The following is a 57,333-nucleotide window of genomic DNA, read 5'->3' on the forward strand; positions in this document are numbered from 1 at the left end:
CTACGAACGCAAAGCCGAGCACTTCCTCGCCTTCACCAGCATCGCCTGCACCCTCATCTGCTACCGCCGACTCACCAAATGAGATGGTGTCTAAGCACCATCGCACCGGACGAGGTGCGCCGGGATGTGGCTGCCTACGCCAAACGGCTCCTGACCGCCGACGGCCCATACACCCGCAGCGCCCTGCGGGCCGTCCGGGACACGTTGGCAGAAACGATCGCCGAAACCCTTACCACGCACGCTCCGGCTGGCCCTGGCCCTGGCCACGGCACCGAAGCCCTCGAGTGGGGCGAGTTCCTCACCGCGGGACTTTACATCCACCATCTCCTGGCCATCCCACCCGCCGCCACACCCGAGGAGGCCGCGCGACTGGGCCGGGCCGTGCCCCGCAGCCTGCCAAAGCTTCTCGAACTGGACCTGCAGCGCCACGCCGACCGAAACCATCTGCGTCCGGTGCTCACGGCTCTCGCCTTCGCCCAAGGCCGAGGCATGCCCGAAAGCGTCCTGGTCCACGCCGCCCTAACCGTCGACGGCGACCCTCCTCTGTCCTTGCGGGACCTGTACACCCTCCTGGATGGGGAAGCACGTTTCTACCTGCGGCGCGACATTGACACCGACGGCACCACGCTCTACCGGCTCTTCCACGAAGGTCTCGCAGACTGGCTCCGCCGGCCCACAAGCCAACCGGCCAGCCAGGGCCCTTCGACACGGACGGTACCTGGCCTGGCAGAGAACCTGTTCGAAAGGCTCCTGGAGTGCGTTCCCCGGGATCCGTTCGGCGGCATGCAATGGCAGCACGCTGTCGGCTATTTGCTGCGGCACACCGCTCAGCACGCAGTCGATGCCGGGCGCATGGACGAACTCCTCAACGACGTCGGCTACCTCCAGCACGCCGACCTCCACACCCTCGCCAATGCCCTGCCCTACGCCAGTTCCGACCAGACCAGGCTCAATGCCGCCGTCTATGGCACCTCCTGGGACGTCCACCACACGCTGTCATCCGCGGCACGCCGTCAGGTCCTCGCGCTGGACGCTGCACGATTCCGCAACACACCACTCCAAAACGAACTGCCTGGCGACGCCGACTGGAACGTGCAATGGGCAACGGGCAACCAGGTCTCACACGGGCCTTGGACAGACCGTGATAGCGGCACCGCCGCAGGCCGAAAGCATTCGGCAGGACAGAGCAAGTAGGGAAGAGCAGGGATCTGAGGCGGACTGGCGTGAACGTGGAGTTCTACTTACTCGGCACCGTCGAGGCACGGATCGACGGGCTGCTCGTCGAAAACCTGGGCCACGCCCGTCAACGGTGTGTTCTGGCAGCCCTGCTGGCCGATGCGAACCACGTGGTCCCGACCGAGCAGCTGATCGACCGTGTGTGGGCCGATCACCCGCCGCAACGGGCCCTCGGCACTCTCTACAGCTGCATCTCACGTCTGCGCCGCGCTCTGGCGCCCGCTGCCGAGAAGGTACGCATCATCCGGCAGTCCGGCGGCTACCTCCTCACCGTCGACACGCCAGCGGTCGACCTGCACCGGTTCCGCCACCTGGTCGCCCAGGCCGGTGCCACGGACGGGGACGAGCACGCCGAGCCTCTGCTGGAGCAGGCTCTCGGACTGTGGCGCGGAGAGGCTTTCGCCACCGTGGACACCCCATGGTTCAACGAATTGAGCGCCAGACTGCAGCAGGAACGCCTGGCGGCCGAACTCGATCTGACCGACGTCCGCCTGCGCCGCGGCCATCACACCGGACTCCTGCCCGAGCTGTCTGCCCGGGCAGTTCGGCATCCGCTGGACGAGCGGGTGGCCGGGCAGCTCTTGCTCGCCCTGTACCGCAGCGGACGGGTCGCCGAGGCGCTGAGCCATTACGACGCAGTCCGGCGGCGACTGGCCGAGGACCTGGGCACCGACCCCGGCCCGGCGCTGCGGCAGCTCCACCAGCAGATCCTCACCGCCGACCCGGCCCTCACCGCCGCCGGCCCCCTGTCCGCGACGGCGTCCACTCCGGTGCCGCGCCAGTTACCCGCGCCGCCACCGTTGTTCACCGGCCGCACCCGCGAACTCGCCGCCCTCGACGAGCTGATGACATCGTCCGCCGACATGGACAAGGTGCTGGTCATCTCGGCGATCGGTGGTGTGGGAGGCGTGGGCAAGAGCTGCCTCGCCCTCCACTGGGCCCATGAGAACCTGAAGCGCTATCCCGACGGGCAACTGTACGTCGACCTGCGCGGCTTCGAACTCTCCACCACACCGGTCGCACCGCAGACGGCGTTGCGCGGCTTCCTGGAAGCTCTCGGCTCCGATCCAGCGGCCATCCCCGCGGATACGGATGCCCAGGCCGCGCTCTACCGCAGTCTGACCGCCGACAGGCGCCTGCTCGTCATCCTGGACAACGCCCGTGACACTGCCCAGGTCCTCGCCCTGCTACCCGGCAGCCCGACTTGCACCATCCTCATCACCAGCCGCAGCCAGCTCACCGGTCTGACCGCTGTCCACGGCGCTCGCCCCCTCAGCCTTGACGTGCTCACCGATGCCGAGGCCCGTCAGCTGCTCATCCGCGCCCTCGGCGCCGACCGTGTGACCGCCGAGCCCGTGGCGGCCGAAGCCATGCTGAACCACTGCTCGGGCCTGCCGCTGGCCATCAGCATCCTGTCCGCCCGCGCCATCATGAACCCCGACATCTCCCTCGCCGAACTGGCCGACGAACTCCGCGAGACACAGACGCGGCTGGACGCTCTGGACACGGGCGACATCTCCGCCGATCTCCGGGCGGTGTTCGCCTCCTCGTACCACGCGCTCGACCCGGACACCGCGCACGTCTTCCGGCTGCTCGGGCTGGTACCCGGCCCCGACATCAGCCTGTCCGCCGCCGCCGGCCTCACGGCCCTCTCACTGCCCCGCGTACGCGCACTGCTGCGCAGACTTCAGGCAGCCCACCTGGTGCAGCAACATACGCCCGGCCGCTACCGCATGCACGACCTCGTCCGTGCCTATGCGGCCGAACGGGCGCGGGAGGAACCGGTCAACAACAGTGACGAGGCGCTGCTGCGACTCGTGGACTTCTATGTGCACACGGCCCACACCGCCGCCGGGCAGCTGGACCCGCATCGGGACCAGATCCGGTTGGCCACCGCTCGACCAGGTACCTCTCCACTGGAGCTGGCAGACCACAGTGCTGCCCTGACCTGGTTCACCGCCGAACACGCCATGCTGCTCAGCACCGTCGACCTGGCGGTGGAAGTTGGCTGCGACGCTCGCGCCTGGCAGCTCGCCTGGGCCCTTGAGACATTCTTCGACTACCGCGGCCACTGGCACGACTGGGTGGCCAGCCAGCACACTGCGCTCGACGCGGCACGGCGGCTGCGCGACCGGTCCTGGCAGGCAGGGGCTCACCGCAGCCTTGGCGCCGTCTACACCCAGATGGGGCGGCTCGACGACGGCCACACCCACTTCCGGCACGCTCTGGATCTCTACAGTGACTTGGGCGACCGGGTGAGCCAGGCACACACCTACCGTGGCCTCGGCTGGGTGTGCGACCGGCAGGGGCACCGTCGCGATGCGCTCGACTACAACAAGCGGGCACTGGCCCTCTACCGACAGTCCGGCCACCGAACCGGGCACGCCAAGGCACTGAACAATGCCGGCTGGCTGCACATCATGCTCGGCGACCACCGGCAGGCACTCGACTACTGCGCCCAGGCAGTGGCCCTCAACCAGGAGACCGGCGACCGGCACGGCGAAGCCGGAGCGTGGGACAGCCTCGGCTACGCACACCACCACCTCGCCGAGTACACCGACGCCATCGACTGCTACGAGCGGGCCCTCGGTCTGGACCGGGAATCCGGCGACCGGCACGGAGAGACGGAGATCCTGGACCACCTCGGCGACACCCACCTCGCCGCCGGAGACCCCGACGCCGCCCGTCTTGCCTGGGCACACGCTCTGGAGACCGCCGAAGAGATCGACCACCCGTCCACCGAGGAACTTCGTAGCAAGATCGCACGCCTCGCCCGCAACGACTCCAGCGACGCCCCCGCGGGAAACCGACACACACCGGGCTGATCTCTGCACGGCGAACCCGTCTCCCTCGCGCTGAGAACCGCGCTCACCGCCACCGTCGGAACTCCGGTGCCGACCTGGGAATGCGCTCGACCAGTAGGAGGGCATTATCCGTCTCTTCGCACGGATGCACCGCAGCGATGAACGCCGGGATACGCACCCTGCGGCACGAGGTCGCTGCGCGGCCCCGACAGGTCGCAACTCCGAAGCCCGGACGGACCGGACGCTGCCGGCCGCGCTCCCCCGCCTACTCGCACCTACTCGCCCGGACGCAACGCGGGCATTGGATCGTCACCATGTGGCCTTGCGGAAGGTGGCCCACTCGCGGGTGCCGGGTGACGGCACGGCGTGGGGCCGAGTTCTGCGGTGCGTGGAATGCGTCGGATCGCGGCAGTGCAGTTCGCCGTGCGCGCGGCGTGCACCCCACCGCCGCCTTCGACGCGGTCTTCGCCAGCGTGGGCATCACCGTCGCACGACGCCCCGACTTGAACCGAGGAGGTCGTTTGTGAACCAACCCGCCCGGCCCACCGGGCGGAGCAGTGCCGCTCCGACCAGCGTATTCAAGGTTCATGCAAGGTTCCCCGAAGGCCGGACGGGCAGGATCGTCGCTGCCCGGACAGACACGAACGGACTTGAGGAGTGAGTGTGATGCGCGTGAAGAGAGCATCAGCAGTGTTGGCGGCCACAATGCTCGCGGGCGCGGGGCTTGCGGTCGTCCCGGCGACGACAGCTGCGGCACAGGACATCTATACCACCTGTGGCCCGAAGATCAACGTCTCGTCAGGCATGTCCAATGTGAGCACGGTGGACCACGACTATTTCGGCTACAGGGCCGACGACGCCAGCACGCTGAAGCTGAACAGAGGTAACAAAGCCGGCTACGGCCAGGCGGGCGTGTACTGGGCGAAGATTCAGACCGGCAGGTATGCGGACACGCTGCCGACGGGTGCCACGGCCGAGCTCTGGTGGAGCGACTACGACCCGAACGACAGCGCGAACCGGTGTGTCGCATCCGTGGGAAGCGGCAAGACATACGCCTATACGACGGGTATCAACTCCGTATATTCCTCGGCTAGTCCCTGGGGAAGCCGGGTGTTCTCGGCATGCGGGCACACGCACACCACCAACAGGGCGGTTCCCGATGTGTGCCTCGGCTGGTACGTCTCGTACTAGCCGGTTTCCAGCCGAATCGGCCTGGACGGTCGGGGCGCTAGAGCCGTCGGTGTCTCTCGTGCCCCGCCGTGGGCAGTGCCGTAAACCGGGGAGTACTGGTGCTTTCCTCTCGTTACATCAAGGCTGGACTGGTTGTCGCCACGCTCATGGCCGCCGTTGCCTGCAACACCGGCAGTCCGGTCTCTGCTCCAGCCAAAGAGCCGCGTCTGGTGACCGGTGTCACGCACCCCATGGCGCTGGGGGACTTCGTCACCGTCGCCGACACGTACATCGGGTCATGGCGCCATCGGCAGACGCTGACCCAGGCGGAAAACGTCCTGGTCCGGAATTGCATGCGTCGGAAGGGACTTGATTGGGAGGTCGACCCGGTCAGGCAGGTACGCGTCACGCTGCAGGCCTGGGATCTGGGGCATCTCGACCCCGTCCTCACCGACGAATTCGGCTATCACCCGCCGGAGCTGGAGAAGGATCTCGCTGCTTCGGTCGGTGAGCGGCCGGTTCCCCGGAAACTGACTCCGGCCCAGGCCGCGGCCTATACGGGTGGGTCCGAGGCCCCTTCGCGGTCCCCCGCACCCCGTGCCTCTGGCGGGTGCTCGGCCGAGGCTTCGCGGGCCCTGAGCAAAGGCGCCCCGCCGGCCGCGGATGCAGTCGCGGTGGATCTGGCCAACCAGGACGGAGAACAGGCCCTGAGAGACAGCCGGGTTGTCCAGGTCACCCGAGAGTGGAGTGCTTGCATGCGCGCGAAAGGGTTCCGATACACCAGCCCCTACGACGCCCGTGACGACGCGAGGTGGACTGGGCGGCATGTGACGACCGCCGAGCTGGCCACGGCCCGCGCAGACCTCGCGTGCCGTCAGAAAGTCAACTATGCGGGCGTGCGCCTGGCGGTGCTCAACGCTTATGAACAGGCGTCCGTCAGCGCACGCAGGTCGCTGCTCGACTCTCTTGAGGAGAGGCTGCGCGTGCGGCTCCGCAATGCCGCCGAAGTCCTGAACGGGACCGCCAGCACGCCGTAAGCGCCCGCAGCACACAAGTGATCGCCTGGTCGTCGACGGTCACGGAAGCACCGCTCTGTCCGCGCTCCGTCTCGCGCCGTTCGGTGGAGGGGTCAGTGATGTTCGCACGTAGAAGAGGCACCTTTCCCCGTCGGGGGCTGTTCCGGTTCATGGCAGCCGCCGTGTCGGCGGCCATGTTGATCACAGCGCTTCCGTCCGTCGCGGCGGGGGCTGTCGCGGGTGTCTCGTCCCGCGCCCCGATGCGAGAGGCGCCAGGTCCGGCGCGAGAAGGCCAGGCGCGCATACAGCCGAACGAGCGCGACGACATCCTGGGAGCGGGATGGCGGACATCCGAGGACCGGGCCTGGACGACCTCCGGGGACGCCAGGGGGCTGCATATCCTGGTCGCCTACGCCCGGAACGGTTACGGCTGGCGGACCGCGGCTACTCTGTCGGAACCCGGGTTCGAAACCGACCAGTGGATCGGCAATGCGTGCCTCACGGGGTCCGGCCGCCGCTTGGTCGTCGCGTATGCACCACGGTCCTTCACCAACCGCGCTGAGCTGTTCTCTCGCGGCGCGTTCACCGCGACAGTGGACCTGGAGACCGGAAGGGTCACCAAACTTCCCGTCCTGTCGACTCTCGCGTACTACAGTCCCGGCTGCGGAGCTGACGAGGCGGCCGTGGTGACACAGGAAGGCCACGAAGGTGAGTCCAGGACGCGGCTGATCCGCGTGGACGCCGAGTCCGCCAGGACCGCGGCCCCCGTTGCGGTGACCGGTCAGGTGACCTCCGCGGTGCCAGTGAGGAACGGCATCGTGGCGGCGGACGTCAACCGGCTCGTACGCATCGACGCCAAGGGCAAACGGTCCGCACTCGTACGGACCGCTTCCATCCCTTTCAAACTGGTGGCCGGTTCCGACGACGGCATCACCTACCTCGACCGCCAACGGAACACTGCGCTGGTGCGGCATCTGGCGGGCACCACGGAGGCAGGGCGAAGGGTCACAACGGTCGCGACCGGAAGGCTCGCCGACGTGGATCTGACTGCGGGCGCGCGGGGAACGGCGTATGTGACCGGAAGGACGAGAGCCACGGCGAAGGCACCGTCCGCCGTGCACGTGGTCGACGCGCCGAAAGGCCCCAGACCTTCCACTCTTGGCATGTCCCTGATCACGGCCACCACACGGGCCGGGCAGCAGGATCCCCGAGTCGCCGACCCGCACTCCGACACCTCCAAGGCCGTCACCGTGCGCATACATGTCATGGCGACCGGCAAGAACGCACGATTCACCGTGATGCCCGGTGCCGACGTCCTGGACGCGTCTGGGTCCGGGCGAGTCAGCCACCCGAAGCTCAAGCCGCTTCCGGGCATCTCCCAGCGGAGTGAAGCAGCACCCAAGAGCGCGGTGGGCACGACCGATCAGGTAGCCGGTTCCTCTTCGAATCCTGTGGAGGAGGAACGGACCTGCGCGGTGCCACGCAACGATCCGCGCAATCAGGTGTTGCAGCCCAAGCCTCGGCAAGTGGAGTGGGCCGTGGACCAAGCAGTACGCAAGGTGCTCACGGTGCAGCGCGAGGCCAACTGGAAGGGCCTGGGTATGCCCGCCTACACACCGCAGGGTCTTTTCCCGCCCGTTGAGCTGAACGGCGGCGGTTTCGTGCCGGCACAGATCATGCTGGGCATCGCCAGCCAGGAGTCGAACCTGTGGCAGGCGACGGGACGTGCCATGCCCGGAGTGACCGGCAACCCCCTGATCGGCAACTTCTACGGCCGAGACGTCTACAACTTCAGTGAGACCGACGACTGGGACATCCGTTGGGACGAGGCCGACTGCGGCTACGGCATCATGCAGGTCACGGACAGGATGCGCTTGGCCGGCAGGGAGCGGCCCGGGGAGGTCGCGCTGCCGTACCAGACACAGCGCGCGGTGGCCCTGGACTTCGCGGCGAACATCGCTGCGGGCTTGCAGATCCTGCAACGGAAGTGGAACGAGACCCGCCAAGCCGGTCTGGTGATCAACAACGGTCAGCCGCAGTACCTGGAGAACTGGTACTTCGCGATCTGGGCCTACAACTCGGGCTTCTACCCCGACAAGGGCGATGGGTCCCCGTGGGGGGTCGGCTGGCACAACAACCCGGCCAACCCGCACTACCCGGCCAACCGGTCCTCGTTCCTGGACAAGTCGATGGCCGACGCCGCCCATCCACAGGACTGGCCCTACCAGGAGAAGGTGCTCGGCTTCGCCGGACACCCCATGGAGCTGCCCGAGGCGCCGAACACGTACGTGGCGGCCTACCGGCCCGCCTGGTGGCCGGGTGACGCGGCCTCCAGCCCCATCAACCGCACCCTGGTCCAACCGCCGCCGACCACGTTCTGCGACGCGAGCAACGACTGTGTGCCCGGTGGCTCCTACACCCCCGACGCCGGGGATGTCGTCGGCGAGCCGGCCGGTCCCTGCGCGCACAAGGACGCGCAAGGGAAATACGACCTGCGGTGCTGGTACCACGGCCCGAAGACCTGGAAGAGCGACTGCTCCGCCCAGTGCGGGCGTGAACTCTTGCGATTCGATCCCGGTTACGCCTACCAGACCGATGGCGCGTCCTATCCGCCGTACTGCGGTACCTCCGGCGTCCCCTCCAACGCCATCCTGATCGACAACGTCGGCGACGACGTGCCCTCGATCAGACCAGACTGCCCCCGCACATGGTCGAACGGCGGGGCGTTCACGCTGGACTTCGGCGCCGACCCGGCAGGACTGCGACCGTCGAAGATCGACTTCCATCAGTTCGGCTCGGGGTTCGGCGGTCACTTCTGGTCCGCCCACACCCGCGGGCCCAACTACCTGCCCGAGGGCTACGAGAAACGGCTCAAGGTCTCCGGAACCTGGAAACCCGCCCAGCCGATCCAGGGATGGACACGGATCAAGGTCTTCATCCCGGAGACAGGGGCCTGGACGCGGCAAGCCACCTACATCATCCATATGGGCAACGGGCGCAGCCGCTACCGGGTCGTCAACCAGGCCAAGCAGGCCAACGGCTGGGTCGATCTCGGTGTGTTCCCGCTGTCCGGCCCGGCCAGCTTATCGCTGAGCACCGAAACCCCGGACGGCCGGGGCGACGACAGCATCGTCTTCGACGCGGCCCAGTTCATCCCCACCTCGAAACCCTCCGCCTTCTATGTGGCGATGGGCGATTCGTACTCCTCTGGAGAGGGGCTGGCGCCCTATCAGCCGGAGAGCGACTACGAACGCTCCAACGGCCAGGAGAACAGGTGTCATCGATCGCAGACCGCTGCCTACCCCACCCAGGTGAAGCTGCCCGGGCATACGAAGACGATCGCGCAGGAGGCCGCCGAAGGCACAGCCAGCTTCGCCTTCATAGCCTGCTCGGGCGCTCGGACGACGGACATCACCACGACGTCGTACAACGTGCCGCCCCTGCCGGAGGACTCGGCGGGTCACACCGACTGGGAGGACACCGGGCTCAGCTCGTCCACGGAGAACGGCGAGCTGCCCCAGGTCGACCAGGGCTACCTGGACGAGGACACCTCTTTGGTGACCGTGACGGCGGGCGGCAACGACGTGCGCTTCGCCGAGGTCATGCGCAGCTGCACCCTCTCACTCGACCACTGCTTCAGCGACACCCACAAACTGACCCGTGACAATGGAGCGGTCGACCCTGAGCCACTGCGGTCGTACGAGAAGTGGCTGATCCGTGAACATCTCCCTACCCACCTCAAGGCGACCTACCAAGCCATCCACGACAAGGCGCCCAACGCACAGATTATCGTCCTGGGTTACCCGCAGTTGTTTCCCGACCGCCCCGGCGATCCGACAGGAACATGCGTGGGGATCACCCCCGACGAGCAGCATTTCCTCAACGTCCTCGCCGAACTTCTCAACATCACCATTGCCAAGGCAGTGGATGAACTCCATGGGCAGGGAATCAACATCACCTTCGTCAACGCCACCCAGCGGTGGAGGGAAGGCGTCAGCAAGTGGCCCTGCACCAGCTGGACCCAGGACTACAGGTGGTCAAATCCCGGCATGCTCGACGGCACAACCGTAGACCCTGCCAGCTTCCACCCCACCGCTCTCGGACAGGAACAACTCGCTGACCTGGTCAACACACAGCTGCGAGGCCCGAGCACCCCGACCGCCGTCCAACAACGCATCCTCAACTACGTGGCCAGCCGCCCAACCGGTATCGAGAAGTGGACCGTAACCCCGGACCAGGCGCTCACGGCCGCCCGGCTCTGCCTTGACTACACTCGCAGGGGCGGCGTAGTCGGCGATCCGTGCATGACCAACCAGGTCCTGTTCGTCACGACGCACGACGCTGCCGGCGCGGCCATCAACGACGCGGAAGCAATGGACAAGAACCCCCTGTGGGTCCAACAGAACTACGTTAGTACAGCCAACAAGAGTAATGTCGTCAAGACGCGGAGCTGGATGGACAACCAGCCCTACCAGCCGAATCCATGTCCAGTACCCCGAGGCACGACCACCCAGCAATGCGACGAGTTCCCCTTCTACACAAGCGAACTCGGGGCGGTCTGGGACAAGATTGACGGATACGAAGTCGTGCGGGGAGGGGCACGCTATCCGTCGGAGAGTTCAACCCAGTTGAAAATGATCCCCAGTGGTGAGAATCGGCGAGAGGGCACCGTTCTCTCAAACATGCTCACCGTTTGCCGGACGATGACCTCCGGCACCTATGCGGAGATCGGTACTACGGGATACTGGAACACCACGTCGATCGGCTCTCCGTACCTGACAGTCCCCATCAACACGCACGGCCAGGAAGTCGAGCCACAGACCTTCTACGTCTGCTGAGCTGGTCGTCAAGCTCGCCATCATCGACATACGGAGTCGAGGAGTTCCTCGGCGTCGAGTGCGGCCCCCTTCCCGCGAGGAACCGCAGTCGAGCGCATCGTGGCCTACCCCGGCAAGACCGCGTCCACCTGTTGTGCCGACGCCACAAGCCCGAGCCGCTCAGCGACGAATACGTGCCCGTCACCAGCTAAGACCTGGCACCAGGGACTTTGCGTGAAGTGATCTTGTCCGGTTTCATCCGGTGAGGGTCTGTCAAACGGGCGGTGTAACTGGGGTAGTTGGGGTTAGTGACGGGCCGCCGACAGGCGGCCGTCGAAGGTGATGTCGAAGGGTTCAGCGCGGTCTTCCATCGCATGGTCCAGCGGGCCTGGCCCTTGCCGGTGGGGTCGAGTGACATGATGGCCATGTACGGCGATACCGCCGCAGCCACGCCTCCGCCGCCCTGTGGTCGGGCCGCACGGGTTCGTCAGGTGACCAGGACAGGAGAAATGGGCATGACCGTCCGGGTGGTCGTCGTGGACGACCAGGACATGGTGCGCTCGGGGTTCGCCGCGCTGCTGTCCGCGCAGAGCGACATCGACGTCGTGGGGGAGGCGCCCAACGGCCGGCTGGGCGTCGAGATCAGCCCGCAGTACACACCCCGACGTGGTGCTGATGGATGTACGGATGCCGGAGACGGACGGGCTGGAGGCGGCCCGGCGGCTGCTCGATCCGCCGCCCGGTGTGGTGCACCGCCCAAAGGTGCTGATGTTGACGACTTTCGACATCGACGACTACGTCTACGAGGCCCTGCACGCCGGGGCCAGCGGCTTCCTGCTCAAGGACGCCCTGGTCGCCGAACTCGTGCAGGCGGTGCGGGTGATCGCGGCAGGTGATGCGCTGCTCGCCCCGTCCATCACCCGTCGCCTCATCGAGGACGTGGCTCGGCGCCGCCCCGTCGCGCGCCCGGACACCCGCCTGCGGCTCAACGGCCTCACGCCATGAGTGACGGAGGTCCTGCTGCTGGTCGCGCAGGGCCTGTCGAACACGGAGATCGCCGCGACGCTGGTGGTGTCGGCACAGACCGTCAAGACCCACATGAGCCGGCTGCTCGCCAAGCTCGGTGCCCGCGACAGGGCTCAACTCGTCGTCACAGCCTACGAGTCAGGGCTGGTCGCTCCGGGGACGTTCGGCTTGACTGCCGCACCCGCGCCGGCAGGGGCACGTCCCGGTACTCACCGACCTTGCGGTGCTTGAGCTGCGGTTTTGGCGTTCTTCTCGCTCCTTGGGCAAGTGGCGAAGGCGTACGGGACGCCGAGTGCTTCCAGGACCGGGTACTGGGGGCGCGCTTGCCGGAGCCGTCGTCGTGCCCGTCGGGAACAGTGGGAGTCCGAGTGTCTCCGTCACGCCCGGCGGGTCGTTCGGCTGCTTCGGTCGGTAGAAGCAGTCGGCTCGGGCGCCTCGCCGCTGCGACCGGGTTCAGTCCCGTTCCGATGCGGGCGGTCTGGTCAGCTCGAACCAGACCGACTTGCCGCGCCCCCTGGGGGAGTTGCCCCAGGACGAGGCCAGGGCGTCGACGATGAGCAGTCCACGGCCGTGTTCCGACTCGCGGTCGGTCTCGCCAGAGGCGAGCACGGACCATCGCGTACCGGCGGTCGCCCCGAGCTCATGCACCGCCTGTTGCAGCGTCGCGGCGAGCACCCGGTCCTCGGCGCTGAGAACCGCGCCGTGCTTGCTGAGCTCGCCGGATTCCCCTCGCCTTCCATGGCCGCTCCACGAAGCCGATGTTCCTTTAGCGAGGCTATACCTCGTCGCCATGGCGATCGCGTCGGCCGGTTCGTCCACGGACGCCCGCCGCCAGCATCCCGTTGCGTGAAGACCGCGGCTGCCTGCTCCGGCGCACAGTGCCGGCCTACGCCGACGGCAAGGGTCCTGAACGTGGGTAACCACCGCACCGCTGACGGGGCCACGCCGTGAGAGTAGCGCCAGGAAACCGGCTCTGACCTCCGTGAATGGAACGTTTTCCGCGCACAAAGATGCGTCAGCTCGTCGTTGACCGCCACTCCACGGCGGGGTCAGGGTGAGGGAGCCGGACCGGATGCCTGACACAACTTTTCCGGTCCCCCCTTTTCCGGTCATCGAACTGAGCGCAGGAGGTCGTGATGCTCCACACGGACACCCGTGAAACCACCGAGTGCGGGGAGTACGAAGCGGCTGCCGCCACCACGACCGCGCCCGCCGTGCCGGCCGCACCGGCGGCCGGCCACGAACTGTTCTTCCAGCGGTGCCTCTGGTGCGGCACCCCCGCCTACCGCCGGTCGTTCTGCCGGGCCTGCGGATCCACGGCCTTCCGACGCGAGCGCAGCGCCGGCTCCGGAGCCGTCGTCCGCCGAACCGGCCACGCTCCGCACCACACGTGGTTCGTCGCGATGGACGAAGGCTTCAACCTGCTCTGCCAGGTCACGGGGACGGCGCCGGTTGTGGTCGGGATCGGCGCCAAGGTGAGGGTCGTACGGACTGCCGCCCCTGTCGGTCAGGGCCTGCCCGTCGTCGAGCTCACCCACCCGGCGATGTCTTCGGAGCGCTGGTGGTGAGGGCTGACAGCTCGGACGGAGCGGTGTTCGCAGGCCGGTACGACGAGAGAGGAGGGTGCGTGGGCACCCAGTACGACGCGCCGGACGAATGGGTCGGCGTCGGCCGCGAAGGTGCGGGGCGCGGTGCGCTGGAAGGGCTGCGCATCGCCGACTTCTCCCGGATTCTCGCAGGGCCCTACGCCACGATGCTCCTCGCCGATCTCGGCGCCGAGGTGGTGAAGGTGGAGAGGCCGGGTTCCGGGGACGAGACCAGGGCCTGGTGCCCGCCGGCGGATCACGACGGCACCTCTACGTACTTCCTGAGCGTGAACCGGAACAAGAAGTCCGTCGCCTTGGACCTCACGACCGAGGCCGGTCTGGAACAGGCCCGTGCCCTGGTCGCCGAGTCCGACGTGCTGGTGGAGAACTTCCGTCCCGGCACGATGGAGCGGCTGGGGCTCGGACCTCGCGAACTGCGCGCCCGGCACCCGGGGTTGGTCTACTGCTCGATCAGTGGCTTCGGCAGCGGTGCGGGTGCGGCGATCCCCGGATACGACCTGCTCGTGCAGGCTGTCGGCGGTCTGATGAGCGTGACCGGAGACGCGGCCGGGGAGCCGGTGAAGGCCGGCGTGGCACTCGTCGACGTGATCACCGGCCTGCACGCCTCGCTGGGCGTCCTGGCAGCCCTCCGGCACCGGGACGCCACCGGGGAGGGCCAGTTGGTCGAGGTGAACCTGCTCGGCTCGCTGCTGTCGGCCATGGTCAACCAGGCGTCGGCGTTCGCCGTCGCCGGCGTGGTGCCGGGCCGCCTGGGCAACGCGCACCCCAGCATCGCCCCGTATGAGACCTTCCCGGCCGCCGATCGTCCGATCGCGATCGCGGTGGGCAACGACCGGCAGTTCGCGGCGCTCGCCGAGGTCGTCGGGGATCCCGGTCTCGCGCTGGACGACCGCTTCCGCACCAACGCCGACCGCGTCGCCCACCGCGCCGAACTCAAGGACCTGCTGACCGAACGGCTGGGGGTCGCCGACGCCGACCACTGGTCGGCCGTCCTGCTGGCCGCGGGCGTGCCCGCCGGACCGGTCAACACCCTCGACGAGGCATTCGCCTTCGCGGCGAAGCTCGGCCTTCCCGGCATCGTCGACATCCCCGCCGCACCCGCCGACGAGGCGGAGGGCAGGCCCTTCCGTCAGGTCGCGAGCCCCATCGCGCTGAGCGGCACACCCGCGCAGTACCGCCTGCCGCCGCCACGCCTTGGTCAGCACACCGCGGACATCCTCGACCGTCTTTCCGACTCCGCCACCGAACCGGAGGGGTCGGTCACATGACCGATCCCCGCCTCGACACCAGCACCCTGACCTCACCCAACACCGTCACCGCCAGGAGCCCACGATGAGCCGCAAGCCGCTGAAGGACCCGCTCGATCTGCTCGACTTCTCCTCCACCCTCACGGACGAGGAACGGGAGATCCAGGCCACCGTCGCCAAGTTCCTCGCCGACCGGGTGCGCCCGCACCTCGGCGAGTGGTTCGAGAACGCGCACTTCGCCCGCGAACTCGCCCCTGAACTTGGAAAGGTGGGCGTACTCGGCATGCATCTGGAGGGATACGGCTGCGCCGGCACCAACGCCGTCTCCTACGGCCTGGCCTGCCTGGAGCTTGAGGCGGCGGACTCCGGTTTCCGCAGCTTCGTCTCCGTGCAGGGATCGCTGTCGATGTTCTCCATCTGGAAGTGGGGTTCGGAGGAGCAGAAGCAGGAGTGGTTGCCCCGGCTCGCCGCCGGTGAGGCGATCGGCTGCTTCGGCCTGACCGAGCCCGACTTCGGCAGCAACCCCGCCGGGATGCGCACGCGCGCCGTCCGCGACGGAGACGACTGGATCCTCAACGGTTCCAAGATGTGGATCACCAACGGCGGCATCGCCGACGTGGCCACCGTCTGGGCACAGACCGAGGACGGCGTCCGTGGCTTCCTCGTGCCGAGTGGCACCCCCGGCTTCACCACGCAGGACATCAAGCAGAAGATGTCGCTGCGCGCCTCGATCACGTCCGAGCTGTACTTCGACAACGTACGGCTGCCGGAATCGGCTCGGCTGCCGCTGGCGGAGGGCCTGCGCGGACCGCTGTCCTGCCTGAACGAGGCCCGCTTCGGCATCCTGTTCGGCGCGGTCGGCGCCGCCCGTGACTCGCTCCAGGCGGCCATCGAGTACGCCGACTCGCGCGTGCAGTTCGACAAGCCGATCAGCGCCTTCCAGCTCACCCAGAAGAAGCTCGCCGACATGAGCGTGTCCCTGGGCAACGCCGCACTGCTCGCCGTCCATCTGGGCCGGCTCAAGGACCAGCACCGCATCCGGCCCGAGCAGATCAGCGTCGGCAAGCTCAACAACGTGCGGGAAGCGATTGCCATCGCGCGCGAATGCCGCTCAGTGCTGGGTGCCAACGGCATCTCCCTGGAGTACTCGCCGCTGCGCCACGCCAACAACCTGGAGTCGGTGATGACCTACGAGGGCACCAACGAGATGCACACGCTGGTCGTCGGTCAGGCGATCACCGGATACCCGGCGTTCCGCTGACCGCCCCGGCTAAGGAAGACGACCGTGAACATCGTCGTACTCGTCAAGCAGGTCCCGGACACCGGAGCCGAACGCACCCTGTCCGCCGACGACCACACCCTTGACCGCGAGGGCGCCGACCTGGTGCTCGACGAAATCAATGAACGCGCCGCGGAAGAGGCCCTGCGGCTGAAGGAGTCCTCGGGCGCCGAGGTCACCGTCGTGTCCATGGGGCCCGACTCCGCACTCGACGCCATCCGCAAGGTTCTGGCGATGGGTGCCGACCGTGCGATCCACATCTGCGACGACCGGCTCCACGGCGCCGACGTGGTGACCACCGCCAAGGTGCTGGCGGCCGCCGTGCGAACGGTGGAGGACGTCGATCTGGTCCTGGCGGGCGACGCGACCACCGACGGACAGGCGAGCGCGGTCCCCGCCATCGTCGCCGACCTGCTCGGTCTGCCGCAATTGACGCATGCGCGCGAACTGGACGTGGACGGGGGAGGCGTGCGAGCCGAACGCGAGACCGACAGTGGCGAGGCGACGCTGGAGGCATCGCTGCCCGCGCTGGTCAGCGTCACCGAGAAGATCAACGAGCCGCGCTACCCCTCGTTCAAGGGGATCATGGCCGCCAAGAAGAAGCCGGTGGAGACGGTCGACCTCGACGACCTGTTCCCCGACGCGGATGACGCCGGGTTCCGAGTGACCCGCACCCGCGTGGTGGAGGCCGTCCCGCGTCCGGCCCGGGCCGCAGGGATCCGTGTCGCGGACGACGGTTCGGCCGGCCGGCAGCTCATTGAACACCTGATTGCCCAGAAGCTCCTCTGAATCGAATCGCTCCGCAACAAGAAGCAGGCACCCCCATGCCCGATGTCCTCGTCCTCGTCGACCACGACGGGGAACGCGTCCACAAGTCCACGTACGAACTCCTGGCCGCCGCACGGCGGTTGGGAGACCCGGCCGCGGTAGTCGTGGGAACCCCCGGCACAGCGGCCCGCCTCGCGGAGTCCCTGGCCCGGCACGGCGCCACAACCGTCCACGCGGCGGAATCCATCGACGCGTCCGAGTTCCTGGCCACGCCCGCTGTCGATGCCCTTCAGCTCGTGGTTGGGGAAGCCTCTCCCGCCGCTGTTCTGGTCTCCGCGACGACGGACGGCAACGAGGTGGCCGGGCGTCTCGCCGCGCGGCTGGACGCCGGGCTGCTGACCGACGCGGTCGACCTGGACTCCTCCGGGGTGGCCACCCAGATCGTCTTCGGCGGGTCGTACACCGTGCGCTCGCAGGTCACCCACGGCGTACCGGTGATCACCGTACGCCCGGGGGCCTTCGAACCGGAGGAGCGTCCAGGGCAGGCCGTGCAGCGGACGCTCGCCCTGCCGGCGGCCGACCCCGCCGCGTCGGCCCGTGTCACTGCCAGGCGCGCCGCACCCGCCGGCGACCGGCCGGGGCTCACCGAGGCGAGCGTCGTCGTCTCCGGCGGCCGTGGTGTCGGGGGAGCGGAGGGCTTCAAGGTGGTGGAGGAGCTGGCCGACGCCCTGGGCGGTGCGGTGGGCGCCTCGCGCGCCGCGGTCGACGCCGGGTACTACCCGCACCAGTTCCAGGTCGGTCAGACCGGAAAGTCCGTCTCCCCGCAGCTGTACGTCGCCCTGGGGATCTCCGGGGCCATTCAGCACCTCGCCGGGATGCAGACATCCAAGACGATCGTCGCCGTCAACAAGGACCCGGAGGCCCCGATTCTCGGCCTCGCCGACTACGCCGTGGTGGGAGACCTGTTCGCGGTGGCGCCCCAGCTCACGGAGGAAGTGGCAGCCCGCCGCTCAGCCGGCTGACGTGGTGCGCCGTCGGCTAGGGAGCGGGGGGTGCTCGGCTGGGCGGTGGCAGATCCTCCAAACCCCCCGCACAAAGGCCGGCCCGCCGAGCAACTGCCTGCGACAAAGCCCAACCCGCCCCGGGCCAGCCACCTCGACGAAGCGATGACGTACCCATGCCCACTGACCATGCCTGCCAGAGTGCGGCTGAATCGGCCGCACAGGCCCTCGACTCACTCCGTCCCTTCCTCCAACCCGACTCTCCACCAGGAGCGGGTGGGTTCGACGACTGGGCGACGGGAGCGGCGGCACTGCTCGTCGTTCTCGCCGGCCTTCAAGCCGATCGGCCCGGTGAGCTGACACTGTGGCACGCCCGCATCGGCGATCAGCTCCACGAAGCCCTCGGCATGCCCGTCGCCGGGGCCGAGGGGCTCCGGCCGCTACTCCGTTCACGGAGGTGGGACGCTCTGGCCGCTGTGCAGCACAAGGCACGAGAGCTGCTGACCGATCTGGCGGGCGTCGGCCGCCCGGAGCGGCCGGTCGAGCTGTCGAGACAGCTGGACCTGGTGGAGGACGCGTGCGCCGGGGCCCTGCGGCGGATGGCTGTCCCGCCGGAGGCGGCAGTGCGATGCGCCGCGGCGTTGGCGGAGGCCGCCGGTTCCCTGTTCGGTCTGCACCCCGCCCCGCCGCCCCGCTACACCCCGCCTCCACCCGCGGCCGCACAGGCCACCGCATCGCCCCTCCCGCCCGACTGGACGACGAGCATCCTGTTCTAGTGCCGTGGCAGGCAACGCTCGCCCCGTCGCGACGCCCGGCACGCCCTCTCGCCGTACCGGACGACAGCCCAAGTACGTCCAGTACGAGGACTTCCGGCCGGCACGCCGAGAGCACGCACCGGACGCCGCTCCTTGACGGACAAACGTTGCCTGCCACGGCACTAGCTGCCGCAGCGCCGCCAGTGCGGGAAGGCGGCGGGAGCTCCTCGTCCTGGGTTGCGTGCACGGAGCAGGCCGGGGAGCTTCCGCGGGCCCGTCAACCGGTCGTCATGCGGCCAGGCGCCGGAAGCGGCTGCCGTGGAAGACCAGCGGCGCACGGTCGGGTTCGGCCTTCAGGCCGTGGATCTCCAGCACGACGATGGTGTGGTCCCCTCCGGGGAACTCCGCGTGAAGCGAGCAGTCCAACCAGAGGTTGGCATGGCGGATGTACACGCTTCCGCCCTCGCCGGCCTCCCAGTCGACCTCCGCGAACCGGTCCCCGCCCTTTCCGGCCAGTGAGCGGCAGACCAGGTCCTGTCCCTCGGCCAGCACGCTCAGGCCCAGACGGCTCTGCCGGCGCAGCTTCGGCCAGGTCGACGAGGTGTCCTGGACACAGACCGACACCAGAGGGGGGTCGAGGGAGACCGGGGTGAACGTACTCGCGGCCATGCCCACCGGCGTACCGGAGTCGAGCGCGCACAGGGCTGTCACCCCGGACGGGAAACAGCCGAACGCCTGGCGCAGCACGGCGGGATCCATCGGTGTCGCGACGAGCGGGCTCATCCGGTGACCTCCTGACCCGACAGGACCGCGCCCAGGCGACGCATCGAGCCGTTGTTCCCGGCCACATGCTGGGAGACACAGCGGACATCGCGCCAGCGACGCTGCAGGGGGTTGGAGCTGTAGAGCCCGGAGCTGCCCGACAGCGTCATGATCTCGTTGAGTATCCGGATGCCCTCGTGATGGATGTGCTGATGGCTGCCGGTGTAGCCGAACCACTCGGCCGGGGCGGGCTCCTCTCCCGCCAGGGCCCGGTCCATGACCGTACGGCCGGTCCGCTCCAGCAGGGCGTTGAGCGCCGTCGTACGCAGGTACAGCTCCGCGAACCTCTCCTGGAACACCGGATCCTCCCCGATGACCACCCTCGGGTTGAACGCCGGCCGCTTGGTGGCGGCCAGTTCGGCCAAGTCGCCCAGCGCACCCTCCAGGCAGCCGACGATGACGGCGTCGTGCGAGGCGCCCGTGGCCGTGTACGGCAGGTTGTAGAAGGGAGCGGGGATGTTGTTGCCGCCCGACAGAGGGCCCGTGAAGCGCTCCGGCACGAAGACGTCGTCCATGGTGAAGTCGGTGCTCTGCGTGGCACGCAGGCCTACCGCGTCCCACGTGTCGAGGAAGGTCACGTGCTCGGGGCGGATCAGCGCGACGCGCATGTCGGGGCGCCCGTCGGGCAGCGGGGGCGCGCCCTCGACCACGAAGCCCGCGAGCATCCAGTCGGGTGTGAACGAGCCGCTGGCCAGCGGCCAGCGGCCACTGATCCGGTAGCCGCCCGCCACCGGCGTCGCCGTCCCCTTCGGGGCGATCGCCCCACGGAGCATCAGGTCGGCGCCGTCGCCGAAGACCTCTCTCTCAAGCGTCTCCCGAGGCAGCGACCGCACGAAGAACCAGGCCATCGAGGCGGCCTGAACGGTCCAGCCGGTCGACCCGTCGGCCCGTGAGATCTCGCGGATCACTCGTGCGCTCTCCACCAGGTCGAGCTGCGAGCCGCCCCATGCCGTGGGCAGGCTCATGCGGAACACGCCGACGCGACGCAGGGCCGTGATGATCTCCGCGGGGACCGACCGAGCCGCCTCGGCCTCGGCCGACCGCGCCGCGATCTCGGGCAGGTGCGCGCGGACACGGCCGAGCACGCTGTCGTCGGTTGCCCGGTCGGAGGGTGCGGGCGGCTGGAGGAATGTCGTCATGATGTGTCCTTGTGAGTGCCTGCGGTCGGAGACGACCGCCGGTGGCTGAAGGGGGAATCCCGGGTGTCGCTGGTTGCGAAACGTTGTGGCGAAGCACCTTCCGGGCCGCGTGGGGCGGTCGGGATGTCGGCACGGCCGCTCCTGCGGGAGGTGGAGGGCGGTCCAAGAGCCGCCGACGCGTCCCGTTCACTGCCCGAATGATGTGGGGCGGAGCACAGGCCCCGCTTGTATGCGGGGGCACAGGTTTTTGCTTGGCTGAGAACAGCTCCTGGGCGGCCACGGCGGAGGAACGTCCCGCAAACGTGGTCGGTCGCAGAGCGGGTCGGACATCGCCCGGAGTGTCCTACACTCCGGCCAGGAGGAGGGCCGGGCCGGTCCGCTTCCGCACCCCGGGGGCCGGATGGGCCGGGAGGAGAGCAGAATGCCCCGGATGACGACGCCGAGCGATGCCACGGCCGGCGAGAGACTGGAATCCTGGCGGGACGCCGTCAGCCGGAGTCTCGTGCCCATGGCGGTCCTGCCGCGTGAGTGCTCCGACTTCCGCGCTTCGCTGCACGCCGCGCAGGTGGGCCAGGTACAGATGTCGGTCATCACGGCCGAACCGCACGGCGTCGCGCGCACCCGACGGCACATCGCCTCCGACGCGCCCGACCTCCTCCAGCTCACGCTGCAGCTCAGCGGGCAGGGAGTGCTCACCCAGAAAGATCGTCAGGCCCAGGTGAGTCCGGGCGAACTGGTGGTCTACGACACCCGCTCGCCCTTCACGTACGACCTGCGGCAGTCCCACACCGGCCTCGTCCTGATGTTCCCCCGCGCCATGCTGCGCATCACGGAACGTGATCTGGCGCGGGTGACGGCGACACCGGTGCCATGCCACGACGGGCTCGGCCAAGTCGTACAGCCTCTCCTGTACGGGCTGGCGCGGCAGATGGCACACCTGGAGTCCTGTGGCACGCCCCGGCTCGCCGACCACGTGGTCGGCCTGATCGGAGCCCTGCTCGCGGAGCAGGCGGGCGCGGACTGGAGCACCGAGGAGGACGGCCCGGGCGTGCTCACCCAGCGCCTCCTCGCCTACATGGAGGAGCGGCTCGCCGATCCCGGGCTGAGCCCCGAAGGCATCGCGGCCGCCCACCGCATCTCCCGCCGCTACCTGTACAAGTTGCTGGCCGCACAGGGACACACCGTCTCGGGCTGGATCCGGGAACAGCGTCTGGAACGGTGCCGCCGCGACCTCGCCGATCCGGCCATGGACCACCTTCCGGTCGGCGCCATCGGCGGACGCTGGGGCTTTTCCGACCCGGCCCACTTCAGCCACGCCTTCAAGGCGGCCTACGGCATGAGCCCCCGGGCTGCGCGGGCGGCTGGACGACGGCGTCAACGGCCGTAGTGCGAGAACGCCGTCGTTTTGGGGCGGCCGGTGCCCTCAGGCCACCTCGTAGTTCCCTCAGGCCGCCTGGTAGTTGAAGAACCCCTGTCCCGACTTGCGGCCCAGCAGGCCCGACTCGACCATGCGGCGCAGCAACGGGGGCGGCGCGTACAGCGGTTCGCGGTACTCCTCGTACAGGGCCTCGCCTATCGCCGCCACCGTGTCCAGGCCGATGAGGTCGGCGAGGCGCAGCGGGCCCATGGGGTGGGCGCAGCCGGCGGTCATGGCCGTGTCGATGTCCTCGGCCGTCGCGGTGCCGGAACCGACCATGCGCACCGCTGCCAACAGGTAGGGAATCAGCAAGGAGTTGACCACGAATCCTGCGCGGTCCTGAGTGACGATCGTCTTCTTGCCCAGGGTCTCGGCGGCGAAGGCGCGTACGCGCTGTTCCGTGGCCTTGGAGGTGTGCATCGAGGGGATCACCTCGACCAGCGGCATGGCGGGGACCGGGTTGAAGAAGTGCAGGCCCACCACCGCCTGAGGACGTCCGGTCACGGCCGCGAGCCGGGCGATGGGGATCGAGGACGTGTTGCTGGCCAGCACGGCGGACGCGTTGGTGACCACCTTGTCCAACTGCTGGAACAGCTCTGTCTTGGCCCGCTCGTCCTCGACGGCGGCTTCGATCACCAGGTCAGCGCCGGACAGCAGGGAGAGGTCGGCGGTGACCGAGATTCCGGCGAGGGCGTGGGCGCGGTCTTCGGGGCCGATGGCGCCGTGCTTCTCCGCCTTGAGCAGTGAGTCGGCGACGCCCGTCAGCCCGGCGCGGGCCCTGTCCTCGGTGACGTCGCACAAGGTGACGTGCAGCCCGGCCCGGGCGCAGACCTCGGTGATGCCCCGGCCCATCTGCCCGGCGCCGACGACGCCCACGTGCTTGATCGATGTCATGTGCTCCTCCGCCTGTTCCCGCGTCCGGCGGCGGTTGGCCGACGCCGTGACGGTCTGTGCTGCGGTGTCGAGACTAGGCCGGGGATAACCCCTCTGACCTGCTCTGATGATGCGTTTTCCGCGCACAAACATGCGCCGGTCCGGTGTCGGTCCGGAGCGTCGAGAGGAGCCGCCCCGATCACGACCGGGACGGGCACTGCGGCCGGGGCGCGAGGACGGGGAGGAGGGCGCGGGCATCGAGGCGGACGCCCTCCGGGAGAGAGATGATGGAACTGCTGAGGCCCCCTGGACAGACCGCGGACCCGCCCTCCCGGTCGGCGCGGCGTTTCCGCCGGCCAGGGGCGGGCCCCAGAGGTGCCCAGGCGCCGGCCGGGCGTCGGCAGGTGGCCGGACGCCCGCCGGAAGCGGCGGTATCAGCCGGCGGTGACAGGGGTGGCAGCCGCCTCCCGCAGACGGCGGATCACACCGCGCACCGCGGGTGAGGTCTCGCCCCTGCGGAAGGCGCCGACCAGACTGGTCGTCAGCGCCACGTCGGCCAGCGGACGGTAGGCCACGCCCGGAATCTGGACGCGGCGCAGCGAATCGGGGACCAGGGCGACCGCGAGACCTCCGCCGACCATGGTCAGAGCGGCTATGAAGTCCCGTACCGGGGGAGCACACCGCGGGCTGAAGCCCCCTCGCTCCGCCACCTCGAGGATCTGGTCGCGGCAGCCGTACTCCTCGTCGAAGTGCGGGGCGACGAAGCACTCGTCGCGCAACTGTGCCGCCGGTACCGCCTCGTAGGCCGCCAGCGGGGCGCCGGCCGGCAGGGCCAGGACGACGTCCTCGGTGAGCAGGCGGGTGGCCGTGACCTCGGGCGGGTACTCCGGCCTGAAGCGCAGGAATCCGACGTCGACGTCCCCGCAGACCAGCGCCTCCAGTTGGGCGGGTGTCTCCAGCTCGCGGACCTGGACGGTCAGTTCGGTGCCGGGAGCGGCGCAGCGGGTGAGGACGTCGGTGAGCACGCCGGAGAACGCGGCCGAGGCGACGTAGGCGATCTGGGCGTGACCCAGTTCTCCGCGACCGGCGCGCCGGCCTATGGCCTCGGCCCGAGCGGCCTGGGCGAGGGTCAGCCGCGCCTCTTCGAGGAACAGCAGCCCGGCACTGGTGAGCGCGGGGCGGGTACGCCGTCCGCGGTCGATGAGCCGCACACCGAGGTGTGACTCCAGTGCCCTGACCTGGGCGCTGAGAGCCGAGGGGGCCAGGTGCAGACGGTCGGCCGCCCGGGCGAAGTGCAGTTCCTCCGCGACGATGACGAACGATTCCAGCCAGCGCAGTTCCATCGGCTCCTCCATCCCGCTGGGCCCGCTCCGAGGAGGGAACGGGCTGGGCGTACGGCCTGTGGTGAGCACACCCCGCGGCGCTCGTCAGGGCAGAACAGGATCGCCGCGGGGTGAGTATGGGGTGGGGGCCGTCGGCAGCATGGCCGGCGGTTCAGGGGATGACGACGTAGTTGCTGAATCCGCCGTCGCGGTCCTCGAGTCCCGAGATCGCCTCGTTGACCCTGGCCAGCGGGAAGGGCTTGGTCTGCAGGTACGACAGGTCCAGGGCGCCGGTGGCCACCATGTCGGCGAGTTCCTGCCCCTGCGCGGTGGAGAACCAGTTGGAGCCGATCAGCTGCACTTGTTCGTCCATGAGCCACTTCACGTCCACGGGCAGCCGGTCGGCGACGCCGCCGACGTTGACGACCCTGCCACCGCGGCGGACGCCCTGCATGGAGTCGAGCATCGTCTCCACCGGAGCCTTGGCGCCCAGCGCGCTGATCACGTAGTCCGCGCCCTCGCCGCCGGTGCGGGACTTGGCCCACTCACCGGTGGAGCCGTCGCCGAGCCGCATGACCTCGATCCGCTCCGGGTCCAATTCCCGGACCCGCTTGAGGAGTTCCTCGTTGCGGCCGGTCCCGAGGACCCGGGAGGCGCCGGAGGCGAGCGCGAGCAGGGTCGACGCGACACCGAGGGTGCCGGTGATCCCGTCGATGAGGGCGACCTGGCCGGGGCCGGCGGCGGCGTTCCTGAGGGCGCCGTAGGACGTGCCGATGTAGCCGAGCTTGCCGGCCTGCTCGAACGTCATGTTGTCGGGGAGGTTGACGATCGAGGACTGGGGTGCGGTCATGTACTGCGAGAAACCGCCGTACGGATACAGGTCGAAGATCCGCTGGCCGTCGCGGGAGGTGCTGAAGTAGCCGTTCAGCGTGAAGTAGCGGCAGCGGCTCAGTTCACCGCCCCGGCACACCTGGCAACTGCCGCATCCGCGCAGCGGGTTGACGTACACCCGGTCTCCTGGCTTGGTATGCAGCACCGCCTCGCCGACCGCCTCGACCACACCCGCGGCGTCCAGACCGAAGATCGCGGGGAACTTGGGCAGCGGCTGGTGCGGGAACCAGGTGGGCCAGTTGTTGATCACGTTGGCCATGTTCGGCACGATCCCGCACGCCTTGACCCGCACCAGCACGTCGGTCGCCCGCGGGGTGGGCACGTCGATGCTGTCGATCGACATCGGCTCACCGAGCGCGTGCAGTCGTGCAGCGAGCATTTTCGCCATCGAAATACTCCTTGGAAATACTCCGTCCCGACGGTCGGGGGGCGGAGGAAACTTTTCTGCGACCGAGGCGGCGGACCGGCGGCTCGGCAGTCACTTCTCACGTTTTGAGGGGCCTTTGCGGCGCCGAGTTCTACGCTTTCGGGAAGGGATTCGGGTAATTTTCCTCTAGGTCGATGTCCAGCAGCCCCATGATGCGGACGCCGGAGTTGTACCAGGCGATGGACAAGGACAGTTCGACCATCTGCCGGTCCGTGAGCAGGTCGGCGGCGGCACGCCAGGTCTGCTCGGAGACGTCGACCTGGAGCGTGGACTCCTTGGCGAGGCGCATCACCGCCTTCTCCGTGTCGTCGAACAGGCCCGAAGACTCGAAGTCGGGCACCGCCGCGAGCTGTTCCTCGGTGAGCCCGGCCTTGAGCCCGTGCGACTGGTGGTGCGCGACCTCGTACGCGGACCGGGTCGCGTATCCGACGGTCAGGATCGCCAGCTCTCGCAAGCGGGGGCTGAGATCGGCGGCTCGCAGCGAGTTGGCATAGGTCAGGAAGGCGTCCAGCTGGGCCGGCGCGTTGGCCAGGGCGAGGAAGATGTTCGCCGTCGGTACCTTGCGTTCGGCTTCCAGCCGGTCGTACAGGGGTTTCTGTGCATGGTCCGCGTCCTCGCGGTTCAGGTAGGGCACTCGTGCCATGGTGTCTCCTCGGGTGACATAGGGGTGAAAAGGCCGGGCCGGGTCAGGGGGCGGACTGCTCCAGCAGGAAACGTTCGAGTGACATCGGCTTCGGCAGCTCGGCCGGCGGGATCAGCGGCGCGCCGACGAAGGGCGACGCCTCGAAGTACCACTTCTCCAGGGCCGGCAGGCCCCAGCGGGCGTTGGTGCTGAGGGACGCCGCGTCCCAGCGGACGGGCTCGATCTCGGTGTCGATCGTCTGGTAGTGGCTGTTGAAGACCTCCACCCGGTGCCCGTCGGGGTCGCGGAGGTAGGCGAAGAGCATTCCGCCCGGCCCGTGCCGGCCGGGGCCGCGCTCCACCCCGTCGCCGTAGCCGAGGATGCCCGCCCAGTCGCAGGCGGTGAAGATGTCGCGGCTCTCGGAGACGGTGTAGGCGAAGTGGTGCAGGGCGGGCCCGGTGTTCTCGACGATCGCCAGGTCCAGGCAGGTGCCCTTGCGGTACATGAAGGCGCCCAGCAGTTTGTCGCCGTGCTCCAGGTACTCCGAGTTGCGGAAGCCGAGCTCGCTGTAGAACGCGCACAGCTCGTAGGTGTCGGGCGCGAAGATCTGGTAGTGGTCCAGCCGCTGCGCGTGGGCGCCCTTGTAGGACGCGAAGTCGATGTGCAGCCGAGGCCGGGTCTCCATGTGCGCGCACAGTTCGAGCGGGGTGCCGATGGGGTCGCTGACGTGCAGGGTGCGGCCCTGGTAGGGGGCGTCGACCCACTCGGCGGGCAACCCCCGCTCACGGAACCAGGCGTACGCGAGGTCCAGATCCTCGTCGAAGAAGACCCGGTAGCCGACCCGCCTGCACGATCCGGCCCCCTCCTCGTCCAGCTCCAGCACGAGGCTGTGGTGGCACGCCTCGGCCAGGCCGCGGAGGTAGCAGGTGCGTTCGTCCTCGTCGCTGACGACGAGGCCCAGCGCGTTCACGTAGAAGTTCCGGCTCTCGGCCAGATCGGCGACCGTGAGACGGACGTGACTGGAGCGGGTGATGTTGAAACTCGGGCGCAGATTGACGGGTGGCAGCATGCTGGTCTCCGTGCTCGGATCGGCTTTTGGAATGCGAATGACCTTAATGCTCCGAAGCCGATTCAGGGCCTGGACGCAAAGGACGTGGGGTCGGCGAACGGGAACGCGGACCAGCCGCTGAATTCTGCGGAATCACCGAGGGACTCCTCGATGCGCAGAACCTCGTTCCACTTCGCCATGCGCTCGGAGCGGGTGAAGGACCCCACCTTCAGCTGGCCGGCGTCCCAGCCGACGCTCAGATGGGCGATGGTGATGTCCTCGGTCTCCCCGGAACGGGCCGAGACGATCGTGCCGAAGCCGGCCTCCTTTCCGGCCCGAAGGGCCTGGAACGCCTCCGTGACCGTGCCGGCCTGGTTCGGCTTGATGAGGACGGCGTTCACCGCTCCGCCGGTGGCCGCGGCCTCCACCCGTTTGGCGTTCGTGACGAGGTAGTCGTCGCCGATCACCTGGCAGTGGCGGCCGTGGCGCCGGGTGAACTCCAGCATTCCGTCGTGGTCGTCCTCACCCACCGGGTCCTCGACGGACAGGATCGGGTACTGCCTGATCCAGCCGCCCAGCATGTCGATCAGCGCCTCGGTGTCCAGTGTGCGGTCGTCCAGCGCCAGGGTGTACTTGCCGGCACTGCCGAACTGCGCGGCCGCGACGTCCAGGGAGATGCCGACCTGGGTGGCGGGGGCGAACCCCGCGCTCTCGATGGCGAGGCTCAGCGTCTCCAACGCTTCCTCGTTGGAGTCGAAGGCGGGCCAGAAGCCGCCCTCGTCGGCGACGCCCTGGGCCTTGCCGGCGGCGCGCATCAGGCTCCCGGCCGCCCGGTAGATCTCCGCCGTCCAGTCCAGTGCCTCGGAGAAGCTCCTCGCCGCGGGGCAGACCACCATGAAGTCCTGGACGTCGACGCGGCGGTCAGCATGGGCGCCGCCGCCGAAGATCTGGATCTCCGGCAGCGGGATGCGGACCGGCCGCCCGCCCGCCAGGTGCTGCCACAGCGGTACGTCCGCCGAAGCGGCGCCGGCGTGCAGGACCGCCATGGACGTGGCCACGATCGCGTTGCCGCCGAGCCGGCCGCGGTCGGGGGTTCCGTCCAAGTCGACCAGAAGGCGGTCGACGGCCTCCTGGTCGGCCGCGTCGAGGTCCAGCAGAGCGGGCGCGATCTCGCGGTTGACCGACGCCACCGCGCGCCGGACGTCGAGTCCGCCGAAGCGGTCGCCGCCGTCGCGCAGGTCGAGCGCCTCGCCCTGCCCTGTCGAGGCCCCCGCGGGTGCGATGGCCCGCCCGATCGCGCCGTCCGCGAGGTGGACCTCGACCTCGACGGTCGGCCGGCCGCGTGAGTCCCACACCCTGCGACCGTGGAGCCTGGCGATCCGCGTGTCTGTCATGACAGTGCGACCTTTCGGAGTGAGGAGCGAGGAGTGAGGAGCGATGAGCGCGGGCCGGTGCCGGCGTCCGTGCCTGCCGTGGCGGGACGGATCGGGGGAGAGGGCGGACCCGACGGTGCGACACCCGGACCGGTACCGCGACGTCGGCATGGGAGAAGGGACGTACAGCTCTCTTCGTGGTCCCGGCGCGGCCGGCGATGGAATCCGGGCACAGGGCGATCACGGGGGTTGCCCGACCATCGCGACCGATGAATGCTAACGATAGCGCAATCCTGCGAAGAGCTGGCGGTCCTGTCAAGGGGCAGGCGGCCTCAGGCTCAGTGTGGTCGTTGATCGTTCTTGCGGCGTTGGTGCGCCTTGGAGGGAATGCTATCGTTCGCACAATCTGGTCGCCCCCCGGCAACAGATGCTCCGGCGGACCCGCACTCCTCCTGGACGGACGGACAGCACAGGCGGGCGCGGGTCCGCCGGCCCCGATCGTTGCCGACATCGAAAGAGAGCCCCCTATGGCATCCGAGCCCTCGGCAACGCCGATGACCCTCACCACAGTTGTCGCCAGCACACGTCCCGGACGTGTGGGCAGATCCGTCGCTGACTGGTTCACCGCCAGGGCCGCGGAATACGACGGGTTCGAGTCGCACCTCGTCGACCTGCGCGAACTGGCTCTGCCCTTCTACGACGAGCCGAACCCGCCCGCGCTGCGGCAGTACACCAAGAGCCACACGGTGGAGTGGAGCCGGATCGTGGACGCGTCGGACGCGTTCGTCTTCGTCACCCCGGAGTACAACGGCGGCTTCCCGGCCCCGCTGAAAAACGCTTGGGACTACCTCGTCGTGGAGTGGCAGCACAAGCCGGCCGCGTTCGTCAGCTATGGAGGGGTATCGGCGGGCACCCGGGCGGTGCAGATGGCCAAGCAGGTGGTGGCGAACCTCAGGATGCTGCCGATCGGCCCGACCGTGAGCATTCCGTTCGTCAACGAAGTCGTCGCGGACGGCGTCTTCCGGCCCGGCAAGATACACGAGACCGCCGCCGAGCAGGTGCTCGACGAACTCGCCCGTACCGCCGGCGTCATGCGCGGGTTGCGTGGCGGAACGTACTGATGACGTACTGACGTGAACCGGCTTGACCGAAGTGACCGGTGACGCGAAGGGCGCCCGGAGCGACGCGCTCCGGGCGCCCTTCGCGTCGTGCGTGCCCGCTTGCCGCGGACCGAGGGGCCGGGTGGGAGTCCGGTTCATGGACCGGGCGAGCCGGGTGGGGCCCCGCCCCCGAACCGAGGGCCCGGCAGCGCAGCCACTCCATGAATCGGGGGCCCGAGCGAGGCAGTGCCTCAGCCGCGCCCGGAGGTCGTCGTCGCCGCGCCAGGGGGTGCCGTGCTGCCGCGCAGGACGAGCGACCCGAAAGAGACCGACGTGTACGGCCCGTCGTTGTCCGGCTTGGTCTTGAGGCGGCGCATCAGCCACAGCGCGCAGCCGGTGGCCATCTCCTGGATCGGCAGACCGGTCGTGGTGAGCCCAGGCCCCCACCAGGAGAAACCCGGTTCGTCCCCGAACCCGACCACGGACAGCTCCCCGGGCACTTTCACGCCCTGTTCGGACAACTCCTCCAGCACACCCAGGGTGAGCTGAGTCGATCCCAGGACGAGTGCCGTGGGCGCGTCCGGGCCGTCCAGCAGCCGGCGCGTCGCCCGGCGGCCGTGATCCACGGACGAGGGGGGCCACAGCTCTGTGCGCCCCGCGTCGTCCGGCAGGCCGCCTTCGCGCAGGGCGCTGCGGAATCCGCGCAGCCGCTCGGCGCCGGTGGGCAGTTCCTCGGGGCCGCCCATATAGGCGATGCGAGTGTGGCCCAGCTCCACCAGGTGGGCGGTGGCCTGACGCAGGGCCTCGTGGTCGTCCACGCCGAACCACTGGGAGCCGAGGGCGGGGTGACGGCGGAGTAGTTGCAGGTGCGGCAGGGTGCGCAGAAGCTTGACGGAGTCGCCGTGCGGGCGTGCGGTGGGCACGATGATGACGCCCGCGACACGGTTGGCGGACAGTTCCCGCAGGTGGCGCAGCTCCACCATCCGGTCGTCGTCGGTCTCCGAGAGCATCAGCTGGAAGCCCTCGGCCTGCATGTTCTTCGACAGCTGATGCGCGATGGTCGAGTAGAAGCTGTTGCGGATGTCCGGGATCACCAACGCGACCACGTTGCTCGACGCTCCCCGCATCATCCGCGCCGCACGGTTCCCCACGTAACCCATCTCGGACGCGGCCTGGCGGACCCGGAACTTGGTCTCCTCGCTGATGCGGGGATCGTCGGAGAGCGCCCGGCCGACCGTCGAGACGGAAACCCCGAGGCGTTCGGCGATGTCCCTGGTCGTGATCACGTAAGCGACTCCCTCAGGCGACTGGTCCGCTGCCATTGCCTTCCGCGTGCCAACGATAGCAATCCCATCGCGCTCCAGCGGTCGGAAGACGGGGGGCATCGGAGTTGATCACTGCTTTATGCTAACGTTAGCACTACTGGAGGGGCCCTTGCAGCCGCCCGCGGCTGCCTAGTTGCGGAGGTTTCCGTGAGGATCGTCAGGTACGCCGTCGACGGTGTGCGTCACTACGGGGAATTCGAAGACGGGGACACCAGGATCGTGAGATGCGAAGGTGATCCCTTTACCGGGATGTCCCCCACGGGGGAGGTCGACGAAGTCGGTGACGTGGTCGTTCTCCCGCCACTCGAAAGGCCGCGGATCTTCGGGTTCGCCTACAACTACGCCGCACACGTCGACGAAACCGATCGGGACGTCCCGGAAGTTCCCGTGTGCTTCATGAAGCCGAGCACCGCTGTCGTCGGGCCCGGCGATGCCATCGTCTATCCGGCGGACGGTGAACTCATTCATTTCGAAGGTGAGTTGGTGGCCGTCATCGGAAAGGAAGCCCGCCATGTGAAGGCTTCCGAGGCCCATGAGTACATCCTCGGCTACACATGCGGCAATGACGTCAGCGACCGTATCGTCCAGCGCAGGGAAAGCGCGTTCGGGACGCTGCTCATCGGGAAGGGGCAGGACACGTTCGCTCCTCTCGGGCCGGTCATCGCCACCGGACTCGACCTCTCGGATCTGTCGCTGACGACCCGGGTGAACGGCGCCGTAGCGCAGTCGGCGAGCACGGCCGACCTGCTGCTTGCCGTGCCCGACCTCGTCGCCTATCTGAGCCGCTACCTGACGCTGCTGCCCGGAGACGCGATCATGACCGGAACGCCGTCCGGTGTCGGGCCGATCCGTCCCGGAGACGAGGTCGAGGTGGAGATCGAAGGCATCGGCGTCCTGCGCAACCCGGTCGTGGCCGAGAGCCGCTGAACCGCGGATGCCCACCAGGTGACCGCTCGCCAGGGCCTGTTCCACCGTTCGGTGGTGGAACAGGCCCTGTGGCGTGTCGGCGCAGGTACCTCGCCCTGCCACCGGAAAACCCGTGTCGCACCAGCCGATCGGCTGGTGCGACACGGGTTTTCCGGTGGCAGGGGGGCCGGCCCGTCAGCGGACCGCGTTGTTGAACAGTGAGGTGCGGACGAAGGCCAGGGCGGCGACGCCCACCAACGGCAGGGCCGTGACCTGCAGCAACCCGGCCCGGCTCCAGCCGAAGGAGTCCACCAGGGCGGCGAAGAACAGGCCTGAGAAAGCTGCTGTTCCGTAGTAGCTGGTGACGAAGAGGCCGGAGGCGCGTCCGATCTGCGCGGGACGGACGGCCCGCTGCATCGCGCTGTTGGTGTTCGGGTAGATGAAGCCGAGGCCGAAGGCGCCCATGAGGAAGGCGAACACGCACTGCAGGCCGACTCCGGCTTGCGTCGTGTAGATGCACACGCTGACGGCGGAGACGGCCAGCAGGCTCACGATCAGCAGGGTGCGCTGGTTGACGCGGTCACCGATCCAGCCGCCGAAGAGGGCCGTCATGCCCCCGAAGCCGAGGAGGCTCATGGCCAGTGCGGCCTGTTCGGGGGTGTAGTGCAGCGAGGTGATGAGGTACGTCGGGTAGAGGCCGAGGAACCCGTAGATGGCCACACCGCTGACGATCGAGTGGACGACCAGCGCGATGGTGTTGCGGTTGTAGGGGGAGGTCGGCATGTACTCGTAGGTCCTGGTCGAGACGGTCTTCTCCACGGAGTGCTCGGTCAGACCGGCCTTAACGAGGAACAGGGAGGCGGCGGCGATCAGCAGCCCGGCCGCGCCGAAGAGATAGAAGGGCGAGTGCCAGGTGCCGTGCGCGTTCATCAGGCGGACGCCGATGAGCGGGGCGATGAACACGCCGAGGGAGTAGCCCACCCCGATGATGCCGAAGGCGAGGCCGCGGCGGTGAGCGAAGAAGGCACCGATCGCCGCGAAGATGGCGGCGGACTGCATGCCCTCGCCGAAGCCGGAGACGACCCGGTACAGGGTCATGTCGGCGAATCCGGTCGCCAGCGGGGTGGCCATCGTGCCCAGGGAGTAGATCACGATGCTGGCCAGCAGCACGGTCTTGCGGCGGAAGCGGTCCAGCAGGTAGCCGGCGGGCAGGCCCGCCAGGGCCATGCCGAGAGTGAAGTTCGTCGCCAGCAGCCCGCCTTGCTCGAGGGAGAACCCGTACTCCGCGCGGATGGCGGGCAGCAGCGGGGGAAAGACCTGGCGGTCCATCGCGTTGACCATGTAGGAAAGGACCACCAGAAGGAAGCCGACCCCGATCATGACGCGGGAAATGGGGGGACGGCTGCTTTCCTGTGCGTCGCCGACGGGCACTGCACTGGTGTCGACTTGCGCTGCGTGAGTCATAGCGGCTCCTGAGAGGGAATGGGCCGCGGCGTGCCGCGGCGGAGCTACCACCGGTACGGGGCGCGTACGGGCGGTGACGAGAAGCGGTGAGCGGAACACGGACTCGTGCCGGTGAGGGCGAAATGCTGCCGACAACCGGCGGATCGGGGGCGGTGGGCTGCCGCGCGGTCGGACACCGTCAGCGGAATTCAGCCCGACTTCGCCCGTCGGGGACGTCCGTGGCTATGGCGTCTTCGACAGCCGGACATCGTGCGGACACTTGGTGGTCACACGGTCGGCGCTGGCAGAAACCATGAAGGCAAGCACCCGGCGCGTCAAGATGTGAGGAGAGGATTTCTTCGCCGGTGTTCGCTTTCACCAGGAGTATCGGCATTCGGGCTGTGGCAGAGGCCCGCCGGAGGGATGTCGTCCCAGGAGCACATGCCGAAACCTTGACGTCCCACAAGCCCTTGGTGCTATCGTTAGCATCGCGTGGCTATGACAGAGTGATGCGACGTGCCCCGGCTTCTCGTGACCCGTTCCAGGGACGTACCGCGACGCCCGGACCGACCACAAGTCGGCGAGCGCCGGCGCCGAACCGAGTTCAGCGACTTAATCCCCTCTCCGCTCCACCCGTGGTGGCCGGCAGTCCCGTCGGACAGGCTGCCGGCCACTCGCGGGTGGCGATCACACCGATCACCGGGCGCGACCGGGCCTGACGCTCGCCGCCCGCCGCGGCCGTACGATTTCTGCGAGGACGACCTGCCATGACTTCACCGAGCCGCCTGGGCACCGTGCTGCTCACCGACTACGCCTGGCCCGACGACTCCGTCGAGCGATCGGTCATCGAGAAGGCGGGCCACACCCTGGTGACCGGCGCCGCCGAACCCGCCTCCGCCGAGGCGATCGAGGAACTGGTCGCCGAGCACCGGCCCGCCGGAATCCTCACCTGCTGGGCCCCCGTCTCCGCCACCGCGATCGGGGCCGCACCCGACCTGCGCGTCGTGGCCAGACTCGGCGTCGGCCTGGACAACATCGCAGTGGAAGCCGCCACCGAGCGGGGGGCGTGGGTCACCAACGTTCCGGACTACTGCGTCGAGGAGGTCTCCGACCACGCCGTCGGCATGGTGCTCGCCTGGACGCGGGGCCTGGCGGTGTTCGACCGCGAGATCAGGGCCGGACGATGGAACCCCGCGAGCGCCCGGCTGCGCCGGTTGTCCACGCTGACCTGCGGCATCGTCGGCTACGGACGCATCGGACGGGCGACCGCGGCCAAGCTCGGCGCGTTCGGCTGCCGAATCCTGGCCCACGATCCCTTCCCGCCGAAGGACGCCCCCGGGGTGGAGCTGGCGGGCCTGGAGGAACTGCTGCGCCGCAGTGACGTGGTGATCCTCCACGTGCCGCTCACCCGCGGCACGCACCACATCATCGGCGCCGAGCAGCTGGCGCTCATGAAGCCGGGCGGCCTGCTGGTCAACGTCAGCAGGGGCCCTCTGGTGGACACCGACGCGGTCGTCAAGGCGCTCGACAGCGGGCACCTCGACTCAGCCGCGTTCGACGTACTGGAGTCAGAACCGCACGTGCCCGCAGCGCTGCTGGACCAGCCGGGCGCGCTGATCACCCCCCACGTCGCCTTCTCCTCCGACGCCTCGGTGACGGAGCTGCGCCGCCGCGCAGCCGAAGAAGTCGTACGGATCCTGGCGGGCGAGCCGCCGGCCCACGCCTGCAACAGCCCCCGTGGCCTGACCGCCGGTGCGGGTGAGCGGCGATGAGTCCCGCCTCCGTGCAGGCATGTCCTGACCCCGCGCTGTCAGGCTTTCTGACCGCCCATGAACTCGCCCGCCCTGGTGAGAGCGCACGCTGGACCCCGCTCGCCGGCGGTGTCTCCTCCGACCTGTGGCGGGTGGACCTGCCGGGACGCTCCCTCTGCGTCAAGCGGGCCCTGGCCCGGCTCAAAGTGGCCGCCGACTGGCAGGCACCGGTGTCGCGCAACGCCTACGAGTGGGCGTGGATGCGGTTCGCGTCCCGGCACCGACCGAAGACCGTGCCGGAACTCCTGGCCCACGACCCCGGAGCCGGCCTCTTCGCCATGGCGTATCTGCCCCCTGAGCGGTACCCGATGTGGAAGGCGCAACTGCTCCACGGCGAGGTGGACGTGACGACCGCGGCGGCCGTCGGAGAGGCACTCGGCATGCTGCACGCGGCGAGCGCGGGCGACGCGTCCCTGGCCGCCGAGTTCGCCACCGACGACAACTTCCACGCACTGCGCATCGAGCCGTACCTGCTCGCCACCGCGGCCGCCCACCCGGCCCTGAGCGACATCCTGCACAGCCTCGCCGAGCGCACGGCCGCCACCCACCTGGCCCTGGTCCACGGTGACGTCAGCCCCAAGAACATCCTCGTCGGCCCGTCGGGACCCGTGCTGCTGGACGCCGAGTGCGCCTGGTACGGAGACCCGGCCTTCGACCTCGCCTTCTGCGTCAACCATCTGCTCCTCAAGAGCCTGGTGCTGGCCGGGCACCGAACCGGCCTCCTGCGGTCCGCCCGCACGTTGGCCGAGGCATACGTCCGGTGCGTCGACTGGGAGCCCCGGCCTGCCGTCGAGGCACGAGCCGCCTCCCTGTTGCCCGCGCTGCTGCTCGCGCGCGTGGACGGCAAGTCCCCGGTGGAGTACCTGACGGAGGACCGGCACCGGCTGTTCGTCCGCACGGTGGCATCCGCCCTGCTCCGGGCACCGGCCCCGACGGTGGAGGACGTGCTGGACGCCTGGACCACCGCGCTGACGACCCTGATCGAGTCCGGCACCGACCGGCCCGATTGACCGACGGTTTCGACGCATCCGGCGGACCCGACCGAGGAGAGACACATGCGCAGAGTCGTCACCGGCCACGACGAGGACGGAAGGTCGGTCGTCGTCAGTGACGGCCCCGTCCCGCGCAGCCGCGAATTCAGCAGCCTGCCGGGCTGGGTGTCCCGCCTGCCGTGGGCCACCGACCCCGGCGAACCGGTCAGCCGGGCGGGGGAGGACCCCACGCCGAAGGTGACCAGCCTGCTCCCGGCCCCAGGCGGCACACGGTTCATCGTGCTGACCTTCCCACCGGACACCGCGATGGCCGACCCGGCCTTCGACCCTGTTGCCTTCGACCGGGAGCAGCGGGCCGACTCGCCCGGCATCGCGGAACTCATCGAGCCCGACGGCATGCACACCACGCCGACTGTCGACTACGGCATCGTGCTGCAGGGCGAGATCGTCCTCGAACTCGACGACGGCCACCGCACCCGGCTCTCGGCAGGGGACATCGTGATCCAGAACGGGACCCGCCACGCCTGGCGCAACCATGGCGACCGACCGGCCACGATGGCCTTCGTGCTCATCGGCGTTCCGCACGACGGCGAACGAGTCTGAGCGGCAGACGGTGCTCGGCGAGCCGGTTCCCACAAAGCCGAGTCCCCTTCATGTGGCGAGGCCTGTGGCTCGTGGGTCACACCGTGACATCGGGCTCGGGGTCGGGACCGCCTGAGCCCCGGTGGCCATGGCCTCGAGGACGTCGCGCAGCTCCTCGCCGAGAGGGGTGAGCTGGTATTCGACGCGTGGGGGGATCTCCGCGTAGGTGGTGCGGGTGACGATGCCGTGGGTCTCGAACTGGCGCAGTCGGCTGGTCAGGGTGTGAGGGCTGATGCCGGGCAGGGCCTCGCGCAGTGCGGTGAAGCGGTGGGGGCCTTGCAGGAGTTCGCGCACGATCAGAGTGGCCCAGGGGCCGTTGAGGAGGGTGAGGAACCGGGCGACACCGCCACGCCGTCGTGGACGGTGCGAGCGTGGTGGCCGCCGCCTACTCCTCCGCCGCTGACCTGACCGACGCCTACCGTGGTGCCGACGGAGTGTTCGTCCACCTGCCGGTGACCGCGGAAGAGGACCGCCAGATCTTCGCGGGCAACATCCTCACCGCCGTCCGCGCGGCCCGGCCGGCCCGCGTGGTGTTCTCCACCAGCGGTTTCCCGATCGATCCCGCCATCGGTGGTGCCGCCGCGACGTTGGCGGCCGGCCTGGCCGACAGCGGCGTGTCCCACGCGGTGATCGCGCCCGAGCTGTACCTGGAGAACCTGCTCATGCCCTACGTCATCGACTCGGTCCGGGAGCGCGGTGTGCTGCCTTACCCGATCCGGGCCGACTTCCCCGTCTCCTGGGCGTCCCACCTGGACATCGCCGACGCCGCCGTCGCCCTGTTCGAGCGCCCGGACGTCACCGGTGTGGTCTCCGTCGGACAGTACCCGGCGATCACGGGGCCGGACCTGGCCGAGGCGTTCGGCGCCCGGCTCGGGCGGGACGTGGTCTTCGAGCCGATCACCCCCGAGGAGATGCGTGCCTCGGTCGCACCCCTGATCGGGGAGGGCGCAGCCGCTGATGTCGCTGGCGCCTACCAGGCGATGAGTGCCATGCCGGGCCGCTCGATCGCGCCGGAGACCTCCGCCCAGAAGCTGCTGGACGTCACCCCTCGGACCACGAGCCAGTGGCTGGCCGACATCGGGCTGTGATCGCCTGACCGCCTTCGCACGCGGTGGGTAAGACCCCGCATCCAGGCCAGGCGCCGAGCTCCCATGAGGTGCCCGGCGCCTGCGTCGCCCCGCCTTCGGCAGCGTTCAGGTGAGGCCATGTGTCCGGAGCGCACTGGTCACACCGATAGCGGAACTGTCGACACACGGGGTGGAGGCGGTGATCTGTCCGATGGCGCGGGCCTGTGTTGCCGAGCGGCGTCCCCAGATCGCCATCGATTCAGAGTGGAACGATCGCCAGTCGGATGCCGAGCCCGATGAGTGCGGAGCCCATGACCCTGTCGAGCACTGCCGAGAGTCCGGGGCTCGCGAGTCGGCGGCCCACCCGGGTCAGCAGATAACTCATTCCCGGATACCACGTCATGAGTACCGCGGTGTGCGCGGCGAGCAGTGCAGTGGCCGCCGGGACGACCGCATCGTCCGGCCCGATGAACTGGGGGAACACGGTGGTGTAGAAGATCCCCACCTTGGGGTTGAGCACGTCGCCGATGAGACCGCGGCGGAACCCGCCGAGTGCGGACAGCTCGGGCACGAGCCTGTCGGGCCGCTGGACCGTCGGCCGGCGCCGGGCCGAGCGCAGGGCCTGCACGCCCAGCCATATCAGGTACGCCGCGCCCGCGAGCCGGAGTACGTCGTATGCCGCGCGCGAGGTCGCCAGCAGCGTGGCGAGCCCGAGGACGGAGCCCGCTGCCCAAAGGACTTTGCCGAGCGTCAAGCCGACCGTGGCGGCGACCGCGGCACGCTGACCGCCCTGTCGCGCGCAGCCGAGCACGACCGTGAGATTGGCGCCCGGAGTCGCGGCAAGGACAAGGCACAGCGCGACGAAGGAGCCCAGCTGGGCCCAGCTGAGCCCTAGCACGCCGGCTCACCGCCCCCGGCTGCCCGCCCGACCGCCCTCACCGGCTCTTCAGGTGACGGTTCGCGTGGCGGCGCAGGCCCGTCCTTGAGGAGGTCCCCGGCCAGCAGCACGCGGCGGCGGCCGCACGCGCAACGCTGGTAGCGCACCCAGCCCAGGGAGGTCGAGTGCTTCGACAAGGTGAGGAAGAGGCATGGAGTCATGCCGCGAGCGTGATGCAATGAGTAAATGCATTTCAACGCTTACGGCGGCAATGCGGCCCTGCTGGCGGCGGCCCTGGCCAACCTCGACGACGGGTCCGATGCCCGCACGGTCGAGACGCTGCTGGCCGAGCACTGGGTGGCACGCCCCGATCTGACCGCCCAGCAGCTGCAACAGCTGCTGGCCTGGCGCCCGCGCCTGTGGGAGGCGTTCGCGGCCCCCACCAAGCCGGAGCAGGTCGGTGCCGTCAACCGGCTGCTGACCGAAGCGGCGGCCCGCCCGTACGTGTCCACACACGACGGCCAGCCGCCGCACCTGCACTACGCCGACGAGAACGCCGACGTCGTCACGCGCGTGCGGGCCGCCACCGCGGCCGGACTCGCCCTGGTCCTCACCGAGACGGATCCTTGCCGTCTGGGGAGGTGCTCGGCACCAGACTGCCGCGCCGTCTTCGTCGACACCTCCCGCAACGGCCGTCGCGCATACTGCTCACGCCAGTGCGCCACCCGGGTCCACGTGTCCGCGCACCGCGACCGCAAGCGGCGTCGTCGGTGACCTCTTCGACGTCGTACCGCAGCTCACCGACGAGATCAGGGCCACGCATGCCTGATCACGGCCAACTGCCGCACATCTCCAGGGGAGACCTGTTCCGGGAGAACATCCGTCACGGTACGGAACCAGGCAGGCGGGCGCAGGCGTAAAGCCCCCTCATGCATGAGAGGGAGGAGTCACATGATGTACAACGCGCCGCATGAGCCCGGGCTGTGCGACGTGTGCGGCGGCGACCTGTAGCAGTGACAGGACGACACCGAGGAAACGGTTCGCAAGCGGCCTGAGGTGTTCGACCGTGTTACCTCGCCGATCACTGAGTACTTCCGACAGCGGAATCTCGTGGTCGGGATCTCCGCGCTGGGTTCGGTGGCGGAGGTCATGGAACGCTCGACGATGGCTCTGCGTGAGCGGGGTCTCCGAGCGGACAGGCTCGACGTCTCACTGGTGAACGTATTGCATATCCGGGAGCGCGATGGTGAAGAAATCCGGATCAACCGACTCCGCCGAAATTTCGACGTGGTGCGAATGCCCCGGCGGAGTCGGTCGAACGAACATCAGGTCACGCGGAAGGCGCTCCGGTGAGCACTTCCACCCGACCGGAGTCGAGCGAGTAATAGGCGCTGACCACCGCCAGGGACCCCTTCTTCACGAGCGGGCCGAGATCCCTGTTGGACCGCAGGGCGGCCGAGGTCTGCTTGACGTGGATTCGGGTCATGGCATCCACCGGGTCGTCATGCTTTTCCTTGACGGTCTCCTTGTACGCCGGGCGCAGCGCGTCGGCGATCGACTGGAGGTTGCCGGGGAGCTTCTTTCCGTCGCGCATGGCCTCGTACGACGCCTTGACGGCACCACAGCGCTGGTGGCCGAGGACGACGATCAGGGGAGTTCCGGAGGTCATGGGCCCGTACTCGACGGAACCGGTGACCACCGAGTCGACGACCTGGCCGCCGGTGCGCATCACGAACAGATCGCCGAGTCCGGTGTCGAAGAGCAGTTCCGGCGGTACCCGGGAATCGATGCACGAAAGGATCACTCCGAAAGGATCCTGCTCCGCAGCCACGAATTCCCGCCGCTCGGGGTCCCGGTCGGGATGCTTGAGGTCGCCCTCCTGCCAGCGCTTGTTGCCGTCCATCAGCCGTGAGAATGCACCCCACGGGGAGGACGGGCGGGCCCCCGCAGTCGGCGGGGTGGCCGTTGCCGCTGCGTTTGCCGCCTTGCCTGTTTCCTTTGCCTCCGTCTTCGAGGAACAGCCGGAGAGGACAGCAGCGGTGGCTGCCAACCCCCCGGTGAGAATGGTTCTGCGGAGTGGATGTCCAGCTATAGGCATTGGTCGTTCTTTCTTTCACTCTCACGCCGGATTCCCCCCGAGCGCATTGAGACACCTCGTTATATCAGGGGATAGGTAGCGCGATGTAAAAGGCCGATGGGTGGCTTCGCGCTGAAATTATGGAAGACGAGTGGAAGATGTGCACGCCGTGTGGGAACTGCTGTGAACAGGGGGATCCGTTCCCGTTATGAGGTCGACAGTCTGTGAATCTTTCCGAGTAATTCCAAATAAGTGTGGTGTGTGTCACACCGTCCCATTGGTTACCTTGAGGTAACTGATTACGGACCGTGATGATGGGCGGCGCCCCCTGAACTGCCGCCCGGAGTCCGATCCCCCCGAGTGCCCGGGCGGCGGCAACGCCCCGGCGGTCCTTGACACCGGCCGCCGGGGCCGCTTCCTGAGCCGGGATCGGGTAGAGCCCCGCCCGCCCGAGTGATCCGACCAGTAGTTGCTGGGCGTTATCCCCGGACCGCGAACCAGTGGTTGATCGACGCCGGCCTGGCCGAGCGCGGAAGCAGATGACGCAGTTGGGCCTGGGTCATCGCCGCCCCCTAGATCCCCTCCGCAGGGCCGCATCGCGACTGTGCCCACCAGTCGGCCGTTATGCGGAGCAGGTACTCCGCCCCTGCTTTCGGGGACGCGGGGGGCGTACCGACGGGCGCCTGCCGCTCGAAGGTCCCTCGCCAGCATGGGGACTTACTCATCGAGCGGAGCGCAGGTGGCCAGGTCGGTCACCGGCTCCCGCACGGTGACGGGGCATCGTGGCTCCATGGACAAATCCGCAGGAGGCGTGGCGGACGAGGCACCCGGCGGGCCGGAGCGCGGGTGGGTTGCAGAAAGAGCAGCAGAAAGTAACCGGGCGTCCCGGAAAAAGGATCGCTCGCGGCGGGCCTCGGGCGGGCCCCGGCAGCACGCCGGGGCCCGCTCCGCGCTCAGGACCATGTGCTCAGCGCTGATGCCTGTTTCACTGTTCCCGAAGATCAGACTCCGGGAAGCGAGCCGTGGGCGCCGTAGTGGTCTTTGCCGGCCGGCTCAGGGGCGCTGGCCCCAGTCCAGGCGGTCGGCCAGACCGGCGGCGGTGAACGCGGCTTCCAGCTCGTCACGGCCTTCGGTGAAGTGGGCCCAGCTGTCGTAGTGGACGGGCACCACACGGCGGGCGCCGAGGAGTTGGGCAGCTTCGGCCGCCATGGCACTGTCGAGGACGATCACCTTTCCGTCGAAGACTTCGGCGAAGCGAGGGGCTCCTGCGAAGAGGATGGCAGTGTCCACCAGGGCGAAGCGTTCGGCGATCTCCTTGACCGCGTCGAGGGAGGCGTTGTCGCCGCTGACGTAGACCGTGGGCAGACCTTCCCCAGTCAGGACGAAGCCGACGACCTCACCGCAGATCGGCTCGACCTCCTCGCGCGGGCCCGGGCCGTGGATGGCGGGGACGCCCGTGACGGTGACCGTGCCTCCGTCGGGGCGGTCGAGGTCGACGGACTGCCAGTCGGCCAGGCCCGTGGCCTTCGCACCGAGACGCTGGCCGCCCCCGGGCGTGGTGAGGGTGAGGGGTACGTCGGCAAGCAGGGCCCGGCCGGAAGCGTCCAGGTTGTCGGCGTGTTCGTCGTGGGAGAGGAGCACCACGTCGATGGGGCCGAGGTCGGCGGGCGCGCCGGCGGAAGGCGCGGTCTTGGTCAGGATCACGGCGGGCGCCTGGAAGTCGCCGGGACCGTCGAAGGTCGGGTCGGTCAGGAAACGCAGGCCGCCGTACTCGAAGAGCGCGGTCGGGCCGCCGAAGACGCGGACCGCGAACTGGTCGGTCACGGAAGAGAGAGAAGGCACGAAGAAAACACCTCACGGATAGATATCGCTTGAACCGTGAGGCGACCGTAGCGGTTTCTCACGGAAGCGTGCAAGCCGTACCATGAGGGGTATGGAGGAGTCCGTGATCGAAGAGCCTGCCCTGCCGCCCGCACAGGGAGAGGAAGAGCACCTTTCCCTCGCTCTTGCCAACAGCGCGGTCGCGATGGCCGGTGGGCATACGGTTGATCGCTTGGGCACTCCTGCGCAGGCCAACCGGTGGCTGACGGAGCGGGGTCTCGCACCGGTCGACGCGGGCATGCTGGAAATGTGTGCGTCACAGTTGCGCTCGATGCGCGAACAGATCAGGTCGCTGTTCGCCGCCCGCGCCGCTGGGTTTCCCGCCCTTCCGGCCGCTGTCACGGCCATCAATGACGCGATGACTCGCGTCCCCACAGCCCCGCTGTTGCAGTGGGACGAAAAAACCGGCCCCTACCGCGCCGCCCCCCACCCCACCACCCAGATCGTCGACCACGCCCTGGCCACCCTCGCCGCCGACGCTGCCGATCTGCTCACCTCCCTCGACGCCGAGCGCCTCACCGCCTGCGGCTCCCCTCCCTGTAACCGCTACCTGCTCCGCCAGGGTCGCCGCCAGTGGTGCTCCACTCGCTGCGGCGACCGCGCCCGCGCCGCCCGCGCCTACGCCCGCCGTACCCAGCCCGGGCAGACCGCATGACGAGACCGCCTGAGGAGAGGTGCCCCTTCTCGGGCGGGCTCGATCCCGGCGGCAGAGCAGAGCCTCTCTTCAGGCTTATCGGGCCGGCGTCGCCGTGCGGAGACGGCTCCTCCGCGTCATTGCGGGAGCTGTTCTGCGAGACATCAGGTTCGACGCGACAACTACCGCCTGATCAGCGGCTGTTGCATAGCTGCTGACAGCGGTGCACAAGGTGACACACGGCGGCCATGTGAGAGCTTGGTCACCGCCCCCATCTCGAGCAACTCTTCGTAGAGAAGGCCGAGCTGGCGGCGTACTTGGGGCCGTTCCCGCACTTGACGGCAAGCCGAAGCAGGCGCTCGCAAGGGGCGGCCCGGTGCCATGCAGGCCCTCTACTCTCAGGCAACACCCTGAAGGGGAGTGTGGCGTACGTCACGTCATCCCATTGGTTACGTTGAGGTGACCGGTTACCGATGGTGAGTATGGAGGTGCAGCAGGACGAACTCACCTAAGGAGAGGGGTCGACCATGGGGTCCACCACCGCGCTGCGGATCGCCCGGCAGTACGCCGACGCGGTCTCCGCCAAGGACTTCGCCACCGTCACGGGCTTGTTCACCGATGACATCGTGTGGCACCAGCCGGGCAACAACCGCTTCTCCGGTACACATCGCGGTGCGGCTGCCATCGGCGAGATGTTCAGCGGCATGATGACGGTCACCGGCGGAACATTCGCGCTGGAGCCGACTATGGAGCCCATGGCGAACGGCTCGCTGGTCGCGGCACCTGTCCACTTCTCGGCCAAGCGTGACGGCGTGGAGATGGAGATGAACGGCGTCGACCTGCTGCGGATCGAGGGCGAGCGCGTCGCGGAGGTCTGGCTCTTCTCGGCGGGCCAGCAGGGCGAGGACGACTTTTGGGGCAATACCTGAGGGCGGGTCCGCCGAAATCTGACCGCCGTCTTTGATCCACCCGAGTCGCGCACGTCGCGCCTCGCATCCGCTGTAACAGTGTGTCGTACTGCCCCTATGTCGGGGGCGTAAGGAGCGAGTGGCTATGACCAGCAAGAACATCGACATCGCGCGTGAGTACTTCCAGGCCGTACAGACGGGTGACCTGGCCAAGGTGGGCGAGCTTCTGGATGAGGAGGTCGTCTGGCGTCAGCCGGGCGCCAACCGGTTCTCCGGTGAACACAAGGGGCGCGACGCCGTCTTCGCGATGCTCGGCGGGATGATGGAGGCCAGTCAGGGCTCCTTCGCCATCGACACGATCCACGCTCTCATGGGTAACGGCGACACGGTGGCCGCCTCCATTCACTTCGCCGGCCGGCGCGAGGGCGCGTCCATGAGCATGGACGGCGTGGATGTTCTGCGCCTCAGAGACGGCAAGATCGTCGAGATGTGGCTGTTCTCCGGCGACCAGATGGCCGAGGACGCCTTCTGGGGGGAGTAGGCCGTCCGCATCCTTCCCAGGCGAAAGTCGCGCCTGACGAGTCATGGTCGCTGGCGGGCGTCGTAGCTCTCGCGTGCCGCGAGTACCTCGCTGAAGTGTTCCTCGGCCCAGAGGCCCAGTGCCTGAAGCGGGACATACAAGGTGCGCCCCAGTGCGGTCAACTCGTACTCGACCCGGGGCGGGACCTCGGCGTACACGTGACGGGTGACGATTCCGTCGCGTTCCAGGTCCCGGAGCGTCTCGGTGAGGACCTTGGCGCTGATGCCGTCGACGCCGGTGCGCAGGTCGCGGAAGCGCATGGGACCTGCGCTGAGCGCGATGACCACCATGGCCGTCCACTTGTTGGCAATGCGGGCGAGCGAGGTACGGGACGGACAGGTCGCCGTCATGACGTCGAAGGCCGGAAACTGTGGCACGCCACACGTCCTCGGTGGTTGTGTTGAGGCGACTGTTACCGGCGGTAAGTATAAGGCCCCGGCAGGCAGCATTCTTACCGAGGACGTCGTCTGGCACCAGCCCGGTGCCCCACCCCTTCTCCGGCAGCCACCGCGGCGGGGTGATCTGGAGCGACTAGGGAGGTGGAGGCCTCCGTCAGGTCGTGTGCGGCGTCTTCGCAGCCGTTGCCTTCCCGGCGGAGGAGGCCCAGGCGATCAACGTAGGTCCCTCGGTTTCCTGCCTGACCTCGATTGCCTCCGACCCGCCGCAGGCACCGGCCGCTGCGGGCAGCGTCATCGAACCGGGCCGAGACAAGGCTCCATGCTTTCGGTTCTGGCTTTGGGGCGCTGCTTCTTGTACGGCACCCAGCCCATGTACTGGCTGGGTGCCGTACGTCATGTGCCGGTGGCGAGGTCGCGCAACCGGGCCCGCATAGCTTCTCCTCGAGATCCTCGAACGCGTCTTCAAGAGCCGTGAAGTCGGCAACGGGCTACCGAAACCCGGGTGCTGGCCGGACGACGACGGCGTACCGAAGCCGTCTCGGGGGCCTCTGCGGGTCGGATGGGGGTGTTCTCGTCGGGGATGAAGGGGTCGCCGTGGCCGGGGACGACCAGGGCGGGCTCGAGGGCGAGGATCTTGCGGCGGGAGGCGCGCAGGCCCTCATGGTCGTCGGAGGTGGGATCTTCGGCGGGACCGTGGACGCTCCACCAGGCGTGGGTGAGGACGACGGTCCCTTCGGCGGTTTCCGCGACGGTGGAGATGTCCTGGGGGTGTGGCCGGGTGTTTCGATCAGGCGGATCGAGGGGGAGAGCCGGTACCCGTCGGCGGGTCGGTCGTACCAGAGGTTGTTGTGGTAGGTGGCCCAGACGTCGTGGGCGCGTGCGTGGGGGAAGAGGGCTGCGTTGAGGGTGTGGTCGGGGTGGTGGTGGCTGAAGACCACGTCGGTCACCTGCTCCGGGCTGATTCCGGCGGCGGCGAGCGGGTCGAGGATGAGTTTGCGGTCCCGGTCGCCGGCACGCGGAGCTCATTTCGGAGATCGTGACCCGAACCGCTTCGTCAGCTGACGGAGAACTGGTTGAAGGTCGCGGTGCCGATACTTCCGGCGTGGGCCGTGGAGAACATGCCCGCGTCCAGGGTGCTGTTCGCCCCGGTCAGTGTCGTAGTGCCGACAGTGGTCCAGGTGGTGCCGTCGGCGGAGTAGGAGCCGGTGACCGACGTGCCGCTCCTGACCAGGCGGAGCCAGACCGGGGCGACGGTGGCGCTTCCGGTCTTGATGGTGTTGGTGTCGAGGTAGCCGTCACCGTTGGAGTCCGACGACAGGGCGATTCCGTTGCCGGGGGTGGTGGCGAGGACGAGGTACCCGGTGGACGAGCCGGCGGAGGCGATGTTGTTTCGCAGCATCAGGCCGGCCTTGGCCCAGCTGTTGGTCTTGTCCTGACGGGCGACGCGGACGGTGACGGTCGAGGACGTGCCGGCGGCCCCCGTCCGGTAGGCGGCGGAATACTCGTCGTCGTATGCCGTGCCGGAGTGCCATATATCGATGCCCGCGCTGGTCAGGGAGGTCACTCCGCCGCTTTGGCTGACGGCGGCCGGAATCGAACTGTATGCCTTGTAGGGAGAGGTGACGATGCGCAGGTTGCTGAATGTCGCGCCGCCGGGGGTGGTGCTGTGGGCTGTGTGGATGACACCGGCATCCTGGGTGGTCGCCATGGACGGCAGGGTCACCTTCGAGCCGACCTGAGTGAAGGTGGATCCATCGGTGGAGTAGTAGGCGGACACCTGGGTGGCAGTGCGGGTGAGCCTCAACCAGACCGGTGCCTTGACGGTGGCAGCGGTGGACGTGAGCCGGTCGAGGTAGCCGTCGGCGTCGGAGTCCCGCTGGAAGCTGACGCCGTTGTTCGGGGTCACCACCACAGCCGCGTATCCGGCGGAGGAGCCGTCGTCCGTGAGGTCGTTGCGCAGGACGACGCCGGCCTTGGCCCAGCCGCTGGTCTTGTCCAGGCTGTCGACCCGGGCGGTCACCGACGTGCCGTCGACAGCTGCCCCGTTTCGGAAGACGGTGCCGTACTCGTCTTCGTGCTGTCCGCCGGCACCCCAGATGTCCTCGCCCGCATCGGTGATCGTGAAGTGGCCGCCGCTCTGGCCGGTGTCGGCTGGGGTGGAGGAGTAGGCGCTGTAGGGGGAGCTGACGGGGTCGGTGGTCAGCGGACGGTACAGGGGCTGGATACCGGCGTTGTTCATGACCGTCTTGGCGGCCGACGGCCAGTTGCCGTCGCTGACGACGACGGTGCCGCTGACTACGTCACCGCGGCCGTTGGTGTTGGTGATGTTCGCGGAACTGTTGCTCGTCCAGTTGTCTGTCAGGGTCAGGGCGCCGGTGTTGTTGGTCGCACTGCTGTTCTCATGGCCCCATTCGCCGGTGTTCCGGAAGACGTTGTTGGTGTCCGTGAATTTCCGGGAGCCCTCGTCGTGGTAGAAGCCGAACCAACCGTTGTTGCTGTGGCAGTAGTTGCGTTCAAAGGTGCTGCCCGGTGACGCTGACAGGGTGTACATGCAGCCGCCGTCGGTCATCTGCTGCATGAGGTCATGTATGTAGTTGTCGGTGACATGATTGTTCGCCGCGGTGGTCGCGGTCGTGTAGATGGGCTGGTAGCTGTACAGGCCCCGGTTGACGTAGTCCTGGCTGCCGCCGACGTCGTTGGTGCCCCAGCCGTAGCCGATGGTGAGGCCGGAGTAGGGCAGGTTGTACACCTCGTTGTGCGAGACGGTCGCGCCGTTCACATAAGTGACGAGGATGGCCGACATGTCACGGTACTCCAGTGCCACGTCATGGATGAGGTTGTTGCTCAACGTGATGTTCCGGTTGGTCATCCGGCTGTCACTGGGGTGGTGCGCGTCCGCCTGAACGCCGCCGACGACGATGCCGCCGCCCGCGTCCTGGGTGAAGACGTTGCCGGACGCGGTGATGGTGCGGGCGCCGAGTCCCACGCCGGTGGTGTGGGCGTTGGAGTCGTTGCCTATGCCGAGGCCGCTCTGTCCGAGCTGGGTGAACCGGTTACCGGTGAACGCGATGTGGTCGGCGGCCGAGACCTGGACGGCGGAGGGCATCTGCTTCCAGTGAGGGCGTGCCGCCTCGAAGAGCGGGCAGCCGCTCTGACACGAGGTCAGCGCGTCCGACGGGCGGTCCCAGGTACCGGAGAGGTACGCGCCGGTCTGCTGGCTGGCGTAGCCGTGGGCGGTGGGGTCCAGCCAACTGGTGCCCGAGAACTGCAGCCCTGAGAAGGCGATGTGGGTGGCGGGGGAGGAGTACGTCCCTCCGACGCTGATGAGCGACTCCAGCTTCGGCACCTCGACGTCGGCCTCACTCATGTCCTGCCCGGTGAGCGGCTTGTAGTACAGGGTGCCGGTAGCGGTGTCGAGGTACCACTCGCCGGCCGTGTCGAGGAACTCGTAGGCGTTCTCGATGTAGAGGGGGCCGGCCCGGAAGGGGCTCGTCAGGGTGTCGTAGCCGAACGTGTTGTTGTCCCACGAGGGCTGGGCCATGGTGATGGTGCCGCTGCTGATGCCGGCCACCGGGGCATAGCGGTCGGTGAAGGATCCGATGCCGTGGATCTCGGTCCGGCCGGGCTGCGCGAGGCTGTTGAGGTAGCTCAGCGAGCTGTTGGTGAACGTGTAGCCATTGGTGGTCGCGGTCAGGTCCGAGCGGGTGACCTCGGCGCGGGCCCTGGTGGCCATGACGCCGTCGACGGACAGATGGCGCGTGTCGAAGCCGGTGCCGACGTCGCTCTTCCAGATGTTCTTGGCCGAGTCCTGCACGGTCCAGCCGGTGGCCTTCCGCGCTCCGGTGATGACGGGGTGGGCGCCCAGCGCGGCCTTCCAGGTCACCGTGTAGCCGCCTGTGCCGGAGTCCGCCGAAGTGAAGGCGAGCGGCGTGGAGAGCCTGTAGGTGCCGTCGGCGAGCTCGACGGTGATGTCGCCTTTCATGGAATTGTTGGTCGCCCGCACCTTGGTCTTGGCCTGGGTGACGGAGCACGGCCGGCTCATGGAGCAGGCGGTCCCGGAGCCGCTCGGTGAGGCGTAGAGCGTCGTGCCGGCCGCGAAGGCGGGGCCGGCCTGGACGAGGACCGTGGCGGTCGAGGCGGTGAGGACGGCGGCTGTGGCCAGCCATGATCTGAAACGGCTGGGAACCGCGGGACGGATGCGGGTTGTTCGCACGTGACACCTTCCGGGAGGTTCAGGGGGCCGTGGTGCGCTTGGCGGGCAGGGGAGAGCCCAGGGGCAAGACGGGGGGAAGGGGTAATAGCGATGTAACATTAGACGTCATACGAATTTCGTCAATAGGTCGCGCGCTGCCGACTCGGCCGGACCTGGACATGCGAACGCCCCCGGCCGGGTTGGCTCGAGGGCGAGTCGGTGGGAGACCTCTCAGGAGGCGGGCGAGCCGACGTTCGGCAAGCGGCGGCGGCTCCAAGCGGTCTGGATGTGTGCCGCCATGGCTTGCGCGGCCCCCTCGGAGTCCCGGGCCAGCAGCCGCTCGGCGACGGCGCGGTGCTCCGCGTTGGCCTGCTCGCATGCGGTCGCGTCCGGAGTGCCGTTGTACAGGAACGTCGTGCGCGCCTGGGCGTGAAGGATCCGGATGATGGAACGGCCGAGCCTGTTGTGGGATGCCTGCAGGATCCGGTCGTGGAAGGCCACATCGGTCTCGATGAAGCGTGCCGGGACAGTGGTCTCCTCGTCGAGCCGGGTGAGTAGCCGCTCGATGGCTCTCAGGTCGTCGTCGGTGGCCAGCTCCGCGGCCTGGGCTGTCATCTGCGCCTCCAGCGTCGACCGGATGTCGACCAACTGGTCGAGGACGACGAGCTGGTCGTCATGCTGGACGGTCGCGGCGAGCACGACGGGGTCGAGGAGGTTCCATTCCTCGGGTGGGGTGACGGTGGTGCCGTAGCCCTGCCGGGCGAGGACCAGCCCCTTGGCCTCCAGGGACTTGACCGCCTCGCGGACGGTGATGCGGCTGACGCCGAACGTCTCGCAGAGCTCGGGTTCGACCGGCAGGGTCGATCCTGGAGGAATGGCGCCCGACACGATCGTGTCGGTGAGGCTCTCCATGACGGCCTGCGCCAGTCGGGCCGGACGCTTGGGCCAGGGCTTGAGAACGGGAGGCTCTCCTGTTCTGCCGGTGCTGTCCTTGGCCATGCGGTTCCCCTTTGCTGATGCGGATGGCGGCGAGTCTACTGCGCGGGACTTCTTGACAGCATTCGTATGACGACTTACGTTACACGAAAATTTCGCAGCAGTACTTTCCCGTTCAAGGGGTGCAAGCCGTGCGTATTGCCGAAGTCGAGTGCCATCCGGTCCGGGTGCCGGGAGCCAGTCCGCCCTTCGTCTGGCGGGACGGACTCCTGGGCAGCCCGTCCGAGGGCGAGGCCGCGGTGCTGCGCATCCGCACGGACGAGGGGGGTGAGGGGGTGGCGATGTCCCCTCGGCGGGGCAGTGGGGTCATCCTGGCGGACCTGCTGGACCGTGTACTGCGCGCGGAGTTGGTGGGGCAGGACCCCCTGCAGCGGGAATGGCTCTGGCACCGCATGTGGGAGCTGGACCGCACGGAGGAGCTGCCGCTCTATCTGCTGGGGCTGGTCGACACCGCGCTGTGGGACCTGGCCGGACGACTCGCCGACCGGCCCACCTGGCAGCTGCTCGGCGGTTACCGCACCTCGATACCCGCGTACGCCTCCACTGTCACCTACTCCTCGGTCGAGGAGTACCTGGACATCGCCGACCAGGTCCTGGAGCTCGGCTACCCGGCCATCAAGCTCCACGCCTGGGGTGACCCCCGCCGCGACGCGCGCCTGTCGGTGGCACTGCGCGAGCATGTGGGGGATGACGTCCCGCTGATGTTCGACGGGTCGGCGGGCTTCGACCTCCCCGACGCGATCTATCTCGGGCACGCTCTCTCGGACGCCGACTACCTCTGGTACGAGGAGCCGATGAGGGAGTTCAGTGTCACCGCGTACAAGCGTCTCGCAGACGCGGTGGCCGTTCCCCTCCTCGTGGCCGAGACCTCCGACGGGGCACACATGAACTCGGCCGATTTCATCCAGGCCGGCGCCGCCACCTTCGGAGTCCGCGCCTCCACCCAATTGCGCGGCGGCTTCACCGGCGCGATGCGCACCGCCCACCTCGCCGACGCCTACCGGCTGCGCGCCGAGGTGCACGGGCCGGAGATCCCCAACCGGCACCTGTGCATGGCCATCTCGAACACCACCTACTACGAGTCGCTGGTCATGGGCAACCCCATCGGTCGCGAGAGTGGCATCGACGCCCACGGCCTCGTCCATGCCCCCACCGGTCCGGGCGTCGCCCTTCCGGCGGGCTTGGACTACCCTCCCGCCCTTCAGGCATTTGTCGACAAGGAGACTGTTACCCCGCCCCGGGCCTGATGACCGGAGCCTCAGGCCCGACCGCCTGTCTCGAACACCCCGAATGCGGCGCCTCTCACCGCTGCGCGCCATCTCCCAAGATCTGAGGTCAGTCATGAACGACGACGTTCCGGTTTCCTCCCGCCGCCAGCTCAGGCACACGGCCGTCGCCGTCCTGGGAGCCGTCTCCCTGCTCGCGCTCGCTGCCTGCGGCAGCGCGGACCCCACACCCACGGCGACGTCCTCCCCGGCGGCCTTCAAGCCCGTGGCCCAGCAGCAGGGCAGTGAGATCACGGTCTGGGCGGACGCCGCCCGTGTGCCCGGTGTGCAGGCGTACCAGAAGGCGCACCCGGACGTGAAGATCAAGATCGTCACGTACAGCGGGGACGCCAACGGCGCCAACGACCTGCAGACCAAGGTCCAGCTGTTCGACCGGGCGGGCAGCGGGTGGCCCGACGTCGCCTTCAGCGCCAATGTCAACGACGCCAGCTGGGCGTCCCAGGGCAAGACCCCCTATGCCGCGCCCGTCAACCAGGGCGTGGTCTCCCAGTCCATCCTCAAGGGCTTCGCCGACGGTGCGCTGGGCCCCTGCACCTTCAACGGCGACACCTACTGCCTGCGCAACGACCTGGCGCAGAACGTGCTCTGGTACAACAAGAAGCTCATGGACAAGTTCGGGTACTCCGTCCCGACCACCTGGGAGGAGTACCAGGCACTCGGCAAGAAGGTCGCCAAGGAGCACCCCGGCTACCTGGTCGGAACCGCCGGGGACGCCTGGAGCCCCGAGGTGTACTTCTGGGCGAGCCAGTGCCCTGCCAGCACGGCGACCGGTGCCAAGAAGGTCAAGGTCGACCTGCGGGATTCCAAGTGCACCCGGATGGCCAAGCTGCTCGACAGCCTGATCGCCAAGGGCTCGGTCTCGAAGGACACCGTTTTCAGCGCCGGCTTCATCAAGAACAAGGCGAGCAAGGTCCTCATGCTCCCCGGCCCTTCCTGGTTCGGCCAGGTGCTCTTCAACTCCACCTTCAAGATCCCCAAGGGGCAGATCGCCGCCGCCTCACCGCTGAAGTTCGAGGGCGACGCCAAGAATTACACCGGCAACGTCGGCGGTGGTCTGTGGTTCGTCTCCTCCCACAGCAAGAACCTCAAGGCGGCTTCCGACCTGGTGACCTGGATGGCGACCTCCAACGCCTACCAGGCCACTGCGGGCACGTATCCCGCGTACACGAAGGCAGCCGTCGCTTGGCTCGCCGGCCAGCAGAGGACCGGCTACTTCGCCGAGGACGTCAGCCCGGTCTTCCAGGAGGCGGCGGAACTCATCTGGCCCGGCTGGTCCGCCACCCAGTACAGCCAGGAAGCGATCTACTCCTCCACCGTGATCCCGGCCCTGAACTCAGGCAAGACCCTCACCGACACCTTGGGCACCTGGCAGACGGCCATCACCGACAAGGCCAAGTCCCTCGGATACACCGTCAACTAGCGAAGCGGACCGATGACCACCCACCTCGCAACGGAGCGGAGAGGCCGCCGCGGCGGCCGCTCGGCCCGCAACCCGGTCGGACGCGCCGGTTACGTCTTCGTCTCCGGCTATGTCCTCCTCCTACTCGCCTTCGGCGTCCTGCCCACCTGTTACGCGGTGTGGCTGGCGCTGTCCAACTCCCGCAACCAGCTCGTCGGCATCGGCAACTTCACCCGGACGTTCACCGACTACCGCTTCGGTCCGGCCTTCCTCCACATCGGCCTGTACCTGGTGGTCTGGCTGGCCAGCCTGATGATCCTGGTGGTGCTGCTCTCCCTGATGCTGCACGGCCGCATGCGCAGGGCCTCCACCAGCCTGCGGTTCCTGTTTTACCTGCCGGGTGCCCTCGCCGGGGTGGCGAGCATACTGCTCTTCCTGATCCTCCTCGACCCGGCGGCCAGTCCCGTCGGCTGGCTGCTGAAGAGCTTCGGCTGGAACACCCTCGCCCAGGTCAACGCCCCCGGTCACCTGCCGGTGCTCTTCACCGTCATCGCCTTCTGGACCGGGGCCGGCGGCTGGATCGTGGTCATGTACGGCGCGCTCAACAGCATCCCCGACGAAATCCTGGAAGCCGCTCGCATCGACGGCGCCAGTACGCTCCAGATCGCCCTTCGCATCCAGATCCCGATGATCACCAAGTGGATCGCGTACATGCTGATCCTGGCCTTCGCGGCCGGCACCCAGCTCTTCGTCGAGCCGCAACTGGTCTCCCTCGCCAGCTGGGGCATGATCCCCGACAGCTGGTCACCCAACCAGCTCTCCTACCAGTACGCCTTCCAGGCAGGCGACTTCAACGGCGCGGCGGCGCTCTCCGTCGACCTCCTCATCCTGGGCCTCGCCTGCGCGGCGCTCGTCGTCTTCCGTACCGGCCTGTTCGACAGGAACGAAGGATGACCACAGCTCCCACGACCACAGCCCGCCGAACTCCGCCGCCCCGTACCGCCGGCGCCCGCACCAGCCCGAGGAAGCCCATGCGCCGGAAGCGCCGCCCAAGCTCACTGGCCGCCCGGCTGGCCTGGCTCATCGTCATGGGCCTGTCCGTGCTGTTCTTCTGTGTGCCGGTGGTGTGGCTCCTGCTGGCCCCGACCAAGACCGACAGCCAGATCGTGCGGGACAACCCGTTCTCCTTCGGCTCTCTCGGCGCGGTCGCCGACGCCTGGCACCACCTCCACGCGTTCCAGGACGGCGCCATCCTCACCTGGCTGCTGAACTCGGCGCTCTACACGTTCGGCGCGCTGGCCGTGACCCTGGTGACGTCGATCCCCGCCGGGTACGCGCTGGCTCTCACGCAGTTCATCGGGCGACGGATGCTGCTGACCATCACCATGCTCGTGATGCTCATGCCGACGGCAGCGATGGTGCTGCCCCTGTACCTGGGGATGAACGCCGTGCACCTGGACGGCACGATCTGGTCGGTCATCCTGCCCTTCTCCTTCTTCCCGTTCGGGGTCTACCTCACCTACATCTACTTCTCCTCCAACGTCCCCTCCGACCTGCTGGCCGCAGCGCGCATCGACGGCTGCTCGGAGTGGCAGGTCTTCCGCCTCATCGCGATGCCGCTGGCCAAGCCCGTGATCGCCCTGGTCGGCTTCTTCAACTTCGTCGGCAACTGGAACAACTTCTTCCTGCCGTTCGTGATGCTGCCCGACAGCTCCCAATATCCGGCGCAGGTGGGACTGAACAACCTGCTCGCCGCCTCGCCGCTGTTCAACACCTCCAGCGGCGCGGGAAACCAGATCATGCGGCCCGAACTGGCCCTGGCCACCTTGGTGACCATCGTCCCTGTTCTGATCGTGTTCCTGTTCTCCCAACGCGCTCTCGTGTCCGGCATGCTCGCCGGCGCGACAAAGGAGTGAGGCGGCAGTCGCCCCCTTGGCGCCGCCGTATTCAACCGGCGTTCCCTGACGTCGGCGTCGTGCCAAGCCCCACGCCGTGCGGACGGCCACGCCAGTGCGCCACCAGGCAGGCCCATGGCGGGCTGTCCGGCAAGCCGCCCACACTCACCGGAAGGATCCCGATGAAACGGGTTGCCCAGACGATCCGCCTGCGGCCCGAGCTCCGTGAGCTGTATCTGCGCCTGCACTCCGCGGTCTGGCCGGGCGTCGAGGGCGCGCTGCGGGCCGGGAACATCCGCAACTACAGCATCTTTCTGCGCGAGGACACGCTGTTCGGCTACTTCGAGTACCACGGCGACGACTTCGAGGCCGACATGGCGGCGATCGGCGCCGACGCGGCCACCCAAGCCTGGTGGAAGCTCACCGGCCCCTGCCAGGAGCCCTGGGCCGACACCGGCGCCGGGGGCAACTGGTCGGACCTGACCGAGATCTGGCATCTGAGCGATCCCGGCACACCATGACGGTCGTCAGCGCCTCCCTTGCCCGTGCTGGTGACCGACCGGCTCGACGAGCGGTGACGGCCGCAGGCCGCGCATGTCCCTCTCGGCGACAGCCACCTGACAACCACCCATGGCAAGGAGACCCCAGTGAGACTTCTACGAGTCGGCGCGCCCGGCGAGGAGCGGCCCGCCGTCCACACCGAGGAGGGCCTGCTGCCTGATCTGTCCTCCGTAACCTCCGACATCGACGGCGCCTTCCTCGCCTCTGACAGTGTCGCCCGGGCCCGGGCGGCGGTCGCGGCGGGAGCACTGCCCGAACCGGACGCGGACGGTGTACGGATCGGAGCACCCGTAGCCCGCCCCGGCAAGATCGTCTGCGTAGGTCTGAACTACCGCGACCACGCCGCCGAGACGGGCGCGGCGATCCCCCCGCGGCCGGTGGTGTTCATGAAGGACCCGGGCACGGTCGTCGGCCCGTACGACGAGGTGCTGATCCCCCGAGGCTCGGTCAAGACCGACTGGGAGGTCGAGCTGGCGGTCGTCATCGGACGGCGGGCCCGCTACCTCGACGGGCCGGAAGCGGCGGAGGCCCTGATCGCGGGGTACGCGATCAGCCATGACGTCTCGGAGCGGGAGTTCCAGCTGGAGTACTCCCCGCAGTGGGACCTGGACAAGTCCTGCGAGACCTTCAACCCGCTCGGCCCCTGGCTGGTCACCGCCGACGAGGTCGGAGATCCGCAGGACCTCGGCCTGCACCTGAGCGTCAACGGCGTGAAGCGGCAGGACGGCCACACCAGCGACATGATCTTCCCGGTCGACCACATCGTGTCGTACCTGAGCCGGTACATGGCCCTGGAGCCGGGCGACGTGATCAACACCGGTACTCCCGCGGATGTGGCCTCGGCCTCCCCGGCACCCCCTACCTCCGCCCCGGCGACACCGTCGAGCTCTCCATCGACGGTTTCGGCGCCGAGCGTCAGACCTTCGGCCAAGCGTGAAAGGCACCCCTTTGACCAGCATGAGCGGCCTGTCAGGGCTCAAGGCCGTCGTCACCGGCGGCGCGTCCGGCATCGGGCTGGCCACGTCCCGGATGCTGGCCGAGCACGGCGCCACGGTGGCCGTCCTCGACCTCGACCCCTCCGGCGTCCCCGAGCCGCTGATCGCCCTCAAGGCCGACCTCGCCGACGACGCCTCGGTACGCGTCGCCGTGGACGCCGCTGCCGAGCAGCTCGGTGGCCTGGACATCCTGGTCAACAACGCGGGCATCGGCGCCGTCGGTACCCTCGAGGACAACCCCGACGATGAGTGGCACCGCGTCCTCGACGTCAACGTCCTCGGAACGGTGCGCACCACCCGCGCCGCCCTGCCGTATCTGCGGCGCTCTTCGCACGCGGCGGTCGTCAACACATGCTCCGTCGCGGCCACCGCGGGCCTCTCCCAGCGCGCCCTGTACTCCGCCAGCAAGGGTGCGGTGCTGTCGCTGACCCTGGCGATGGCCGCGGACCATGTCCGGGAGGGCATCCGCGTCAACTGCCTCAACCCCGGCACCGCCGACACACCCTGGGTGACCCGGCTCCTGGACGCCGCAGGCGACCCGGAGGCGGAACGCGCCGCCCTCGACGCACGCCAGCCCCTGGGACGCCTGGTCACCGCCGACGAGGTGGCAGCGGCCGTGATCTACCTCGTGAGCCCCGCCGCGGCGTCCGTCACCGGCATCGCCTTGGCCGTCGACGGTGGCATGCAGGGGCTCCGACTGCGCCCGGC

At 68.6% G+C, this 57,333-nt stretch carries 47 protein-coding genes and 4 pseudogenes (1 of these 51 only partly in view); 30 read left to right on the top strand and 21 right to left on the bottom strand.

Going from position 1 to position 57,333, the window contains the following annotated elements:
* The first annotated feature begins 126 nt into the window (after window positions 1-126).
* The 5 genes from ACZ6TU_RS27720 (at window position 127) to ACZ6TU_RS27740 (ending at window position 11,064) form a co-directional block, all read left to right on the top strand.
* A complete protein-coding gene (locus tag ACZ6TU_RS27720) occupies window positions 127-1,194 on the top strand; it encodes a hypothetical protein (protein ID WP_467677218.1) in 1,068 nt (355 codons plus the stop codon).
* A 35-nt stretch (window positions 1,195-1,229) separates the two neighbouring features.
* Window positions 1,230-4,061, top strand: a complete 2,832-nt coding sequence (locus ACZ6TU_RS27725) for an AfsR/SARP family transcriptional regulator (protein WP_469551829.1) — start codon at window positions 1,230-1,232, stop codon at window positions 4,059-4,061.
* A 645-nt stretch (window positions 4,062-4,706) separates the two neighbouring features.
* A complete protein-coding gene (locus tag ACZ6TU_RS27730; protein ID WP_467677222.1) occupies window positions 4,707-5,231 on the top strand; it encodes a hypothetical protein in 525 nt (174 codons plus the stop codon).
* Between the two features lie 98 nt (window positions 5,232-5,329).
* Window positions 5,330-6,247: a hypothetical protein gene (locus tag ACZ6TU_RS27735; protein WP_467677224.1), complete on the top strand. Its 918-nt coding sequence runs from the start codon at window positions 5,330-5,332 to the stop codon at window positions 6,245-6,247.
* A 149-nt stretch (window positions 6,248-6,396) separates the two neighbouring features.
* Window positions 6,397-11,064: an SGNH/GDSL hydrolase family protein gene (locus tag ACZ6TU_RS27740; RefSeq protein WP_469551831.1), complete on the top strand. Its 4,668-nt coding sequence runs from the start codon at window positions 6,397-6,399 to the stop codon at window positions 11,062-11,064.
* A gap of 284 nt (window positions 11,065-11,348) precedes the next feature.
* On the opposite strand, the pseudogene ACZ6TU_RS27745 reads toward ACZ6TU_RS27740, so the two are convergent.
* Window positions 11,349-11,491: pseudogene (locus ACZ6TU_RS27745) on the bottom strand (IS256 family transposase); the annotation flags it as partial.
* A 67-nt stretch (window positions 11,492-11,558) separates the two neighbouring features.
* Here ACZ6TU_RS27745 and ACZ6TU_RS27750 point away from each other — a divergent pair.
* Window positions 11,559-12,300, top strand: a pseudogene (locus ACZ6TU_RS27750) (response regulator).
* Between the two features lie 222 nt (window positions 12,301-12,522).
* Here the strand turns inward: ACZ6TU_RS27750 and ACZ6TU_RS27755 are convergent.
* On the bottom strand, window positions 12,523-12,888 hold the full coding sequence (locus ACZ6TU_RS27755; RefSeq protein WP_469551832.1) for an ATP-binding protein: 366 nt from the start codon (window positions 12,886-12,888) through the stop codon (window positions 12,523-12,525).
* A gap of 317 nt (window positions 12,889-13,205) precedes the next feature.
* Between ACZ6TU_RS27755 and ACZ6TU_RS27760 the strand changes: the two genes are divergently transcribed.
* The 6 genes from ACZ6TU_RS27760 to ACZ6TU_RS27785 all read left to right on the top strand — a co-directional run bounded on the left by ACZ6TU_RS27760 (window position 13,206) and on the right by ACZ6TU_RS27785 (window position 18,747).
* Complete coding sequence (locus ACZ6TU_RS27760; RefSeq protein WP_469551833.1) at window positions 13,206-13,637, top strand: Zn-ribbon domain-containing OB-fold protein; 432 nt, start codon at window positions 13,206-13,208, stop codon at window positions 13,635-13,637.
* A gap of 59 nt (window positions 13,638-13,696) precedes the next feature.
* Window positions 13,697-14,944 carry a CaiB/BaiF CoA transferase family protein gene (locus ACZ6TU_RS27765; RefSeq protein WP_469551835.1) on the top strand — a complete coding sequence of 416 codons (1,248 nt, stop codon included), beginning with the start codon at window positions 13,697-13,699 and terminating at the stop codon, window positions 14,942-14,944.
* 64 nt (window positions 14,945-15,008) lie between these two features.
* Window positions 15,009-16,184 carry an acyl-CoA dehydrogenase family protein gene (locus ACZ6TU_RS27770; protein WP_469551836.1) on the top strand — a complete coding sequence of 392 codons (1,176 nt, stop codon included), beginning with the start codon at window positions 15,009-15,011 and terminating at the stop codon, window positions 16,182-16,184.
* Between the two features lie 24 nt (window positions 16,185-16,208).
* Window positions 16,209-16,991, top strand: a complete 783-nt coding sequence (locus tag ACZ6TU_RS27775; protein WP_467677236.1) for an electron transfer flavoprotein subunit beta/FixA family protein — start codon at window positions 16,209-16,211, stop codon at window positions 16,989-16,991.
* A 35-nt stretch (window positions 16,992-17,026) separates the two neighbouring features.
* A complete protein-coding gene (locus tag ACZ6TU_RS27780) occupies window positions 17,027-17,992 on the top strand; it encodes an electron transfer flavoprotein subunit alpha/FixB family protein (protein ID WP_469551838.1) in 966 nt (321 codons plus the stop codon).
* A gap of 155 nt (window positions 17,993-18,147) precedes the next feature.
* Window positions 18,148-18,747: a hypothetical protein gene (locus ACZ6TU_RS27785; RefSeq protein WP_469551840.1), complete on the top strand. Its 600-nt coding sequence runs from the start codon at window positions 18,148-18,150 to the stop codon at window positions 18,745-18,747.
* A 267-nt stretch (window positions 18,748-19,014) separates the two neighbouring features.
* Here ACZ6TU_RS27785 and ACZ6TU_RS27790 read toward each other — a convergent pair whose 3' ends face one another.
* Window positions 19,015-19,509 (bottom strand): flavin reductase family protein, encoded by a 495-nt coding sequence (locus ACZ6TU_RS27790; RefSeq protein ID WP_467677242.1) that lies wholly within the window; start codon window positions 19,507-19,509, stop codon window positions 19,015-19,017.
* Window positions 19,506-20,687 carry an acyl-CoA dehydrogenase family protein gene (locus ACZ6TU_RS27795; RefSeq protein WP_469551842.1) on the bottom strand — a complete coding sequence of 394 codons (1,182 nt, stop codon included), beginning with the start codon at window positions 20,685-20,687 and terminating at the stop codon, window positions 19,506-19,508. Before ACZ6TU_RS27795 ends, ACZ6TU_RS27790 begins: the two co-directional genes overlap by 4 nt.
* 430 nt (window positions 20,688-21,117) lie before the next feature.
* On the opposite strand from ACZ6TU_RS27795, the gene ACZ6TU_RS27800 reads away from it, so the two are divergent.
* Window positions 21,118-22,074: an AraC-like ligand-binding domain-containing protein gene (locus ACZ6TU_RS27800; RefSeq protein ID WP_467677246.1), complete on the top strand. Its 957-nt coding sequence runs from the start codon at window positions 21,118-21,120 to the stop codon at window positions 22,072-22,074.
* A 57-nt stretch (window positions 22,075-22,131) separates the two neighbouring features.
* Here ACZ6TU_RS27800 and ACZ6TU_RS27805 read toward each other — a convergent pair whose 3' ends face one another.
* From ACZ6TU_RS27805 to eno, 6 genes are all read right to left on the bottom strand, one after another.
* Window positions 22,132-22,998, bottom strand: coding sequence for a 3-hydroxybutyryl-CoA dehydrogenase (locus ACZ6TU_RS27805; protein WP_469551843.1), 867 nt, complete (start codon window positions 22,996-22,998; stop codon window positions 22,132-22,134).
* Window positions 22,999-23,411: 413 nt separating this feature from the next.
* Window positions 23,412-24,320 carry a LysR substrate-binding domain-containing protein gene (locus ACZ6TU_RS27810; RefSeq protein ID WP_467677250.1) on the bottom strand — a complete coding sequence of 303 codons (909 nt, stop codon included), beginning with the start codon at window positions 24,318-24,320 and terminating at the stop codon, window positions 23,412-23,414.
* Window positions 24,321-24,471: 151 nt separating this feature from the next.
* Window positions 24,472-25,578, bottom strand: a complete 1,107-nt coding sequence (locus tag ACZ6TU_RS27815) for an alcohol dehydrogenase catalytic domain-containing protein (RefSeq protein ID WP_467677252.1) — start codon at window positions 25,576-25,578, stop codon at window positions 24,472-24,474.
* A 130-nt stretch (window positions 25,579-25,708) separates the two neighbouring features.
* The gene (locus ACZ6TU_RS27820) at window positions 25,709-26,260 is read right to left on the bottom strand and encodes a carboxymuconolactone decarboxylase family protein (RefSeq protein WP_467677254.1); all 552 of its coding nucleotides are present in this window, start codon (window positions 26,258-26,260) and stop codon (window positions 25,709-25,711) included.
* Between the two features lie 43 nt (window positions 26,261-26,303).
* The gene (locus ACZ6TU_RS27825; RefSeq protein WP_467677256.1) at window positions 26,304-27,308 is read right to left on the bottom strand and encodes a VOC family protein; all 1,005 of its coding nucleotides are present in this window, start codon (window positions 27,306-27,308) and stop codon (window positions 26,304-26,306) included.
* A 62-nt stretch (window positions 27,309-27,370) separates the two neighbouring features.
* Window positions 27,371-28,681 carry a phosphopyruvate hydratase gene (eno, locus tag ACZ6TU_RS27830; RefSeq protein ID WP_467677258.1) on the bottom strand — a complete coding sequence of 437 codons (1,311 nt, stop codon included), beginning with the start codon at window positions 28,679-28,681 and terminating at the stop codon, window positions 27,371-27,373.
* 506 nt (window positions 28,682-29,187) lie between these two features.
* Between eno and ACZ6TU_RS27835 the strand changes: the two genes are divergently transcribed.
* Window positions 29,188-29,781 carry an NADPH-dependent FMN reductase gene (locus tag ACZ6TU_RS27835; RefSeq protein ID WP_467677260.1) on the top strand — a complete coding sequence of 198 codons (594 nt, stop codon included), beginning with the start codon at window positions 29,188-29,190 and terminating at the stop codon, window positions 29,779-29,781.
* Between the two features lie 230 nt (window positions 29,782-30,011).
* Here ACZ6TU_RS27835 and ACZ6TU_RS27840 read toward each other — a convergent pair whose 3' ends face one another.
* Window positions 30,012-31,046, bottom strand: a complete 1,035-nt coding sequence (locus ACZ6TU_RS27840; RefSeq protein WP_467677262.1) for a LacI family DNA-binding transcriptional regulator — start codon at window positions 31,044-31,046, stop codon at window positions 30,012-30,014.
* 186 nt (window positions 31,047-31,232) lie between these two features.
* Here ACZ6TU_RS27840 and ACZ6TU_RS27845 point away from each other — a divergent pair, with 186 nt between their 5' ends.
* Complete coding sequence (locus tag ACZ6TU_RS27845; RefSeq protein WP_467677264.1) at window positions 31,233-32,012, top strand: fumarylacetoacetate hydrolase family protein; 780 nt, start codon at window positions 31,233-31,235, stop codon at window positions 32,010-32,012.
* 174 nt (window positions 32,013-32,186) lie between these two features.
* Here the strand turns inward: ACZ6TU_RS27845 and ACZ6TU_RS27850 are convergent, their stop codons facing one another.
* A complete protein-coding gene (locus ACZ6TU_RS27850; RefSeq protein ID WP_467677266.1) occupies window positions 32,187-33,455 on the bottom strand; it encodes an MFS transporter in 1,269 nt (422 codons plus the stop codon).
* A gap of 746 nt (window positions 33,456-34,201) precedes the next feature.
* Here ACZ6TU_RS27850 and ACZ6TU_RS27855 point away from each other — a divergent pair.
* From ACZ6TU_RS27855 to ACZ6TU_RS27865, 3 genes are read left to right on the top strand one after another with little or no spacing between them, the layout of a single operon-like run.
* A complete protein-coding gene (locus ACZ6TU_RS27855) occupies window positions 34,202-35,206 on the top strand; it encodes a C-terminal binding protein (RefSeq protein WP_467677268.1) in 1,005 nt (334 codons plus the stop codon).
* Window positions 35,203-36,255 (top strand): phosphotransferase family protein, encoded by a 1,053-nt coding sequence (locus ACZ6TU_RS27860; protein WP_467677270.1) that lies wholly within the window; start codon window positions 35,203-35,205, stop codon window positions 36,253-36,255. Before ACZ6TU_RS27855 ends, ACZ6TU_RS27860 begins: the two co-directional genes overlap by 4 nt.
* Before the next feature lie 45 nt (window positions 36,256-36,300).
* Entirely contained in the window at window positions 36,301-36,840 is a 540-nt protein-coding gene (locus ACZ6TU_RS27865) for a cupin domain-containing protein (protein WP_467677272.1), read from the top strand.
* A 48-nt stretch (window positions 36,841-36,888) separates the two neighbouring features.
* Here ACZ6TU_RS27865 and ACZ6TU_RS27870 read toward each other — a convergent pair.
* Window positions 36,889-37,188 (bottom strand): annotated as a pseudogene (locus tag ACZ6TU_RS27870) (winged helix-turn-helix transcriptional regulator); the annotation flags it as partial.
* Between the two features lie 62 nt (window positions 37,189-37,250).
* Between ACZ6TU_RS27870 and ACZ6TU_RS27875 the strand changes: the two are divergent.
* Window positions 37,251-37,967, top strand: coding sequence for a Rossmann-fold NAD(P)-binding domain-containing protein (locus tag ACZ6TU_RS27875; protein ID WP_467677274.1), 717 nt, complete (start codon window positions 37,251-37,253; stop codon window positions 37,965-37,967).
* A 238-nt stretch (window positions 37,968-38,205) separates the two neighbouring features.
* Here ACZ6TU_RS27875 and ACZ6TU_RS27880 read toward each other — a convergent pair whose 3' ends face one another.
* Both ACZ6TU_RS27880 and ACZ6TU_RS27885 read right to left on the bottom strand, forming a co-directional pair.
* Window positions 38,206-38,844 (bottom strand): LysE family translocator, encoded by a 639-nt coding sequence (locus ACZ6TU_RS27880; protein ID WP_469551846.1) that lies wholly within the window; start codon window positions 38,842-38,844, stop codon window positions 38,206-38,208.
* A complete protein-coding gene (locus tag ACZ6TU_RS27885) occupies window positions 38,838-39,044 on the bottom strand; it encodes a hypothetical protein (RefSeq protein ID WP_469551848.1) in 207 nt (68 codons plus the stop codon). The genes ACZ6TU_RS27880 and ACZ6TU_RS27885 overlap by 7 nt, the downstream gene beginning before the upstream one ends.
* A 25-nt stretch (window positions 39,045-39,069) precedes the next feature.
* Here ACZ6TU_RS27885 and ACZ6TU_RS27890 point away from each other — a divergent pair, with 25 nt between their 5' ends.
* Window positions 39,070-39,597: a CGNR zinc finger domain-containing protein gene (locus ACZ6TU_RS27890; RefSeq protein WP_467677278.1), complete on the top strand. Its 528-nt coding sequence runs from the start codon at window positions 39,070-39,072 to the stop codon at window positions 39,595-39,597.
* A 556-nt stretch (window positions 39,598-40,153) separates the two neighbouring features.
* Here ACZ6TU_RS27890 and ACZ6TU_RS27895 read toward each other — a convergent pair.
* Complete coding sequence (locus tag ACZ6TU_RS27895) at window positions 40,154-40,726, bottom strand: carbonic anhydrase (protein ID WP_381042886.1); 573 nt, start codon at window positions 40,724-40,726, stop codon at window positions 40,154-40,156.
* A gap of 1,227 nt (window positions 40,727-41,953) precedes the next feature.
* Window positions 41,954-42,742 carry an MBL fold metallo-hydrolase gene (locus tag ACZ6TU_RS27900; RefSeq protein WP_469551850.1) on the bottom strand — a complete coding sequence of 263 codons (789 nt, stop codon included), beginning with the start codon at window positions 42,740-42,742 and terminating at the stop codon, window positions 41,954-41,956.
* 91 nt (window positions 42,743-42,833) lie between these two features.
* On the opposite strand from ACZ6TU_RS27900, the gene ACZ6TU_RS27905 reads away from it, so the two are divergent.
* The 3 genes from ACZ6TU_RS27905 (at window position 42,834) to ACZ6TU_RS27915 (ending at window position 44,864) form a co-directional block, all read left to right on the top strand.
* A complete protein-coding gene (locus ACZ6TU_RS27905) occupies window positions 42,834-43,436 on the top strand; it encodes a CGNR zinc finger domain-containing protein (protein ID WP_469551852.1) in 603 nt (200 codons plus the stop codon).
* A 506-nt stretch (window positions 43,437-43,942) separates the two neighbouring features.
* Window positions 43,943-44,344: a nuclear transport factor 2 family protein gene (locus ACZ6TU_RS27910; protein WP_469551853.1), complete on the top strand. Its 402-nt coding sequence runs from the start codon at window positions 43,943-43,945 to the stop codon at window positions 44,342-44,344.
* Window positions 44,345-44,468: 124 nt separating this feature from the next.
* Window positions 44,469-44,864, top strand: a complete 396-nt coding sequence (locus ACZ6TU_RS27915; RefSeq protein WP_467677286.1) for a nuclear transport factor 2 family protein — start codon at window positions 44,469-44,471, stop codon at window positions 44,862-44,864.
* 41 nt (window positions 44,865-44,905) lie between these two features.
* Here ACZ6TU_RS27915 and ACZ6TU_RS27920 read toward each other — a convergent pair whose 3' ends face one another.
* The 4 genes from ACZ6TU_RS27920 to ACZ6TU_RS27935 all read right to left on the bottom strand — a co-directional run bounded on the left by ACZ6TU_RS27920 (window position 44,906) and on the right by ACZ6TU_RS27935 (window position 50,492).
* Window positions 44,906-45,280, bottom strand: coding sequence for a winged helix-turn-helix transcriptional regulator (locus ACZ6TU_RS27920; RefSeq protein ID WP_467677288.1), 375 nt, complete (start codon window positions 45,278-45,280; stop codon window positions 44,906-44,908).
* 509 nt (window positions 45,281-45,789) lie between these two features.
* Window positions 45,790-46,248 (bottom strand): hypothetical protein, encoded by a 459-nt coding sequence (locus ACZ6TU_RS27925; RefSeq protein ID WP_467677289.1) that lies wholly within the window; start codon window positions 46,246-46,248, stop codon window positions 45,790-45,792.
* Window positions 46,249-46,355: 107 nt separating this feature from the next.
* Window positions 46,356-49,514 (bottom strand): DUF1349 domain-containing protein, encoded by a 3,159-nt coding sequence (locus ACZ6TU_RS27930; protein ID WP_469551856.1) that lies wholly within the window; start codon window positions 49,512-49,514, stop codon window positions 46,356-46,358.
* A 210-nt stretch (window positions 49,515-49,724) separates the two neighbouring features.
* Window positions 49,725-50,492 (bottom strand): FadR/GntR family transcriptional regulator, encoded by a 768-nt coding sequence (locus ACZ6TU_RS27935; RefSeq protein ID WP_467677293.1) that lies wholly within the window; start codon window positions 50,490-50,492, stop codon window positions 49,725-49,727.
* Window positions 50,493-50,620: 128 nt separating this feature from the next.
* Between ACZ6TU_RS27935 and ACZ6TU_RS27940 the strand changes: the two genes are divergently transcribed.
* The 7 genes and pseudogenes from ACZ6TU_RS27940 to ACZ6TU_RS27970 all read left to right on the top strand — a co-directional run.
* Window positions 50,621-51,736: an enolase C-terminal domain-like protein gene (locus tag ACZ6TU_RS27940; protein WP_469551857.1), complete on the top strand. Its 1,116-nt coding sequence runs from the start codon at window positions 50,621-50,623 to the stop codon at window positions 51,734-51,736.
* A gap of 94 nt (window positions 51,737-51,830) precedes the next feature.
* Entirely contained in the window at window positions 51,831-53,195 is a 1,365-nt protein-coding gene (locus ACZ6TU_RS27945; protein WP_467677297.1) for an ABC transporter substrate-binding protein, read from the top strand.
* A 12-nt stretch (window positions 53,196-53,207) separates the two neighbouring features.
* A complete protein-coding gene (locus tag ACZ6TU_RS27950) occupies window positions 53,208-54,128 on the top strand; it encodes a carbohydrate ABC transporter permease (protein ID WP_469551860.1) in 921 nt (306 codons plus the stop codon).
* Between the two features lie 77 nt (window positions 54,129-54,205).
* Complete coding sequence (locus tag ACZ6TU_RS27955) at window positions 54,206-55,090, top strand: carbohydrate ABC transporter permease (protein ID WP_469552031.1); 885 nt, start codon at window positions 54,206-54,208, stop codon at window positions 55,088-55,090.
* Between the two features lie 161 nt (window positions 55,091-55,251).
* Complete coding sequence (locus tag ACZ6TU_RS27960; protein ID WP_469551862.1) at window positions 55,252-55,590, top strand: L-rhamnose mutarotase; 339 nt, start codon at window positions 55,252-55,254, stop codon at window positions 55,588-55,590.
* Window positions 55,591-55,716: 126 nt separating this feature from the next.
* Window positions 55,717-56,567 (top strand): annotated as a pseudogene (locus ACZ6TU_RS27965) (fumarylacetoacetate hydrolase family protein).
* A 20-nt stretch (window positions 56,568-56,587) separates the two neighbouring features.
* Window positions 56,588-57,333, top strand: the 5' portion of a protein-coding gene (locus tag ACZ6TU_RS27970) for an SDR family NAD(P)-dependent oxidoreductase (protein WP_467677303.1). The gene runs 13 nt beyond the window's last position; only the first 746 of its 759 coding nucleotides appear in the window; its start codon is at window positions 56,588-56,590; its stop codon lies off the right edge, out of view.

The sequence above is a fragment of the Streptomyces sp. NPDC052064 genome (genome assembly GCF_055585925.1).

What these genes read in the sequence shown, in the direction of transcription:
- ACZ6TU_RS27860 (WP_467677270.1), top strand. Translation starts at nt 35,203, where the DNA reads ATGAGTCCCGCCTCCGTGCAGGCATGTCCTGACCCCGCGCTGTCAGGC.
- ACZ6TU_RS27895 (WP_381042886.1), bottom strand. Translation starts at nt 40,726, where the DNA reads ATGGACGGCAACAAGCGCTGGCAGGAGGGCGACCTCAAGCATCCCGAC.
- ACZ6TU_RS27770 (WP_469551836.1), top strand. Translation starts at nt 15,009, where the DNA reads ATGAGCCGCAAGCCGCTGAAGGACCCGCTCGATCTGCTCGACTTCTCC.
- ACZ6TU_RS27740 (WP_469551831.1), top strand. Translation starts at nt 6,397, where the DNA reads ATGGCAGCCGCCGTGTCGGCGGCCATGTTGATCACAGCGCTTCCGTCC.
- ACZ6TU_RS27955 (WP_469552031.1), top strand. Translation starts at nt 54,206, where the DNA reads ATGCGCCGGAAGCGCCGCCCAAGCTCACTGGCCGCCCGGCTGGCCTGG.
- ACZ6TU_RS27805 (WP_469551843.1), bottom strand. Translation starts at nt 22,998, where the DNA reads ATGACATCGATCAAGCACGTGGGCGTCGTCGGCGCCGGGCAGATGGGC.
- ACZ6TU_RS27885 (WP_469551848.1), bottom strand. Translation starts at nt 39,044, where the DNA reads ATGACTCCATGCCTCTTCCTCACCTTGTCGAAGCACTCGACCTCCCTG.
- ACZ6TU_RS27905 (WP_469551852.1), top strand. Translation starts at nt 42,834, where the DNA reads ATGGAGGAGTCCGTGATCGAAGAGCCTGCCCTGCCGCCCGCACAGGGA.
- ACZ6TU_RS27785 (WP_469551840.1), top strand. Translation starts at nt 18,148, where the DNA reads ATGCCCACTGACCATGCCTGCCAGAGTGCGGCTGAATCGGCCGCACAG.
- ACZ6TU_RS27835 (WP_467677260.1), top strand. Translation starts at nt 29,188, where the DNA reads ATGGCATCCGAGCCCTCGGCAACGCCGATGACCCTCACCACAGTTGTC.
- ACZ6TU_RS27790 (WP_467677242.1), bottom strand. Translation starts at nt 19,509, where the DNA reads ATGAGCCCGCTCGTCGCGACACCGATGGATCCCGCCGTGCTGCGCCAG.
- ACZ6TU_RS27795 (WP_469551842.1), bottom strand. Translation starts at nt 20,687, where the DNA reads ATGACGACATTCCTCCAGCCGCCCGCACCCTCCGACCGGGCAACCGAC.
- ACZ6TU_RS27810 (WP_467677250.1), bottom strand. Translation starts at nt 24,320, where the DNA reads ATGGAACTGCGCTGGCTGGAATCGTTCGTCATCGTCGCGGAGGAACTG.
- ACZ6TU_RS27760 (WP_469551833.1), top strand. Translation starts at nt 13,206, where the DNA reads ATGCTCCACACGGACACCCGTGAAACCACCGAGTGCGGGGAGTACGAA.
- ACZ6TU_RS27730 (WP_467677222.1), top strand. Translation starts at nt 4,707, where the DNA reads ATGCGCGTGAAGAGAGCATCAGCAGTGTTGGCGGCCACAATGCTCGCG.
- ACZ6TU_RS27865 (WP_467677272.1), top strand. Translation starts at nt 36,301, where the DNA reads ATGCGCAGAGTCGTCACCGGCCACGACGAGGACGGAAGGTCGGTCGTC.
- ACZ6TU_RS27800 (WP_467677246.1), top strand. Translation starts at nt 21,118, where the DNA reads ATGACGACGCCGAGCGATGCCACGGCCGGCGAGAGACTGGAATCCTGG.
- ACZ6TU_RS27910 (WP_469551853.1), top strand. Translation starts at nt 43,943, where the DNA reads ATGGGGTCCACCACCGCGCTGCGGATCGCCCGGCAGTACGCCGACGCG.
- ACZ6TU_RS27950 (WP_469551860.1), top strand. Translation starts at nt 53,208, where the DNA reads ATGACCACCCACCTCGCAACGGAGCGGAGAGGCCGCCGCGGCGGCCGC.
- ACZ6TU_RS27945 (WP_467677297.1), top strand. Translation starts at nt 51,831, where the DNA reads ATGAACGACGACGTTCCGGTTTCCTCCCGCCGCCAGCTCAGGCACACG.
- ACZ6TU_RS27850 (WP_467677266.1), bottom strand. Translation starts at nt 33,455, where the DNA reads ATGACTCACGCAGCGCAAGTCGACACCAGTGCAGTGCCCGTCGGCGAC.
- ACZ6TU_RS27780 (WP_469551838.1), top strand. Translation starts at nt 17,027, where the DNA reads ATGCCCGATGTCCTCGTCCTCGTCGACCACGACGGGGAACGCGTCCAC.
- ACZ6TU_RS27915 (WP_467677286.1), top strand. Translation starts at nt 44,469, where the DNA reads ATGACCAGCAAGAACATCGACATCGCGCGTGAGTACTTCCAGGCCGTA.
- ACZ6TU_RS27820 (WP_467677254.1), bottom strand. Translation starts at nt 26,260, where the DNA reads ATGGCACGAGTGCCCTACCTGAACCGCGAGGACGCGGACCATGCACAG.
- ACZ6TU_RS27825 (WP_467677256.1), bottom strand. Translation starts at nt 27,308, where the DNA reads ATGCTGCCACCCGTCAATCTGCGCCCGAGTTTCAACATCACCCGCTCC.
- ACZ6TU_RS27960 (WP_469551862.1), top strand. Translation starts at nt 55,252, where the DNA reads ATGAAACGGGTTGCCCAGACGATCCGCCTGCGGCCCGAGCTCCGTGAG.
- ACZ6TU_RS27815 (WP_467677252.1), bottom strand. Translation starts at nt 25,578, where the DNA reads ATGGCGAAAATGCTCGCTGCACGACTGCACGCGCTCGGTGAGCCGATG.
- ACZ6TU_RS27935 (WP_467677293.1), bottom strand. Translation starts at nt 50,492, where the DNA reads ATGGCCAAGGACAGCACCGGCAGAACAGGAGAGCCTCCCGTTCTCAAG.
- ACZ6TU_RS27855 (WP_467677268.1), top strand. Translation starts at nt 34,202, where the DNA reads ATGACTTCACCGAGCCGCCTGGGCACCGTGCTGCTCACCGACTACGCC.
- ACZ6TU_RS27890 (WP_467677278.1), top strand. Translation starts at nt 39,070, where the DNA reads ATGCATTTCAACGCTTACGGCGGCAATGCGGCCCTGCTGGCGGCGGCC.
- eno (WP_467677258.1), bottom strand. Translation starts at nt 28,681, where the DNA reads ATGACAGACACGCGGATCGCCAGGCTCCACGGTCGCAGGGTGTGGGAC.